This window comes from Martelella alba (assembly GCF_005217455.1).
GTDB lineage: Bacteria > Pseudomonadota > Gammaproteobacteria > Enterobacterales > Enterobacteriaceae > Acerihabitans.
This window is the reverse complement of sequence record NZ_SZPQ01000003.1, coordinates 288358-333148: the sequence shown is the minus strand read 5'-3', so window position 1 is coordinate 333148 and position 44791 is coordinate 288358. Positions and strand designations below refer to the sequence as shown.

The 44791-nt window shown below is 52.6% G+C and carries 47 protein-coding genes and 1 pseudogene (1 of these 48 cut by a window edge); 22 read left to right on the top strand and 26 right to left on the bottom strand.

The genetic code is table 11. The features are described from left to right. Positions 1-67: 67 nt before the first annotated feature. From FCN80_RS27390 to FCN80_RS05630, 9 genes are all read right to left on the bottom strand, one after another. Positions 68-289 carry a cysteine peptidase family C39 domain-containing protein gene (locus tag FCN80_RS27390; RefSeq protein ID WP_136988913.1) on the bottom strand — a complete coding sequence of 74 codons (222 nt, stop codon included), beginning with the start codon at positions 287-289 and terminating at the stop codon, positions 68-70. A 264-nt stretch (positions 290-553) separates the two neighbouring features. Beyond that, entirely contained in the window at positions 554-1510 is a 957-nt protein-coding gene (locus FCN80_RS05665) for an HlyD family secretion protein (RefSeq protein ID WP_136988912.1), read from the bottom strand. Positions 1511-1514: 4 nt separating this feature from the next. Further along, positions 1515-2378 (bottom strand): pepsin/retropepsin-like aspartic protease family protein, encoded by an 864-nt coding sequence (locus FCN80_RS05660; protein ID WP_230492509.1) that lies wholly within the window; start codon positions 2376-2378, stop codon positions 1515-1517. Positions 2379-2793: 415 nt separating this feature from the next. After that, the gene (locus tag FCN80_RS26705) at positions 2794-3516 is read right to left on the bottom strand and encodes a radical SAM protein (protein ID WP_306767842.1); all 723 of its coding nucleotides are present in this window, start codon (positions 3514-3516) and stop codon (positions 2794-2796) included. An 86-nt stretch (positions 3517-3602) separates the two neighbouring features. Then, on the bottom strand, positions 3603-3749 hold the full coding sequence (xyeA, locus tag FCN80_RS27385; RefSeq protein WP_136988932.1) for a XyeA family cyclophane-containing RiPP triceptide: 147 nt from the start codon (positions 3747-3749) through the stop codon (positions 3603-3605). A 624-nt stretch (positions 3750-4373) separates the two neighbouring features. After that, complete coding sequence (locus tag FCN80_RS05645) at positions 4374-4730, bottom strand: helix-turn-helix domain-containing protein (RefSeq protein WP_136988910.1); 357 nt, start codon at positions 4728-4730, stop codon at positions 4374-4376. 112 nt (positions 4731-4842) lie between these two features. After that, positions 4843-5706 (bottom strand): HlyD family secretion protein, encoded by an 864-nt coding sequence (locus tag FCN80_RS05640; RefSeq protein WP_136988909.1) that lies wholly within the window; start codon positions 5704-5706, stop codon positions 4843-4845. Continuing rightward, positions 5703-5918 carry a DUF1656 domain-containing protein gene (locus FCN80_RS05635; RefSeq protein ID WP_136988908.1) on the bottom strand — a complete coding sequence of 72 codons (216 nt, stop codon included), beginning with the start codon at positions 5916-5918 and terminating at the stop codon, positions 5703-5705. Before FCN80_RS05635 ends, FCN80_RS05640 begins: the two co-directional genes overlap by 4 nt. Then, the gene (locus tag FCN80_RS05630) at positions 5911-7947 is read right to left on the bottom strand and encodes an FUSC family protein (RefSeq protein ID WP_136988907.1); all 2037 of its coding nucleotides are present in this window, start codon (positions 7945-7947) and stop codon (positions 5911-5913) included. Before FCN80_RS05630 ends, FCN80_RS05635 begins: the two co-directional genes overlap by 8 nt. Before the next feature lie 76 nt (positions 7948-8023). Here FCN80_RS05630 and FCN80_RS05625 point away from each other — a divergent pair, with 76 nt between their 5' ends. Then, positions 8024-8818, top strand: a complete 795-nt coding sequence (locus FCN80_RS05625) for an AraC family transcriptional regulator (RefSeq protein WP_136988906.1) — start codon at positions 8024-8026, stop codon at positions 8816-8818. A gap of 290 nt (positions 8819-9108) precedes the next feature. After that, positions 9109-9249: an AraC family ligand binding domain-containing protein gene (locus tag FCN80_RS27380; protein WP_373880319.1), complete on the top strand. Its 141-nt coding sequence runs from the start codon at positions 9109-9111 to the stop codon at positions 9247-9249. Between the two features lie 42 nt (positions 9250-9291). On the opposite strand, the gene FCN80_RS05615 is transcribed toward FCN80_RS27380, so the two are convergent. From FCN80_RS05615 to FCN80_RS05540, 15 genes and pseudogenes are all read right to left on the bottom strand, one after another. After that, a complete protein-coding gene (locus FCN80_RS05615) occupies positions 9292-9897 on the bottom strand; it encodes a LysE family translocator (RefSeq protein WP_136988905.1) in 606 nt (201 codons plus the stop codon). Positions 9898-10642: 745 nt separating this feature from the next. Beyond that, positions 10643-10903: a cupin domain-containing protein gene (locus tag FCN80_RS27375; RefSeq protein WP_136988904.1), complete on the bottom strand. Its 261-nt coding sequence runs from the start codon at positions 10901-10903 to the stop codon at positions 10643-10645. Between the two features lie 70 nt (positions 10904-10973). Then, complete coding sequence (locus FCN80_RS05600; protein ID WP_230492507.1) at positions 10974-11258, bottom strand: ferredoxin reductase domain-containing protein; 285 nt, start codon at positions 11256-11258, stop codon at positions 10974-10976. 88 nt (positions 11259-11346) lie between these two features. Then, positions 11347-11541: pseudogene (locus FCN80_RS05595) on the bottom strand (benzoate 1,2-dioxygenase large subunit); the annotation flags it as partial. 45 nt (positions 11542-11586) lie between these two features. Continuing rightward, on the bottom strand, positions 11587-12513 hold the full coding sequence (gene catA / locus FCN80_RS05590) for a catechol 1,2-dioxygenase (RefSeq protein WP_230492505.1): 927 nt from the start codon (positions 12511-12513) through the stop codon (positions 11587-11589). A 32-nt stretch (positions 12514-12545) separates the two neighbouring features. Then, positions 12546-12836 (bottom strand): muconolactone Delta-isomerase, encoded by a 291-nt coding sequence (catC, locus tag FCN80_RS05585; RefSeq protein ID WP_136988902.1) that lies wholly within the window; start codon positions 12834-12836, stop codon positions 12546-12548. A 10-nt stretch (positions 12837-12846) separates the two neighbouring features. Then, positions 12847-13962 carry a muconate cycloisomerase family protein gene (locus FCN80_RS05580; protein ID WP_136988901.1) on the bottom strand — a complete coding sequence of 372 codons (1116 nt, stop codon included), beginning with the start codon at positions 13960-13962 and terminating at the stop codon, positions 12847-12849. Beyond that, positions 13946-14725, bottom strand: a complete 780-nt coding sequence (locus tag FCN80_RS05575; protein WP_170975323.1) for an alpha/beta fold hydrolase — start codon at positions 14723-14725, stop codon at positions 13946-13948. Before FCN80_RS05575 ends, FCN80_RS05580 begins: the two co-directional genes overlap by 17 nt. A 9-nt stretch (positions 14726-14734) precedes the next feature. After that, complete coding sequence (pcaF, locus tag FCN80_RS05570) at positions 14735-15940, bottom strand: 3-oxoadipyl-CoA thiolase (protein WP_136988899.1); 1206 nt, start codon at positions 15938-15940, stop codon at positions 14735-14737. Beyond that, a complete protein-coding gene (locus FCN80_RS05565; protein ID WP_136988898.1) occupies positions 15933-16598 on the bottom strand; it encodes a 3-oxoacid CoA-transferase subunit B in 666 nt (221 codons plus the stop codon). The genes pcaF and FCN80_RS05565 overlap by 8 nt, the downstream gene beginning before the upstream one ends. Next, positions 16599-17294 carry a 3-oxoacid CoA-transferase subunit A gene (locus FCN80_RS05560; RefSeq protein ID WP_136988897.1) on the bottom strand — a complete coding sequence of 232 codons (696 nt, stop codon included), beginning with the start codon at positions 17292-17294 and terminating at the stop codon, positions 16599-16601. It abuts the gene before it with no gap. 238 nt (positions 17295-17532) lie between these two features. Further along, positions 17533-18369 carry an IclR family transcriptional regulator domain-containing protein gene (locus FCN80_RS05555; protein WP_136988896.1) on the bottom strand — a complete coding sequence of 279 codons (837 nt, stop codon included), beginning with the start codon at positions 18367-18369 and terminating at the stop codon, positions 17533-17535. Positions 18370-18659: 290 nt separating this feature from the next. Continuing rightward, positions 18660-19460: a pyrroline-5-carboxylate reductase family protein gene (locus tag FCN80_RS05550; protein WP_136988895.1), complete on the bottom strand. Its 801-nt coding sequence runs from the start codon at positions 19458-19460 to the stop codon at positions 18660-18662. Continuing rightward, positions 19457-20641 carry a M20 aminoacylase family protein gene (locus FCN80_RS05545; protein WP_136988894.1) on the bottom strand — a complete coding sequence of 395 codons (1185 nt, stop codon included), beginning with the start codon at positions 20639-20641 and terminating at the stop codon, positions 19457-19459. The genes FCN80_RS05550 and FCN80_RS05545 overlap by 4 nt, the downstream gene beginning before the upstream one ends. A gap of 121 nt (positions 20642-20762) precedes the next feature. Further along, a complete protein-coding gene (locus FCN80_RS05540) occupies positions 20763-21464 on the bottom strand; it encodes a GntR family transcriptional regulator (protein WP_136988893.1) in 702 nt (233 codons plus the stop codon). Positions 21465-22010: 546 nt separating this feature from the next. Here FCN80_RS05540 and FCN80_RS05535 point away from each other — a divergent pair. From FCN80_RS05535 to FCN80_RS05510, 6 genes are read left to right on the top strand one after another with little or no spacing between them, the layout of a single operon-like run. After that, complete coding sequence (locus FCN80_RS05535) at positions 22011-23138, top strand: ABC transporter substrate-binding protein (RefSeq protein ID WP_136988892.1); 1128 nt, start codon at positions 22011-22013, stop codon at positions 23136-23138. Between the two features lie 47 nt (positions 23139-23185). Continuing rightward, positions 23186-24079 carry a branched-chain amino acid ABC transporter permease gene (locus tag FCN80_RS05530; RefSeq protein WP_136988891.1) on the top strand — a complete coding sequence of 298 codons (894 nt, stop codon included), beginning with the start codon at positions 23186-23188 and terminating at the stop codon, positions 24077-24079. Continuing rightward, positions 24072-24959 carry a branched-chain amino acid ABC transporter permease gene (locus tag FCN80_RS05525; RefSeq protein ID WP_136988890.1) on the top strand — a complete coding sequence of 296 codons (888 nt, stop codon included), beginning with the start codon at positions 24072-24074 and terminating at the stop codon, positions 24957-24959. The genes FCN80_RS05530 and FCN80_RS05525 overlap by 8 nt, the downstream gene beginning before the upstream one ends. After that, positions 24956-25735, top strand: coding sequence for an ABC transporter ATP-binding protein (locus FCN80_RS05520; RefSeq protein WP_136988889.1), 780 nt, complete (start codon positions 24956-24958; stop codon positions 25733-25735). Before FCN80_RS05525 ends, FCN80_RS05520 begins: the two co-directional genes overlap by 4 nt. Further along, a complete protein-coding gene (locus FCN80_RS05515) occupies positions 25732-26451 on the top strand; it encodes an ABC transporter ATP-binding protein (protein WP_136988888.1) in 720 nt (239 codons plus the stop codon). Before FCN80_RS05520 ends, FCN80_RS05515 begins: the two co-directional genes overlap by 4 nt. Before the next feature lie 34 nt (positions 26452-26485). Next, entirely contained in the window at positions 26486-27325 is an 840-nt protein-coding gene (locus tag FCN80_RS05510) for a VOC family protein (RefSeq protein ID WP_136988887.1), read from the top strand. Between the two features lie 316 nt (positions 27326-27641). Here FCN80_RS05510 and FCN80_RS05505 read toward each other — a convergent pair whose 3' ends face one another. After that, on the bottom strand, positions 27642-28175 hold the full coding sequence (locus tag FCN80_RS05505; protein WP_136988886.1) for a GNAT family N-acetyltransferase: 534 nt from the start codon (positions 28173-28175) through the stop codon (positions 27642-27644). A 638-nt stretch (positions 28176-28813) separates the two neighbouring features. Here FCN80_RS05505 and FCN80_RS05500 point away from each other — a divergent pair. From FCN80_RS05500 to FCN80_RS05455, 10 genes are all read left to right on the top strand, one after another. Next, on the top strand, positions 28814-29503 hold the full coding sequence (locus tag FCN80_RS05500) for a bactofilin family protein (RefSeq protein ID WP_136988885.1): 690 nt from the start codon (positions 28814-28816) through the stop codon (positions 29501-29503). 770 nt (positions 29504-30273) lie between these two features. Beyond that, the gene (gene rbsK / locus FCN80_RS05495) at positions 30274-31197 is read left to right on the top strand and encodes a ribokinase (RefSeq protein WP_230492504.1); all 924 of its coding nucleotides are present in this window, start codon (positions 30274-30276) and stop codon (positions 31195-31197) included. Between the two features lie 38 nt (positions 31198-31235). After that, the gene (locus FCN80_RS05490) at positions 31236-32156 is read left to right on the top strand and encodes a dihydrodipicolinate synthase family protein (RefSeq protein WP_136988884.1); all 921 of its coding nucleotides are present in this window, start codon (positions 31236-31238) and stop codon (positions 32154-32156) included. A gap of 66 nt (positions 32157-32222) precedes the next feature. After that, positions 32223-33554, top strand: a complete 1332-nt coding sequence (locus tag FCN80_RS05485) for an MFS transporter (RefSeq protein ID WP_136988883.1) — start codon at positions 32223-32225, stop codon at positions 33552-33554. Further along, the gene (locus FCN80_RS05480; protein WP_136988882.1) at positions 33535-34530 is read left to right on the top strand and encodes a phosphoglycerate dehydrogenase; all 996 of its coding nucleotides are present in this window, start codon (positions 33535-33537) and stop codon (positions 34528-34530) included. Before FCN80_RS05485 ends, FCN80_RS05480 begins: the two co-directional genes overlap by 20 nt. A gap of 93 nt (positions 34531-34623) precedes the next feature. After that, positions 34624-35691, top strand: coding sequence for an ABC transporter substrate-binding protein (locus FCN80_RS05475; RefSeq protein WP_230492502.1), 1068 nt, complete (start codon positions 34624-34626; stop codon positions 35689-35691). Then, positions 35692-37200, top strand: coding sequence for an ATP-binding cassette domain-containing protein (locus tag FCN80_RS05470; protein ID WP_230492501.1), 1509 nt, complete (start codon positions 35692-35694; stop codon positions 37198-37200). Further along, positions 37190-38149 (top strand): ABC transporter permease, encoded by a 960-nt coding sequence (locus tag FCN80_RS05465; RefSeq protein ID WP_230492500.1) that lies wholly within the window; start codon positions 37190-37192, stop codon positions 38147-38149. The genes FCN80_RS05470 and FCN80_RS05465 overlap by 11 nt, the downstream gene beginning before the upstream one ends. 2 nt (positions 38150-38151) lie before the next feature. Continuing rightward, positions 38152-39117 (top strand): ABC transporter permease, encoded by a 966-nt coding sequence (locus FCN80_RS05460; protein WP_136988879.1) that lies wholly within the window; start codon positions 38152-38154, stop codon positions 39115-39117. Next, positions 39117-40022, top strand: coding sequence for an amidohydrolase family protein (locus FCN80_RS05455; protein WP_136988878.1), 906 nt, complete (start codon positions 39117-39119; stop codon positions 40020-40022). Before FCN80_RS05460 ends, FCN80_RS05455 begins: the two co-directional genes overlap by 1 nt. A gap of 112 nt (positions 40023-40134) precedes the next feature. Here FCN80_RS05455 and FCN80_RS05450 read toward each other — a convergent pair whose 3' ends face one another. Then, the gene (locus FCN80_RS05450; RefSeq protein WP_136988877.1) at positions 40135-41037 is read right to left on the bottom strand and encodes a LysR family transcriptional regulator; all 903 of its coding nucleotides are present in this window, start codon (positions 41035-41037) and stop codon (positions 40135-40137) included. Positions 41038-41532: 495 nt separating this feature from the next. Here FCN80_RS05450 and FCN80_RS05445 point away from each other — a divergent pair, with 495 nt between their 5' ends. The 4 genes from FCN80_RS05445 to atoD form a co-directional block, all read left to right on the top strand. Continuing rightward, on the top strand, positions 41533-42837 hold the full coding sequence (locus FCN80_RS05445; protein WP_136988876.1) for a CitMHS family transporter: 1305 nt from the start codon (positions 41533-41535) through the stop codon (positions 42835-42837). Positions 42838-42871: 34 nt separating this feature from the next. Then, on the top strand, positions 42872-44215 hold the full coding sequence (locus tag FCN80_RS05440; RefSeq protein WP_136988875.1) for an acyclic terpene utilization AtuA family protein: 1344 nt from the start codon (positions 42872-42874) through the stop codon (positions 44213-44215). Continuing rightward, positions 44212-44511 carry an AtuA-related protein gene (locus FCN80_RS05435; protein WP_136988874.1) on the top strand — a complete coding sequence of 100 codons (300 nt, stop codon included), beginning with the start codon at positions 44212-44214 and terminating at the stop codon, positions 44509-44511. The genes FCN80_RS05440 and FCN80_RS05435 overlap by 4 nt, the downstream gene beginning before the upstream one ends. Before the next feature lie 88 nt (positions 44512-44599). Further along, positions 44600-44791, top strand: the start of a protein-coding gene (atoD, locus tag FCN80_RS05430) for an acetate CoA-transferase subunit alpha (protein ID WP_136988873.1). Its footprint extends 465 nt past the window's final position; the window shows 192 of its 657 coding nt (coding positions 1-192); its start codon is at positions 44600-44602; its stop codon lies beyond the right edge, outside the window.

Here is a 44791-nt window from a genome sequence, read left to right as displayed (position 1 = left end):
TGTTAGACATGTATCCAAGCCTATCTCTTAAGTTAAGAGACTTCTACTGTCTGGTTTCGCAGGGGGCCTACTCAATTCTCGACGCGCGAGCCGTCATTCCTACTTGTTCAAATGCCCTTATGAGTTGACTTAATGTCATGCCGTGACTGGCTACATCATGTATAAAGCGTGCAGATGCAAGGTCAAGACGTTTGCCGAAATAACCAGCCATCATAGCCAAACACGCTAGCCCACATTCATTCGTTTCTGATTGTAAAATAAGAGGTGTTTTCTGCCAGGAGAATTGCATTTGTTAATTCTCATTCATAACGCGTTTGATACTTTGATTTATAGGGAAAAATATCCATGCCCAAATGCGTCGTTGCGCAGTTAATATGTCAGCATTAACTTCTACACCAGCAGGTAGTACTTGCGTATGGGTATCTGGCACAATGAGTAAGCGAAAATACCGGTTGTTTCCTGTCAGCGCCGCTGGACTAGTGCTGATATCTACAACGCTACCGGGTACTTTACCAAACCTTTCCCACGGTGATGACTCAACTCTCATCATTACCTACTGACCAATTTTTTCTTCTGGTAACGCGGATGGGGGAAGCCACATTTCAACGTATGGCTTAGCATTTTCCGGAACAAGAACCGCTGCAATTGTGCCAATATTAATTCTCTGACCTTCCAATATATTTAATGAGGCAACGATACCATCAATAGGTGCCACAATATAAGACTCAATACCAACCGAGGCATTAATAACTTGTTGCTGTAGTGTCACTAGCTGTTGATGCATATCGGTAATGGCTTGTTTCTCCCGTGCCACTGAATGGGCCAATTCATCAAGTAATTGAAGACGCTCTCCTTGCACACGAGTTATGCTAATGCGATACCTATGCAGTTGAGCAATTGAATTATGGTATTCGTTTTCACGCTCATTTTTGTCTTGTACGGTAGTGATACCCTTTTGAAGAAACTTCAAATAACTTAACATACGCTCTTTTAATCGGGTACAACGCCCTGACTCAAAGTCAATTGCTGTTTTAATAGCTGTTATCTCCTCTTCTTTAATATTGATCTTTTCATATAAGCATTGACGCTCTTTTTTTATCTCCCTATGCCGGCCAATCTCTCTTTTTTGAATTTCAACTATTTGACGTTGCGCAGCATCCACTAATGACTGATTAATCCCGCCTCCAACGTAGGCAACATCCCGCGAAAGCGTAGCGATAATATCTCCTTTTTTTACCCTCTCGCCCCGGAGTACTTCGATACGGCTTATAACTCCATCTTGATTGAAAATAACCTCAGCAGCAGAAGGGGTATAAATTATTCGACCACTTACAGGTACTCTTTGTGTATAGGTAGTAAATAATAGAAGTATACATATCAATAATACACCAAGGGCAAACCACAGGGTGGTCCTTAGTACTGACGGCGAAGAAACACTAAAATCACCTAGCCACGCGTTATTTTTGTAGTGTGAAGCCTCAGGGCGAAAAATAGAATTATCATTATTCATGATATTAACGACTGATGTACAGCATACGCCCTGACATATCAACAATCACCTGATGGCCACGCATGAACCCCATACCTAATAAACCATCAAAATCTAGTTCCTCAGACGCCACGCTAGTGGTTGCAATTGCTAAATTATTACGTTCCCTTCCTTTTTTATCCCTAAGGGTGATTTTTGCAACTCTACAGTCTGTATTGGCTGCTTTTGGCTCAATAGTATGACAACCAAAGAAACGGGTTTCACTAGGTAAATTATCGGAAAATAGGAGTGAGTGGCTGGCACCGGTATCAACAATCAAATATAAAGGTTTGCCCCCCACGTATGCTTTAATACGTAACCCCGACTCCGTTCTTTCTATTGGGTAGGATGACCATTTACTAAGATCAGAAGGTAATTTTTTCAACATTTGTAATCGATCATTTTTAAAGTCCATGAGAAAGGAACGTTCTTGGAAAATACCGAGCCCCATTACTTCATTAACAGGAATATTGTCTCCAATGGAAAATCCCCATGGTTTAAAACTGACGGCCAACACATTATTGAAAGTAATATTTGAAATACGCAATTTTTTTATTTTCCAAGCATTGACCTGGTTTTCTGAACCCGTTATATCTTTGACTCTTAGAGGAGCTTGATGAATGACTTCCAAGCTTGGATTAGCGATTAGTTGTTCCAAATTATATTGATTTATATGTAAACCCTCTCCGCTTCCAGTATCCAGAGCTAGAGTGTGATATCTATCGGCTATCTGGACGTCGACCATTGGCATACCACGTTTATCGTACCGTATTCGTATGAAATCATTATGAATGTCAGCCACACAAATGTTGAAAAAAAACATCATCAATAAGGGAAAAATCCTCATCATAATTATCTATCCAGGTTTTTCATAATTGTATTTTCGGATACTCCGCAATCGAGCAAATGCGATGCCGCCCTACTCATTATTTTTCTGACATATGGACAAAAAACAGTTTCACGGTTAAAATTATCAACTTTTGAATAACGTTGAATATGTCGACCCCCTCCACATATTTTCTGCCAGATGCAGTCACTACAAATGAGGGGTAAATTATCATTGACAGCCATATATTTCTGCATCTGCCATCAAGCAATAGTTTTCGACAAAGACAGATTTCGAACATTACCAATTGATGTAAATATAGGATCGTTGGTAGCCCTGAGTGTATCATCAACATAAAGTTCGCCCTCTGATCCGACAGTAAATGCAAGGGTATCATTTTCTGATTTACGCAATCCTAACACAGGGCTTAAATCTGAATTTAGCATGGATTGTCTATGAGTGTAGAAAAAACGTATGTATACATTACTGTCTGTATCAAAAAAAATTCATCCATTGCTGAGCAATAAAAATTCGACAAACCCTCTGGGTCCTTACAGGTATCATGCGTTTCATCTGGAATAAGAAAATCTATTTTTTTACAATGCAATACATCGACAAAATGGCGGTAAATTTCTGCTCCATTTACCAAGGAATTAGCAACACACACAATACCTGGCTCATCTATCAGTCTTCCGGCTTGCCACGCATCCTGCAACATCATCAAACCTTTCACCGTACCTTCGTAGGTGCTACGGCCCTTCCTATCCAGGCGGTGTTTATCATTGATGTGTTTAGGCCCATCGATAGAGACACCGACGCTGATATTATTATTAGAGAAAATATCGATCCACTCTTCGTCAATGAGCATGGCATTTGTTTGGCAAGCAAGTTGTAACCTGGATTTTTTGTAGTTTCCTGATAGAAAATTGTGGCAAGCACTATCGAACTTCTCCTTTCCCATCATCAGTGGTTCGCCTCCGTAAAAGTCAATTTGAATTGTTTCTATGTCGTACTCATGTGAGGCTCGCTCAAGGAATCCTGTTAAGTCTTTAATGATGTCGTGAGAAATAATAGGCTTTGAGTTTATTGATATATTGCTTCCCAAATTAAAAACATAGCAATAGGTACAATTAATGTTACATCTTTCACTGACTTTTAGGATTATTTCAAGATATTTTTTTAATCATTGAGATCGCTTTCTAATGGAAAATAGATGCAGGATGGTTTCCCGCGCTGCATCAGCATCGATTAAAATTTCTTGTCCCAGCGAGAAAAAGCATTATCCCAACCACCCGAAATGCTATCTAACATAGCTTGAGTTAGTGCTTTCTTAGCATTTTTGTTATCTGAAACAATAGTGACTGCTGCTTTGTTAAAATTATTTCTTTCATTAATTTAGACATGATTCAGCTCCATTATTTTATTCGCATCAAATTCGACACGCGACACTACTATTTATCAAAGACTGTCGTAGATAAAGTCTTTTTGTAAAATTTTGGCTTTTATTGACTGATTGTTTATATTCAATCACACGTAAAAAGTCGGCAAATGATCAGGCCCGAATTGCACTCTGAAAAAATAATAGCTACTATATGTAATAGCATTATATTAATTTGAAATAATAGCTGGCATAAAAGCTACAGAGCCTGGTGAGCGACCCATGCCGACAACAAGATGACTTCCCAACTTCACGTGGCTGACTTCTAAAGATAATCGAGTGTGACTTTATGAGATTATATGCCATAGCCAATGTGAGATAAAGTGACACTCATTGTTTAGGAAACGATTATGTCACTCACTCGTTTACGCCAGCAAGGGGCGCTGTGGTTCTCTCCATCCCCAGCGACATCACTACTAAAACCAGTGATACGGACTGGATTATCCCCCCCTCTCCTTTATGTTTTTTTGTCATCTCCGGGCATAGGGCATTTCTGCACTGGTGGTACCGAGACATTTCACCAATTATTAATTCTGAATGAACATTTCCAAAAATTGGACCCGATGATACTGGTAATTATCTTATCCCCAGCGGGAATTATTTTGAATACTGATGGCAATTTTTCGATACTGATTCGGCGGGAGATTGTATTTTTTACGGAATGCTCTGTTTAATGATTGCTGTGAGTCAAAACCAAATCGTATCGCTATGTTTATCAATGACTCGTTTGTTGTGGTAAGTGTTTCCGCGATAAGTATTAATTTTCTCTCTCTTATAAATTCTCCAAGACTCTGACCAGTTTCCGAAAAAAACAACCGCTGCAAATGCCATTTTGAGTATCCGGACTTGATAGCCACATCATCAATTTTTAGTGGCTTTTCGATGTTATTGTCTATCCAAATAATCAAGTCCATGAAAAATTCTTGTCTGTTTTTCATAACCGTAATCTCAGCGTTACTCTACCAGAAAATACGTTCTCATCTGGCTTATAGATTCAAGAGATGACACTCCCCGCTCTGCGGAAATCCTCAACAGAGACCCTACTTTTTATCATGGCGTGATGGATATACTGGCGGACAGTCCAGCCACCAATTCAACCCCCTCCGGCAATGTGTCTATATGAATCCGAACCGGGATACGCTGCGCGAGCCGCACCCAGCTAAATGTCGGCTCGACATTAGGCAGGCCAAGCTCCCCCGTATCGTCATTGTTGTCACTTATTCCACGTCCGATACTCTCCACATGACCCGTGATCACCGGCTTAAATCCCATCAGCGAAATGTGTGCAGTGTTTCCCGCGCGAATATGGCGCAACGTAGTCTCTTCAAAATAGCCAACCACCCAAAAACCATGGGCATCAATAATGGCTACTTTAGTTTCTCCCGCTGTGGCATAGTCGCCAGGGAGAAGCCGCAAATGCGTGACATAGCCTGCAACCGGAGACCGAACAGTGGCATGAAATAAGTTAAGCTCTGCAAGGTCCAGCGCAGCCAGTGCGCCGTGATAATTGGCCGCAGCGACGCTGGCTTTGCTGGCTGCTTGCTGTAAATCCTCGCTGGAAATCACCCCTTTAATCTGAGAGCGCCGCCTGGCCGCATCCTGGCGCATTAGCATCTCATGACGTTTCGCCTCAACATCTGCCTGTGCGCTGACCACTGCCAGCTTCAGCCAGTGCGGGTCGATGGAATAGAGCACATCGCCCCGATTAACCCACTGATTATCGCGGACGGCCACCTTCAGCACTGGTCCAGAGACATCCGGCGCAATTTGTACCACCTCCGCACGAACCCGGCCATCGCGAGTCCAGGGCGTTTGCGCATAATGTTTCCAAAGAATAAAAGCCAACAGCGTGGCCACCGCCACAGCGCTTAGCGTCAGCGCGTAGCGGCCCAGTAGTGAAAGTAACGATTTCATGCAAATAACCCCAGCTCGGTCAGTCCCTGCAACAGCAGGTAAAAAGTCATAATACAGATGGAAAAATCGATCATCGGGCGAAACGGCAAGCGGCGGTAACCCTTGCCGAACGAAAAAAACGACACGAGTAACAGCGTACAGGTCAGCGCGACGAGGGCAATGACCAGCAGACCGGGTACAAAAACGCCCCCAATATGGAAGTCATTAATCATCGGACGGTTCCAGTTTCTGTTCACGTAATGCGCAGTACAGATCAACCAGTCGGTTGACATACTGTCGCGATAGTTCATCTGTAGCGGTCAAGCTGCGCTCAGTCAGGGTGGCGATTCGTTGAAGTAAGGTGTCAACGTCCGTCGAGCGGGTAAGAAGAGTGAGTACTTCTGCTATTTCTTTGTTCGCATGCGCATCACATCGGCGTAATCCCATTACACACAGGCCTATACGCAGGGCGTGCAACAGAGGATTCAGCGCCCGTTCCGGTGACTGTCCGCTGCGCTGCAACCGCGGCAGTATCAACGCTGCCCGATCGATCATCAGGTTGGTCCAGTGGGTTTCGTCGGTATTCAGCACGCCTTTCACGCTGCGGTTAATATCGCGCTGGCATACATTAAGCAGCCGTTTTATCGCCGCATCTGCCTGCACGGTTTGCAGAAAGCTCATGCCGATCACCGCAAAGCCGGTCGCAAAAAATAGTGCGATAGAGGTATTTACCGCCACGGCAAAATCCCCGCTGTAGTGCGCGCCCAGCTCGCACAAAATGGGCAGCGTCAGTGTGATCCCCATCGCCATAAACGTGGTGGGCGGTCTGGCCTGGAGCGACCCGGCCAGCAGATATACCGGAGCTAAAACCGTTACCAGTACGATAAAATCACTGACTTGTGGTAGAAGGACGAAGCTGTAGATCAGGCTTATCACAACCCCCCAAAAGGAACCGATAATGTATTTCATAATGTGCGGGGCGGGCGTATCGAAGCCGCCAAACAGTGTGCAACAGACGCCAAGGATCGAAACCGCCGTGCCGCCGTCAGGCCAGGCGGAGAAAATCCACACCAGACAGCCGCTCAGAATGATGGCGAAAGCGCCCAGCGCGGTGCGGGCGGCAGTAAGAGGATCGCGGTGGAATACATACCCTTTCACGGTATTCTTTTCCGGGTGCGCAGGCGTCTGTGCCGCGTGATAAATGGCATCCGAAAGACGATAGCACTGCTGCACGAGGACAATGGCCTCTATCAGGTAGCGCATAAAACTTACCCGCAGCGCTCCTTCAAACGTCAGCTCATGTCCGGCACAGTGTTGCAGTAATTTTTCACTGCGTTTTTTGAGCTCTTCACTCTCGCGTTTAAATTTTCCTTCATCTTTACAGGCCAGCCAGACCTCTACATCACCCAGCAGAGTTTGCACATCGACAGGTATCGGCGCTATCAGCGCTAAACGGTCGCGTAACTCACAGTTAACAATGACTAATCGCGCCAGCCTGTCATGGAGCCTTTTTCTCGCTTGCCGGACCGGTACAGAGAACGCAAAATCATACGGGATATGATGGCTGATGCCCTGCAGGAACTGCAACGCCAGCGCCATATGCAGCGGCCCGGAAACCGCATCGGGTTTGCCTGCCAAAGTATCTGCGACACGCTGTCGCGCCACGAGCAGCGTCTGCGACAATTTATTGTTGAATTGGACTGAGATGCGCACGGGCAATACATAGCGATGAATAAGCGCCGCACAGAAGATACCGATCATGATTTCCTGTACCCGAGTGATAGCGATGTTAAAAATCGCCCCAGGATCGGATACCGCAGGGAAGCCAATCAGGCTCGCGGTGTAACCGGCCAGGACAAAACCATAGGCGCGGGGCGTGCGTTCCAGCAAGGACAAGTAGAGGCAGAAGGTGATCCAGCCCGTCAGTACCACGCTGCAAAATAGGGGCGTATTCACGAACGTGGGTACAATTAATACCGTCATGCCCGCACCGACCACCGTTCCCGCCAGACGATACAGACTTCTGCTCAGCGACGCTCCGACGGAGGTTTGCGAAACAATATACACGGTGATAATTGCCCAGGAAGGCCGTTCAAGGCCAATTGACAGGGCAATGTAGTATGCGAGCATCGCTGCGGCAAAACTCTTCGCGGAGTAGAGCAGAGCGCTGGCATCATTCAGCAGCGCAGGAGAAGCCATACCGCGAAGACGCGGGCATATCATGGGTGATAAATGAAAGTGACTAGCGTTGATTTTTCTCATGCCGGGAATTATTACCGGCTTGCATATCCTATTAAATACTCTATTCTGTCAAAAAATACCTAAATGTTGCCAATCCATGTTACCCCCACTCGCCAATACGCTGTTTGATCCGGACGCCACATCCTGCTCTGCAGTCGCGCGTCATCTGGATTTCGTTGATTACGCCGCAGAAGTGCCGGTGCATACGCACCGCAAAGGGCAATTGATTATTGCCCTCTATGGGGCGGTAATTTGCCGCGCCGAAAATGACATCTGGATCGTGCCGCCTGATTGCGCTGTCTGGATCCCAGGGGGGGTGCCGCACAGCGCCAAAGCAACCTGGAATGCGCATCTCAACTATCTGTTTATCGAGCCTGGCGCCGCCGCGCTGCCGGAGCGATGCTGCACTTTGGCCATTTCCGGTCTGATCAAAGAACTCGTTGCCCGTTTAACCCGCGAGGACATCGAATACCCTCCGGAAAGCCATCTCGCCAGACTGACCAGAGTGACACTTGATGAATTAGCTACCATGCCGCAGCAGAAACTGAGCCTCCCGGTGTCGTCGCATCCTAAAATCCGCGCCATGGCCGATGCGCTGGTCAGTCAACCTGACGATCGAAGCACTTTCAAAGCGTGGGCAAAAAGGCTGGCACTCAGTGAGCGTTCTCTCGCGCGTTTGATGCTGCGCGAAACCGGGTTGACGTTCGGACGCTGGCGTCAGCAACTTCAACTGATTATCGCGCTTCGGGAACTGGCTAGCGGCGTGTCGGTACAGAATGTGGCGGCAAATCTCGGGTATGAATCGGTTAATGCGTTTATCACCATGTTCAAAAAAACAATGGGCAGTACGCCCGCGCACTATTTTGCCGAACGGAAAATAAGCTCACACTAAACTGATACGTATCAGCATCAGATTATTCAATAACAGAGTGTTGAGCGCCAGGGGAAAAGTGGGCAAGCCTCGTAATTTCAGAGAACGAATACATTCCCACACGTCTATTAATCAGCATCATCAGGCCTGTAATCACATCAGAGATTGCTTTTGTTCGCTATAATGACCCTTCGCCCATCGATAAACCTCTTGATTCTGGTTCAATGATATTATATAGATAATATTGATAACTTTGTTTGATAAGTTTCGCGCTTGGATTTACTGCAGTAAAACTTGAGTAAGAGGTTACTATGACCGAATTACCAACACAGCGGGATTGGGTATATCGAGCCCCAGAAACGCGAAAAATTGAAAGGATAGAAGCATATTTTTCAAACCATGGCTACGATCCTCACCGGCATGATACCTATGCTATTGGGCGAACGTTGTAATTTTCCCCATCTGAACCATCGCAATCATTTTTATCCTTGGACTTAATTAATACTCATAACGAAATCATAGGTCATAAATACTGCAACAATGACAAGCATAACCCCCATAATTTTGTTAATGAGATTAAGCCATGCATCATTTTTTATTTTTTTTCCTATTATTGTACCAAAAAATGAATATAACCCTGGAGCAACAGCGCCACCGAAGGATATTAACATTGAAACCAAAAATATCATTGAGCCGGTAATATGCGCTGCGGGGTACATAACGGTAGTGACCGGCAGAACGACGAGCATTCCTTTCGGGTTTAGCGCTTGAATAAAAAAGCCATTCCAGAAAGTAAGTGTTTTATGCGCATCAGGCTCGCCGCTCACGCTATCAATCTGAATAGTGGAAGCCAACATCTTGAATGCGAGATAAAAAGTATATAAAGAACCCATTAAGGAAATGTATGGCAAGTATCTATGGGAAATGACCGCTTCGCCGGCGAAACCCAAAATAATGAATAAGGTAAACATGGCACAACCTACGCCAATAAAAAAACCAAACGTTTTTTTGAACTGCCCGGTTAATCCTGCATTCATTCCCATAAAGTTAACCGGCCCTGGGCTATACATCACGCCCAGTGTATAAAGAAAGATTTCCATTTTTACCTCACGTATTAAGTTAAACATAATTTACTGTTGCTACGAAATAGTCAGCCACAGTGTGAATAGCGATATTTGAGAGGTTGTTAAGCAAGACTTGCCACCGTTAAATATAAAAAAGCCATCTAGGGAAACATCGAGAAACTCTATCAAGTGCCAGCGTTAATCCTTCACTGCGGTGATTGCGTCCTATCATAAACGCAAAATCAGAATTATTGCGCTTTTTATCTTATACATTAGGGCCAGCCCGAGACTCCCAGGACCGATTAGCGCCATTTGGGGTTTTTATCTTTAGATTCATTGGGAAAAAAAATCCTCCGCGAAACTGAAATAAACTTCCGATCGATAGCCGCATCAATAGTGAAAGACGCTCATCAGTGACCATTCTAATAATCTATTTTTACTCTGTATTGTATGTTTGTGCAGAATTGAGCCCTTGTTAATCTCATCTGCCATAAATTGCCGATGATTTCCTGGACCTTAAAGCCTGCTATTCAGCGATGAAAGGGGTCAGGGGCTTAGGTCAGAAAAAAGTCTGTTAGGCGCATCGCCATGCGCCTGGTGAGTTCTGTTTACTTCCCGGACCTTGCTACGCAGACGATATCCACATCACCAGGGTTATTATTGACACCAACATCATGGGCGTGGCCAACACCTGTGCGGCAATCATGATCCGTGATAATCTGACGACAGCGGCGGCTACCCGCAGTTGCGTAGGAAAGCCCATCACAGTTCAACCGGGAATTCAGACGGACTTTTGGACGACGCCCCGGAAAGGAGGCTTGAGAAATGAAACTAGCCTTCGCTTTGCTGCCGGTAGCTTAAGCCGTGTGATCTCGTCAATGCCTTCGACGGCAAGCCGGCAGGTTCCGCGGAGGACAACATAGCATTTGATCTGCTGCGCATGTCCGCGAAATCCTATCGCCCAGCCGCCGCCGGTACGCACTCCCGCCGATACCACATGACGGGGGCGCAGAAGCGTCAGTAACTCGGATAGTGGGTCCATAGGCCTGTTTAGGACGTTCAATAAAATATTACGGACTATATAGCATGGATCGTCCGGGTGTGTCGCTTTATCATTTTCTGCACGTCACTGGATTTAACGGAGAACACTGATGCGCGTATTCATGGATAGCGGTGAATAGATCGCCGCGAAGGGCAATCGCCCGCTGTCCGCGGCCACGAAGGGTTGCGCAGACGTCCTCGAGATGCGCGGCACGATCGATTAACGCCAGAAGCGCCATCGGCGGCGGCCCGCAGAGATAGACATCCACATTCCCGTCATTTAACATTGCATCGTCTATATGCTGGGTGACATAGCCTTTTCTTTCGGCGGTCGAGCGCGTATCCGCAACGCACACGCGGTAGCCGAAGTGCGGGATTTGCCGCGCCGACTCCCGCAGATAAAAACTGCCCTGGGGGCCGGTGAGCGTCAGGCTATGGCCCGATTTCCGCCAGTTGGCTTTCGTGGGCCAGAAACACCCAACCGCCCTCGAAAATATATTTCATCTCCAGTTCAAATAAATCCGGGTCGGTGAAAATACCGCGATGGCACTTATATATTCCCGCGTCTTTATCGATAATCAAGGCGTTATCTATTTTTGCTTTAAGCGTGCGAGGATGCAGCGAGGGAATTTCGCTCATATCGACGTCCTCTTGGAAATAATTTTTAATCGGATTATCTGGCCATTACTCTAACGCACGCGCGCGTTTTATTCTCTTCTCTTCCATGGCGATATCCGTTGCCGCCAATTGAAAATCAAATTTGATTTCAGTATGGGGAGATGGCATATCCCGGTCATGGGCGATATTTTTATCGGTCACCTTGACAGGGTCGGCAATCAGCTCTTCCCGCGTGGCGAATGCGAAGTCATCCCACAAATAGGCATCGCCATTGAGGTTGATCTGGGTGGTAAGGTGTTTATGCCCCGGAGCAGAGATAAAGAAATGAATATGCGCCGGACGGTTGCCGTGACGCCCCAGTTGATTGAGCAGCGCCTGGGTCGGCCCCTCGGGCGGACAGCCATAGCCGGAAGGCAGAATGCTGCGTACCGCGTAGCATCCATCCGCCCCGGTTTCGATACGGCGGCGCAGGTTATAATCGCTTTGCGACCGATCAAAGAAGGAGTAGTTGCCAAGGGTATTGGCATGCCAGATATCCACAATCGCGCCGGCCAGGGGCTTGCCCTGTTGATCGGTCACCCGGCCGAATAACCACATGGGTTCCCCTGATTCCCGTCCATCATCCATACGGGTATAGCCTTTGCTTAGCGGCGCGTTCGCCACGTATAACGGCCCTTCAATGGTCCGCGGCGTACCACCGGCCTGGCCCGCGGCTTGCTCCTTGGCGTCGCTACGCATATCCAGAAAATGCTCCAGACCCAGCCCCGCGGCCAGCAGCGCCGACTCTTTGCTTTCGCCCAGCACGTTCAGGTAGTTGACGGCGGTCCAGAACTCTTCGTCGCTGATGTCAAACTCTTCAATCAGATGGCAAAAATCCGACATCATGCGCTGCATGATTTTTTTAAACCGGGGATTGCCTTGCGAGGCATTCAGGCCACAGCTGACGGCAAGAAAGGCGCGGTACGCTTCGGTATTCGTGATGTTCTCTGACATAGTCATTTCCTCATTGTAGGGTAAGGAGATCATTATTTATCGTCTTCGTGAATGGACGAAGGATGTCGGCATAACGGCTCAACAGAGATTGTCATAAATGGATACAACGGTAACGCGGTTAATATTTCATGCAGCTCAGTATTATCTTTAACATCAAAAATACTGACGTTTTCATATTTGCCCGCAATCCGCCAGATGTGACGCCATTTCCCTTCACGCTGTAATTGCTGTGAATAGGCTTTCTCGCGGGCCTTTATTTTCTCGACCTCGTTTTTATCAAGGTTGTGGGGGATATCAATTTTCATTTCGACTTTAAATAACATAGTGGCCTCGCTAGTGACGCGCATAATGCGAAAGTTTGTCCTCGTCGACATCGATACCCAAACCGGGACCGGACGGCAACGCCACGCCGCCCTGGCTGAAATCCAGCGGATGCGTGAGAATGTCATCTTTCAACAGTAAGGGGCCGAACATCTCGGTGCCCTCGCTCAGATGCAGCGTGGACCAGGCGTGCAGTGACGCGACCGTGCCGATGGACCCTTCCAGCAGGGTGCCGCCATAGAGCCCGATACCCGCCGCGCTGGCGACCTGAGCCAGTTTCAGCGCCTGCGCCGGGCCTCCTGCTTTGGCGATTTTAAGCGCATAGGCTCCGGTAAACCCGCCGTTTGCCAAGGCAAAACCCGATTGACTGTCCGTCACCGCCTCGTCCGCGAGGATAGTGGCGGTAAAACGCCGGCTGAGATCGATAAGGTTGCGCAGGTCATGCCGTTGCAGTGGTTGTTCAATCATGTGGATGCCTCCCGCTTGCAACTCCGGGATCGCGCTCAATGCCGTGACCATATCCCATGCCTGGTTGACATCCACATGGACGGCCACATCGGCGCCCAACGCCGCCTTGATGCTAAGGGCGTGTTTGAGGTCGGTATTCAGCGCGTTGGCACCGATTTTCAGCTTGAAGCGCTGGTGGCGTCCCTCGGCTATCAGCCGGAGGCCTTCATCGATATCGCGGTCCGTGTCGCCACTGGCCAGCGTCCACAGCACGGGCAGGCGTACCTGCCTCGCTCCGCCAAGCAGGGTGCTGACAGAGACATGGTTGGCTTTGCCCAATGCATCAAGGAATGCGGTCTCCAGTGCTGATTTGGCGAAACTATTGTCGCGCACGCCGGCATTCATCGCCGCCGCCAGCGGTTCGACGCCGGACAGCGGATGTCCGATGATCAAAGGCGCCAGGTAGCGATCGATGGTGACTTTGATCGATTCCGGGCTTTCCGCGCCATAACTCAGCCCGCCGATAGTGGTCGCCTCCCCCCATCCGGTGATACCGTCCTCACAGCGCATCTTGACAATCACCAGCGTTTGGCAGCCCATCGTTACCATCGCGAGTTTATGCGGTCGTATGGTGGGAATATCGACCAGCCAGCTGTCGATGCGATCAATGGTGAGCGCCATGTGTTTCTCCTCTGAGCAAAAAATTCAGCGTCTGCCGGGTAAACTCCCTTGCACAGGCGATATTGGCAAGATGGGATGCCGGTAACACGCAAAGCGCCGCATCCGCTACGGTGTCCACCACCTGTTGCGCGTCGGCGATCGTGGTGACCGGGTCCTCCTGCCCGGCAATCATCAGCACCGGCCGGGAGATGTCCGCCGCGTCGGCGCGCAGATCGGCCCGCGCCAGTACCTCGCAGCAGGCGGCATAACCGGTCGGGGATAACGTTGCCAACCCCTCCAGCATGTTTGCGACCACGCCGGGTTTATGCCGGATATAGTCCTCGGTGAACCAGCGTTGTGCCGATGTCGCCACCACCGGGGATAATCCTTCGGCTCTGACCCTGCGCGCGCGCGTCAGCCATGCCTCTTGATTGCCGATGCGCAATGCCGTGTTGGCCAGTACAAATTGACTGAAACGCTGCGGATAGCGCAGATTCAGCCACAAGCCGGTCAATCCTCCCAGGGAAACGCCGCAAAAACTGGCGCACGGGATATTGAGATGATCCAGCAGGTCCACGACGTCCTGCCCCAGCAGCGCCAGGTTCATCTCCCGCGCCGGCAACGGACTGTTGCCGTGCCCCCGCGTGTTGTAGCGCAGTACGCGAAACCGCTTGATAAAACTTGAAAACTGCGCGTCCCACAGGGTCCAGGTGGTGCCCAGTGAGTTCGACAGCACCAGCACGGGGGCGCTGACAGGACCGTCAATCCGATATTCTAAATCCATCGCCATACCTCATACCCGCTCCAGAATCAGGGCTATACCCTGCCCCACGCCGATACACATAGTGCAGAGCGCCAGCCTGCCGCCGGATTTGTTGAGCTGGTGGCAGGCATTCAGCACCAGTCGCGCGCCGGAGGCACCCAACGGATGCCCGAGGGCAATGGCGCCCCCGTTGGGGTTAATCCATGGGGCATCATCAGGCAAGCCCAGGGCACGGGTGACGCTCAGCACCTGCGCCGCGAAAGCTTCATTCAACTCGATCACATCCATACTCTGTAGCCTAAGGCCGGTCAACGCCAGCACCCGATTTACCGCGCCCACCGGACCAAACCCCATCAATCCCGGCGCCACGCCGCTGACAGCGCTGGCGATAATACGCGCCATCGGCTGAATATCATGGGTGGACAGCGCGCGCTCGCCGGCCACCAGCATGGCGCAAGCGCCGTCATTCAACCCGGACGCATTCCCGGCGGTGACAGTACCCGTCGCATGCACCACCGGTTTGAGACGCGCCAGCGCTTCGGCGGTCGTCGCACGGGGATGCTCATCCCGCGTAAACAGGGTTAACGGCTGGTTTTTTTTCGCCGGCGGCGCCACGGCGATAATCTGCGGCGTATAGAAACCGGCTTCCCAGGCCGCTGCGGTCCGTTGCTGACTGCGCAGCGCATAGGCGTCCTGGTCTTCTCGGCTAATGGCGAATTTATCGGCCAGATTTTCCGCCGTCTGCGGCATTGACTCCACGCCATACCGCGCCCGCATCTGCGGATTGATAAAACGCCAGCCCATGGTGGTATCTTCAATATGCATTGTCCGGCTGAAAGCCTCTTCGGCTTTACCCATGACGTAAGGGGCACGGGACATGCTTTCCACGCCACCGGCGATAATCAGCTCGTTTTCACCGCTTTTGATTGCCCGCGCCGCGGTGGCCACCGCATCAAGGCTGGAGCCGCACAACCGGTTCAGCGTACATCCCGGCACCGATGTCGGCAGGCCCGCCAGCAAAGACGCCATCCGGGCTACGTTGCGGTTGTCCTCGCCGGCCTGATTCGCGCAACCTAGCAGCACATCGTCGATGGCTGACGGATCGAGTCCCGGATGGCGCTGTAACAACTCGCGCAACGGTATCGCCGCCAGGTCATCCGAGCGAATCCCCGACAGGCTGCCATTCAAACGACCGAACGGGGTCCTGACGCCGCCACAAATAAAGGCTTCAGACATAGTCGGCCTCCGGTTGGGACAACGCAAACTGGAGTGGAATCGGTGTGACCTGTTGCAGATAATCCACCGTTACATCGCCGAACAATTCCCGCACGACCACGCCGGCGGGGGTGATGTCCATGACCGCCATATCGGTGTAGATGCGTGAAATACAGGCGATGCCGGTCAGTGGATAGGCGCATTCCTCGACTAACTTGCACTGGCCTTTTTTGGTCAGATGATCGGTCATGACATACACCTTGCGCGCGCCAATCGCCAAATCCATGGCGCCCCCCACTGCCGGGATCGCATCGGCCGCGCCCGTACTCCAGTTCGCCAGATCCCCTTTTCGCGACACCTGATAGGCGCCCAGCACGCAGATATCCAGATGACCGCCGCGCATCATGGCGAAAGAGTCGCCATGATGAAAGAAGCATCCCCCGGGCAGTAACGTAACCGGCTGTTTCCCCGCGTTGATCAGTTCCGGATCGATGGCATTCTCGGCCGGGGATGGCCCCATACCCAGGATGCCGTTTTCGCTGTGCAGAAAAATGTCTTTGTCCGCCGGAAGGTAGTTTGCAATTAAGGTCGGCAGGCCAATGCCCAGATTGACGTAAGCGCCCTCCGGGATATCTTGCGCGATGCGCTGAGCGAGTTGCTGGTGGTTGAGTGTTTTCATTCAAGCGTCCTGGGCGATTAAGCGGGTCTGAACAGCCGGTACATGCACCACGCGCTTAACATAAATTCCCGGCGTGATAACCGCCTCGGGATCCAGCGCGCCGAGAGGAACCATCTCGCTGACTTCAGCAATGGTGCAGCGGCTGGCGGCCGCCATGATAGGGCCAAAATTGCGCCCGGTTTTGTTGAAGGTCAGGTTGCCCCAGCGATCGGCCCGCTGCGCTTTAATCAAGGAAAAATGGGCGGACAGGGGGAGTTCAAGCACATAGTGCCGCCCATTAATCAGCCGTGTCTCCTTACCTTCCGCGAGCCGGGTGCCATAGGCGGTGGGCGTGAAAATGGCGCCCAATCCGGCGCCGGCCGCCTGGATACGGGCCACCAAATTGCCCTGGGGCACCAGTTCAAGCTCAATCTTTTTTTGACGATAAAGTTCGTCAAACACCCATGAATCAGCCTGGCGGGGAAAAGAACAGATCATTCTTTTCACGCAGCCCGCTTTCAGCAACGCCGCCAATCCGTAATCACCGTTGCCCGCATTGTTGCTGATCAAAGTCAGCCCGCGCGCGTTACGCCGGATTAACGCATCAATCAGTCCAGTCGGTTGCCCGGCGGGGCCGAACCCGCCCACCATGATGACGGCTTCGTCCTGAATGTCGGACAGTGCCTCATCGGCGCTGTCCATCTCTTTGTTGACCATTTTTTCCTCGCTTCGTTGATACGGCTTAAGTTCAACTTATGCGAGGTGAAAAAGACCAGCAAGTGCGAATAACAAAGTTTTGTGCGATTATCGAAACATTTAACAATTATGTATCTATTCTGTGAGGAAAGTAGTAAAACGTCGCGACGACGGGCTCTGCGCATAAAAAGCACGCATTGAGGAAAAACAGGAAATCAGCGCGCCTACAGGCTGGCCATGGGATTAACGTGGTGACGACTCACAGCAACAAGGCCAGCTCCATGGCCGCTCGCTGCAGTTTTGGCAGAAAGCACTCTTTTAATTCGGCGGCGGAAACTTGCGACGCATGCGTGCCGACATTCATTGCCGCCAGTACTTTCCCTTTACGCGAATACATCGGGACCGCCATTGAGCGTAACCCGATTTCCAGTTGCTGATCGTTGATGGCATAGCCCTGGGCCTTGACCTTTTTCAATAAAGCACGCAGTTCGTCTTTATCGGTGAGAGTGTGCGGCGTATAGGCCGTCAACGTAACCCGATTCAAATAGGCTTCAAGTTCCGCTTCACTCAGTTCGCTCAGCAGGACTAACCCCATTGAGGTGGCATAGGCCGGCAGACGGCTGCCCCGACCCAGATCTATTTTCATAATCCGGCTGACGGAAGCGCGGGCGATATACAGGATGCTGTCGCCATCCAGGGTGGCCACCGAGCAGGATTGATTGATTTGCCGGCTCAGGTAGTCGAGGGCCGTCTGTGCCTGCCGCGCCAACCCCGACGAATGCAAATAGGCATGCCCGATGGTCAACACGCGGGGGAGCAAATGATAATAACGATTATCGGCGGAATAAACGAAACCCAAGGCAGCAAGGGTATAGAGACAACGCCTGACCACCGCGCGATGCAAATGGGTCATCTTACTGATCTGCGCGACCGTCAACGCGCTATACTCCGGCCTGAACGTTTGCAACACCTCTAACCCCCTGGCGAGGGAAGTCATGAAATTAGGATCGCCTTTGTACTGCTCGTTGGCGAGCAGGCTGATTTCCGGAATTCTTGAAAGCTGGGTTTCCATACTTTCGGTCCCGTGTTCCGTCATCGACTCACTCCTCTTAGATCTGAAATCCGACGGCCTGGATATACTCGATATCTTTCACGTTGCCCGTTTGTTGGCTGCAATGCAACTCGACGTCTCTGAAGTATAAATTGCGTTTGGGCTAAGTATGCGGGAAGAAACCGCGGTTGACATTAACGGCGCGCGGCCATGGCCCCGATTCGCACATCGGCATCCGCCGGCAGGGGCGCCACTGCCACGCAAAGCGCGCCGGGAAGGCGCCCGGGAAGCAGCGCTTGCCGACATAGACTCCACGGGGTTCGGCGACAAAATGATTATTGACCGGAAAGCGCGGTGGTACGGCGTACCGCGGCCAGAACGCTGCTTTGCAGCCCGGCGGCGAAATCGCTTTTATTTAACTCATATAAACCATGGATACCCACTCCCGCGGGAGAGTTATTGATGTCCATCAGCTGACGTGGATGGCGCCCGGATAACTTAAGCATTTCGACCGCGCCCACCAGGTTCTCCCATACCACCTGCGTTGCCTGGCCCCGGGTTAACCCGGCCAGCACGCCGGCATCCGCCAGCGCTTCGACAAAGTAATAGACATAGTTGACGCCGGCGACGGCGAACCCGGTAAAAGTGTCAATCAGCCGCTCTTCCAGCACCATCACTTTGCCAAAGCTTTCTAGAAACGGCATTAATGGCGCGCGCGCCACATGGGCGTTGAAGGCCACGCCGCTGTACCCCAGGCCGGTGTCCGTCAGCGTATTCGGAATAATGCGGGCGATCGGGCGGCCCTCGCCCAGCAACGAGGCCAGCCGGGCAAGGGTAACACCGGCAATGATGGACACTACGGTGGCGTGCGGATTGGCATGCTGATTTATCAACTGCGCGACGCCGGCGATATCATCCTGCGGGCGTACCCCCATGACAATGTAGTCGGCCGCGGCCAGCGCATCGGGCAGGTCCGGCGTTTGGCCCAATTGATAACGCGTTTCCAGCGTCGCTATCCGTTCGGGGTCGATATCGGATAAGCTTACGGCGTCGGAGCTGATTGCCCCGCGCTTTAAGGCGGCGCGGATGATGGCCTCGGCCATTTGACCGGCGCCGATAAAATGGATATGGCTCATAATTTATTCTCCCGAGTGGCTGAAACTGGATTCAATGACCGCTCTACCAGCGACACCCAAAGACCGATACCGGGCGCGATAAGCTGGTCATTAAAATCGTAATGCGGGCTGTGCAAGGAAGCGCTTGGCGTCGGACCATCGGCCCCCATCCAGAGATAAGCGCCCGGGCAGGCCTCCAGCAAATAAGCGAAATCTTCCGCCGCCATGGAAGGCGGTAACCCGGTGTGTACCTGAGTGATCCCCGGGGCGTGGCGGGCCGCGTCCGCCAGGATGGCGGCCTGTTTTTCGTGGTTGACGGTCACCGGGTAACCGTATTCCCAACGGATCGCGCCACTGACGCCGAACGGTCCGGCCAGTTGCTCCACGTATTCCGCCATCAGCGTCTGGCAGCGTGTCCGGGCGGCATTGCCCAGGCAACGAAGCGTGCCGGACAACTGCATGGTTTGCGGTACCACATTTATCGCTTCGCCGGCCTGAAGTTGCGTCACGCTTATCACCGCGCTGTCCAGCGGGGAAAGCCGGCGGGTGGCGATGGTTTGTAAAGCCGTTATAAGATGCGCGCCGGCCAACACCGGATCAGCGCCTTTTTCCGGCATCGCCGCATGGCACCCCACGCCAGTCAGCGTGATAAAAAAATTGTCCTGGGAGGCCATCATGGGCCCGGCGTTAACCGCCACCTCCCCCACCGGTAATCCCGGCCAGTTGTGCAGCGCATAAACCGCGGCAACCGGGAAGCGCTCAAACACGCCCTCTTCCACCATCAAACGCCCGCCGCCCGCGTTTTCTTCCGCGGGCTGGAAAATAAAGCAGACCGTGCCTTTGAATGCCCGTGTCTGGCTTAAATAACGGGCCGCCCCCAGCAAAATGGCGGTATGACCATCATGCCCGCACGCGTGCATAATGCCGGGCGACGCGGAGCACCACGCCACGGAATGACTTTCCCGGATAGGCAGCGCGTCAATATCGGCGCGAAGGGCGATTGACGGCCCCTCGCCATGGCTAAGCAACCCGACCACGCCCGTACCGGCAATACCGGTATGCACTTCAAGGCCGAATTCCCGTAATAATTCACTGATTTTTGCCGAAGTTGCAAACTCCTGTAAACCGATTTCCGGATGCGCATGGATCTCGCGCCGCCAGGTAATGGCCTGTTGAACAATATCCTCGGGAATGGAGTGCATATTTCCTCTACATTATTACAGCGCAGCGCCACGGCTTCGCGCGGAGAATCGGGTATCGGAAAACGTAGGATCCCTGTTACCTGATTACCTATCCGGTTCCGGCGCGGACTGCCCCACTGGCTCAGGGTTTGCCGAAATAAATTCGGGCAAGCCCTTCTTTTGTCACTTCAACGGCATGCTCGGCACTTAAGGAAATATGCTGTTCGATCAGCCTTACGCCTTTGGCGATATCCCGTTGACGTAATGCGGCGATAATGTCGACATGCTCGTCATAGGCGTTATTCCGGCGAACAGGCGTTTCCAGATCGATGCGCCGGAAAAAACGGCTCAGTGAATTCAAGCTGTCGAGCATTTCGTATAATCGGCTATTATGGGAAATACGGGCGATTTCCATATGAAAACGCTCGTCAATTTGGGCAATCTTCGCCCAGTCCTGCTCGGTTTGCGCCGGGCGATGCTGGCTGACTTCCTCCCAGATAGCCGTGGTTGCGGCGATTTCCTCATCCGTAGCCCGCTGGCAGGCGAAGCGAAAGGTGGACTGTTCAATCACCATACGTACCTCATAAAGCTCCCTGACGCCTTCCGGGGTCAGGTCCCGGGAATAAAAACCCCGGTTGGGCACGAAGTTCATAAAGCCCTCTTTCGCCAGCCGGTTCAACGCCTCCCTGACCGGGGTGCGCGATACGCCCAATTGCGCGGCCAGCTCAACTTCATTAACCCGTTCGCCGGGACGAAAATGGTAATCAATCGCCAGGCCCTTCACTTTATCGTAGACCTTTTCCACACTGTCGGCGCTACGGGATTTCTTTTTAATGGCAATCACTCCGCCCCCTCAATTCACCGCACATTCAGCGCGCAAATAAAAATATCGCACGGGGTTTTTCACTTATTATTTTTATTGATAACACAGCGAAGAAAACAACTCAACACAAAATTGCATACACTTACGTATCGAGAATAACCAATTGATTATTAGCAATATTATATTCATAAAGTTGACTTAACCCATTGAAGTGCACCATTTTGCATCACCGCTGCGCCAAAATGAATCAAAGTGTATTCACTTTTGCGCACAGATATTTTCAGGCAATGCCCGAGAAAACCAAAAAAAGATGAGCGCGGGATTTTTTCAATTTTATCCCGTATCGTTGTATTTATTCATTAATTTGCTTTCAGCACCTTGTAAAAATCCCTATTCATGGCGAGGCCTTCCGGTTATCTGGCATTAAGTTTGCTTTATACAAAAGTGTATGCACATTTACATTCACTTTAGCGCGCAGTTTCCCCTTAACAGGGATGTTTCTGCACACCCGCGCGGGCTATAAACTCCCGGCCTTGGCAGCCGGCAACAGCAAACCGGAGAACCGACATGAACAGTCTTTTTGGGCAGGGCAAGACACTGCCGGCATTAGCAGGCATGATGTTGTTGGGGTTAACGCACACGGCCCGGGCCGATGTGACCATTGGCGCCATTTTGCCCTTAACCGGCACCAGTGCCAGCATTGGCGAAGACCAGCGTCGCGGCATTGAACTGGCCGTGGAGAATGTCAATGCGCACGGCGGCGTCAATGGTCAGCCGCTGCATGTCATTGTCGAGGACTCCGCCGGCAGCCCGGTGACCGGCCTAAACGCCGTGCGCAAGCTAACCCAGGTTAATCATGTGCCGTTAGTCGTGGGCAGTTTTTCCTCCAGCGTTACCATTCCCATCGGGCAATACCTGGTAAAAAATCACCTGCTGCACATCAACATCTCCGGCACCAGCACCGATATACGCAAAATAGGCCCGACATCATGGAGCGTGATTGGTCTGGATTCCCTGTCCGCCCGTTTCGCGGCGCAAGATGTGCAGCAACTCGGCTATCGCAAAGTGGCCTTTATCGCCCCGGATGGCGCCTATGGCCAGAGTATGGCGGAGCAGTTCGCCAACGCTTTCGAAAAAGCGGGCGGCAAGGTTGTCGCCAAAGTGCTCTACACCAGCGGGCAACCCTCTTATCGCCGCGAACTGGAGCAAATCTCCCGCGCCCATCCCCAGGCCTATGTGTATACCAGCTACGGCCAAGATGCCATTGTGCTTAACCGGGAAGCCTGGGAATTGGGTCTGGATAAAACTCCCTGGTATGGCATGTATCTCACCATGGCCATCGATGGTTCCCCGGCACAGTACACCAATGGGAAAGTCGGCATGGAAGTCGCCGGCATCGATCAGCAAGCCGCCGTCGGGCACGATGGGAACTATGCCGAACTTTACCAGAGAAAATTCCATGAAAAACCGCGTTCGATCTACGGCAGCTATGCCTGGGACAGTGTAATGCTGGCGGCAGCGGCCATCGACAAAGCGCATAGCGCGGAACCCGCCGCCATGATAACGGCGATGAACACCGTCGCGCCCGCCTTTACCGGCATTACCGGCACGCTAAACCTGGATGCCGATAACCAGCGCCAGACCCAGCCATACCTGAAAGTGAAAGCCAGCAACGGCGTGCCGGTTCCCCGGTAACGCGCCAGGTCATCCCGTCAGTACAGGCCACATCATCGGGGAAAAACATGTTGCAGTTTTTGATGGATACATTGATTCGCGCCGCGGATTTGTCGCTGGTCGCGCTGGGGTTAAGTCTGGTGTATGGGCTGGTTCGGTTCGCCAACATCGCCCATATGCAATATGCCATGGTCGGCGCCTTTGTCACCGCCGCCGGGCTTCGTCTGGGTATGCCGCTGTCCCTGGCTATAGTCTTTTCCGCACTTGTCTGCGGCGTGTTATCCACGCTGCTGCATCACTGGGTATTCCAGCCATTGCTGAAAAGCGGAACGGCCAACGCCATGATTGGCTCCCTGGCGGTTTCAATGGTACTGACGGCGCTGGCCCTGGGGGTCGAAGGTTCGGCCCCGGTTAATTATCCTCTGCCGATAAGCGCGGTCTGGCAAATTGGCGACACGCGCGTCTCCTCGGATGAACTCTGGAGCCTGGGCGTTACCTGCGCCCTGATCGCGGTATTCAGCCTATTGCTGTTTCGCACGCCACAGGGCCGCGCCATTCGCGCGCTGGCCAGCAACCGGGATCTGGCGACGGCCTGCGGGTTAAACGCCAGCGCCATTATTCACAGCGTCAACCTGGTGGCGGGCATGCTGGCGGCGGTGGGGGGAAGCATGTTGGCGATGAACGCCAGCGCATGGGTCAACCAAGGCAATGATCTGATGCTGCCTGTCCTGGCGTGCGCCATTCTTGGCGGGCTGGGAAACCCCATGGGGGCCATTTTCGGCGCATTACTTATCGCCGCAACCGAAACTACCGTCACCAATATTGACTGGAGCTGGCTGTTTGGCGGCGACTTACTGTTTATTCCAGTGACCTGGGTAAACGCCTCATCCTTTGTCATTCTGCTGCTAGCGCTATTGTTGCGCCCCTATGGTCTGTTTAACCGGGAGGTACGCCGTGTCTGAGTTTGTGCTGCATATCTTTTGCCTTGCCGGGATTTACGCCGTTGTCGCCCTCGCCCTTAATTTGCAGGCGGGCTACGCCGGTTTGTTGAATTTCGGCCATATCGTGTTTGTCGGCACAGGCGCCTACGCTATTGGCCTGGGAAGCCGGTTCGATTTGCCGTTGTGGCTAATGATCCCTTGCGGGCTGCTGTGCGCCATGGCCATCAGCGTGATGATGACGCTGCTGGGCCGACAGTTAACCGCCGATTACTGGGGCATTGCCACCCTGGCTCTGGCTGAAATTCTCCGTATCGCCGTGGTCAATGAAGACACGCTGACAGGCGGCGCGCAAGGGATCGGCGGATTAGTCGCGCCCTGGTCAACCGGCGATGTCGCGGCCGATACGCGTATTTTCGCCATCATCATCCTGCTCAGCGTGGTCCTTGCCGCGCTCTGCAGCCTGCGGATAGGCGCCAGCCGGTTCGGCCGGGCGCTGCGCCTGATGCGCGAGCAACCGCAGCTCGCGATGTGCATGGGATACGCACTGCCCTGGCTGAAATGCCGCGCGTTAATGAGCAGCGCGGTCATGTGCTGCCTGGCCGGCATGTTGCTGGCTTGGTACACCGACTACGTCAGCCCGGATTACCTGCTCTCTTCTGAAACCTTTCTTATCTGGAGCATGGTGATGATTGGCGGTATCGGCAATGTGCGCGGCGTATTGCTGGGCGTGTTACTGGTGGAAGGGCTGTATAACTTCATCCCCTTTGCCAAAGACTATTTTCATATCAGCGCCGACCTGACCGGCGCCCTGCGTCTGGGGCTAGTGGGTCTGGCCTTGTTACTGTGCCTGCTGACCCGGCCAGGGGGCCTGTTACCGGAAAAGCTAAGGATCTTATCATGACCCGTTTGCTGGATGTGGCTGGCGTCAGCAAGGCCTTTGGCGGCAATCAGGTGCTGACATCCGTGTCATTGAGTCTCGATAAGGGGGAGATTCTTGGCCTGCTCGGACCAAACGGTTCCGGTAAAAGTACCCTGCTCAATACGATTTCCGGCTTTACCCGTCCGGACGGCGGCAACATTTCCCTTAACGGCCGGCCCATTACACGGCTGGCCAGCCATCGGATTATCCAGGCCGGCATCGCCCGCACGTTCCAGCTACCGGTGATGCCGGAAAAAATGAGCGTAATGGAAGTTGTCATGGCGGCCGGCACTCGCCGGCATGGATTACTCAATGGCTTACTGGGCCTGGCTTCCGGGCGCATCGCTGAACAGGAGGATAAGGCCCGCGCCGGCGATTTACTCGATAATTTGCTGTTGAGCAAGGTCAAAAACCTTCCGGCCGCCGCGCTATCGGGCGGGCAAAAAAAGTTACTGGGCATTGCCTGCGCGCTGATGGGCAAACCCGCCTTACTGATGCTGGACGAACCCATGGCGGGCGTACACCCCAAATTACGTCAGGATCTGGTGGAAACCTTGGTCAGTCTGAGCCGCCAGGGGATCTCGCTACTGGTGATTGAACACGATATGCACTTTATCAACACATTATGCCAGCGTTGCGTCGTGCTGGACCGCGGGCGGATTGTCGCCAACTGCCGCCCGGATGAACTGGCGGAAAACCAGCAGGTACTGGACGCCTACCTGGGACAGGGCACGGCGACGCTACGGGAGGCCATATGATTACCCTCGAAAACGTGGTGGCCGGTTATACGCCGGGGATTGACATCCTGCAGGGTATCTCACTGCATGTCGCGCAGGCGGAGATCGTGACGCTGCTTGGCCCTAACGGCTGTGGCAAATCCACTTTGCTGAAAGCCATTGCCGGTTTCGTTTCCCCCCGTGAGGGGCGGGTGGAAATTGATAGCCGGGAAACAGCACGGATTCCGGCGCATCTTAAGATCCGCGAATGCGCGCTGGGGTTTGTCCCGCAACTGGATAACGTATTCAACAACCTGACGGTCGCGGAAAACCTGCAAACCGGCGGGCAATTTTTACCGCCAGGGCAATGTAAGCAACGGATGGCGCAACTGGCTGAACATTATCCCTTACTGCAAAAAAAGCGGCATTGCGCCGCTTCAGCCCTTTCCGGCGGCGAGCGGCAAATCCTTGCCCTCGCCCGCGCGCTGATGCCGGAGCCGGCCGTATTGCTGCTGGACGAACCTTCCGCCGGGTTGTCGCCCAAAATGCTCACGGACGTTTTCCGGGCAATACAAACCATTCGCCGCCAGGAAAAAGTGACCATTTTGATGGTGGAGCAAAATGCCATGGAAGCACTGCATATTTCCGACCGGGCTTATGTTCTGGCCCTGGGGAAAGTGGCGATGAGCGGTCATGCGCGGGATTTGCTGGACGACCCGCGCATGCGGGAATTGTACTTTGGCGGCCGCGCCGCCTGACAGGAATAATGACGATAACAGAAGGAATAACCCCATGCCAATTACCCCGGTTATGGACCATGCGGTGATCAATGTGGATCACGAATTGGATCAGGCCCATCACTTATTTCAACGAATGGGTTTTCAACTCAGCGAGCGGGGCCATCATTCCATGGGCTCCAGCAATCATCTGGCTATTTTTGCGGACAATTACCTGGAACTTCTGGGTTATGAAAGCGCCAGGCAGCCGACTTCGCGCGGGCTGTGGCAGGCCGCGCCAGGCCTTGCCGGGCTGGTTTGGAAAACCCGTGACGCTCATGCCGTATGGCGGCACCTGCAACAATGCGGACTGGACGGCGAACCGCCCACCGCGTTTTCCCGCCCGGTAACCCTGCCGGATGGTCGCCGGACCGAAGCCAGATTCCGCATCTCACGGATTCGCGCCAGCGCCCTGGATTACGGCTTCAGTTTTTTTTGCGAGCAGCAGACACCGGAGGCCGTATGGCAGCCCGCCTGGCAAGTGCATCCCAATGGCGCGCGGGCGCTGACGGCATTTGTCATCGCCACGCCCCAACCGGAGCGTACATTGACGCTGTACCGTCAATTATTCAGCCTCAAGCCGCGCCGGGAGGCTAACGGCGGCTATGTGCTGGACTCTGGGACCTGTCGTTTGCGTATCATCCGTCATGACCAGGCAAGCCAGGAATTCGCCCTGCCCCCCGTGGCGCAAAATGCCCCGGCGAAAATGGCGGCGCTGTGTTTTCAGGTGGCATCGCTAAGCCAGCTCAAACAATGCCTTGCCCTGGGCGATATTCAGTGGCGCGAGCAGGATAACCGTGTGCTGGTCACGCAACAGCAGGCTCAATGGCTGGCAATGTGCTTTCAGACGGGGTGAACGCATGCCGCCCACACCCAGTCAACATGGGCTTGGCGAACAACAAACACAAACACAACCACGCCAATATCGACGACATCATGCAAAGGATTGACCGCGAGCCTCACGGCTGGCGGGTACCCGCCTGATATGGCATGGCGGCCTTCATATTTCTTTGGCGACGGCGCCTGATGCGGTTCAATGGAAGCGCTTTTGCCGGTACTGGCTTATCGACCAATGCAGCACGCAATGATAAAAAGGCTCTATGGCATTAATAGCGAAGACAACGGGAAATTTTGGCGCATGTGTGTGCCTGCGGGCTGTCTGAAAACGCCCTTCAGACGCAAACCGATCGTTCGAACAAAAGCACTGGATTATTTTTATAGGTTGTACTGTCAAATTGGCGGAAACCGCACTGCATCGCGATCCGTAATGAGGCAGTGTTACGAGGATCGATCATGCTGACCATCCGTTTCGCCACCCGCTGTTCCTCAAACCATACAATAGCCGACCGGACAGCCTCCGAAGCGATCCCCTTCCCTTGATAGTGATAATCGATTTTCCACATCGCCTCCGGGTATTCATCAAAAATCGCGCCATTGCCACGGTGGAAATATGCAAATCCAACCTCGCCAATAACCCGATTATCATGTTTGTCAATAACGATAAATGGACCAAAACCCAACAGGGTCCAATGGCCGATAAATCGTAACAGGCGGGACCATGCCGCCTCGGAATCCAGCGGTACTGGGGTTGGCATCGTGTTTGATGTGGGCGTCAAGGCACCCCAGAACGCCGTATATCCCGCCAGCAACTCAAGGGAATGCCGGCAAAGCAGAAGTCGGGGCGTTTCAATGACGGTTGACACCATGCTTCCTTAGAGATAGCGCGAAGGTTTTCTTAAACTAACAGTCATGGCGATAACACTCAAGGGCTGCATCCCGATAGCTGGGGTTTGCTGCCGATTGCGCCTTACCGCAATTGAACAACACTATGTCAATAGGGATGTTAACGTCTGACGATTTTACTCAATAATTGTACCATTGATTTACTTGGCGCCATGTGTAACAGGTCGAATCGTTGAGCCAGATTGATACACAAAAGCAATGCCATTGAGCCTAAAACCATGCCGGCGAAAAAAAACCAAAAAACTTTTTCCATGAACGCCTCTAATTGTCAGATACAATAATAAATTTTTAGATATAATAAAAAATACTAGAGATCATCCTTCCTCAAAAAGCAAAAGAATCAGTTTATAAATTAAGCAAAACCCATTGACGTCAACGACTAATCAACTGAAAAATCAGTATTGTCAACTGATAGAAATTACCCATAAATAAACAAAAATAAATAGCTTAGCAAAGGGCAGCCTTGGCTGATAGATTTAATTAACGCTGCTGTAATGAAGGGTTTTAGTCAATGCATTGGCTGGTTAGGCGTCTTATTAATCTCAGGCCGGGTTTGACCTGTGGCCTCATCTGGCTTTTGAAAGCCACCCGATTTTAAGATATGAACTACCTTTTTCTCTCTATCGCACTGGGCTTTTGGTTGTTATCATTGTTAGCCTGGCTCATGAATTTCATCTTCGGCGCGGCTATTTTTGGCTCGTTGACCGTGGTGTTTATCTTATTCCAAAAATTATTTCAGGAGCAGATGGAAAATATGTTCGGGAAAAATAGAAAAATGATGGATATTCCTCAAATGCAAGTTGATCCCGTGCCGGTAGTGCCGGAAAAGCCTACCCAAGTAGATGATAAACAGAATAACACGGTAATCTCCGGCGATGTACGATTCGAAGGAAATCTGGTCGCATCCGGCCAGGTGTATATCTATGGTCAAGTGTGCGGCAATATCGATGCCGGAGACGGAATGGTAAAAATCATGCATAATGGCTGGGTGAACGGAGACATTAACTGCCGAGAACTGATTATTGATGGGAAGGTGAATGGCGAATGCCGAGCCGAAGCGCTCACCATTGATGTACATGGTAATATTAGCGGAGCAATTGTATATGCCTCGCTAACGGTAAAAAAGGGAGCGATCTTGGTTGGAAAAGCGGAAAATATCGCCAAAACCGAAAAGGAAAACACAAATGTTATCGGATTTATTCCTGAGAATACTGCACAGAATAAAGATAAAATTGGAACAGCGGCAGATACCCGCCACATTGCTTTGCCAACCAGTGCAGAACATAGCTGATTTTACTCATTGAAATACCCGTCTATTCAGTGTGTTATTTCGCCAACTGACATTATATCCTGCCACGCTTGACACTGTAGTGTGGGCGGCCAAGGTCGCCCGTCCTGACATCATCCTGAACACACGCGAGCCCCTTCCCCGGGGTCCCGATGTCCAGTTGCCGGGACCTGTCCCTTTCTTTTGATGATGATTCACTTCAGCAAGGATTTTGCACGGTAGGCCATTCTTTAGGGAATAGCGATCTTTGAAGTCGGGGTCTTGCGGCACCTCTCACACAACCCTCTCTTTTTTATCAAAAAAAACTTTTCTCACCCCCCGGTTTTGCAACCTGTCGATAGAGGTTTTTTTGTGAAAAATGTCACATATTTCTCACATTTGGCAGGTTAAGTGTGGATGTTTCATTTTTGTTTGTTTTTGTTTTTTTGATTGTTACACGATGTAAATCACCTTTTGGGCTTCATGGCTCGCATATGCTTCATTCAACAAGAGCAGGTCAACTTCATTAATAAATGCGAGGAGGCGTGATATCCCAATTATCTGGCTAATATAATAACGCGGTGATGAAGCCTTCTTTAAATGCTTTCATGCATCTGAATAACGATACAGGGCGTCCTGTGGATCTTGACCCAGCCGGGCCCTATTCTTCGCCGCTATGACGGGGTATAACTCTGGCCGAAAAACCTGGGCAAAAATTATTTTAGAAATAAAAATTAATTTGAATATCACTCTGGCATTTCAACCGTAAAAACAAAAAAGGAACAATGAAATATATGAAAAATAAGGTCTGTATTCTTGGCTCCTTTAATGTAGATATCGTGGCGAGGGTCGCAAGATTTCCCCGGGGAGGCGAGTCTTTGATGGCGCTGGGCAGCACGCTGGGACCCGGCGGCAAGGGCGCAAATCAGGCACAGGCCGCGAGCCGCGCCGGAGCGAAAGTCCATTTCGTTTCCAAAGTGGGTAAAGACCAATTCAGTCGATTTGCCAGGGATCATCTTTCATCATCGGGTATCCACTCATTCAAGCTATATCAATCAGAAGAAGAGCCCACAGGCAATGCGGTAATTTATGTCTCACAGGAAAATGGCGAAAACATGATCGCCATATACGCCGGAGCCAATAAGACCGTTACAGATAACGAAGTCGCCGAATTAGCCAAAGAACTGACAGACGCCGGGGTGTTGTTACTGCAACTGGAAAACAATTTTTCCGCGACACTAAATGCCATGAAGCTTGCCAATACATTGGGAGTGAAAGTCATCATGAACCCCGCGCCATACTCCGCAGATATTATTCCGGCGCTGCAATACATGGATGTCATCACCCCGAATGAAACGGAAGCATCACTGTTATCCGGTATTGAAGTCACAAACCTGGATAGCGCCCGCCGCGCCGCGCTGGCCATCGTGGAGCTTGGAGCGCGTTGCGTGATCATCACGCTGGGCGCGCGGGGAGCGCTTCTTTATGAAAATAAACACTTCATACACATTCCGGCATTCCCGGCCCTAAGCGTAGACACCACAGGCGCCGGTGATGCCTTTAACGGCGCGTTGGCGGCCTCCCTTGCCGACAAACAGCCCCTTGCGCAAGCGGCGACTTTTGCCTCCGCGTTTGCGTCCCTGGCCGTTGAACGTGAAGGCGCGGCGAATATGCCGGACCGACGGCAGGCGCTTAACCGACTGCAAAGCAAAATTTGATGGTGTATCAGGCCGCCCGGCGGCCAAGAGGAGAGGAAATGAACAAGATTGACGGTGTGATTCCAGTCATGTTAACCCCATTCAATGCCCAAAATGACATTGACTGGCCTGGTCTTGAGCAGCTTATCGAGTGGTATCTGCAACAGGGAGTCGATGCGCTATTCGCAGTATGCCAGTCCAGCGAGATGCAATTTCTGTCACTGGCTGAACGGGCGGCCTTGGGGCGTTTTGTGGTGGAGAAAACCGCAGGCCGGGTGCCGGTAATTGTCTCGGGGCACATTAGCGATGATATTAGCGCCCAACGGGAAGAACTGCTGACCATGGCTGAAACAGGGGCTGATGCGCTAGTACTGGTCACCAACCATCTTGACCCGAAAAATCAGGGCAGCGAGGTGTTTTTCGCCACACTGAACAATTTACTTGCTGTCTTGCCGGAAACCTTGCCGCTAGGGCTGTACGAGTGCCCGGCGCCTTACCGCCGCCTGCTGAGTGACGATGAGTTTTCCTGGTGCGCCCATAGCGGACGTTTTGTGGTGCTAAAAGACGTCAGTTGCGATTTGGATACGGTAAAACGTCGCGTAAAATTGGCCCAGGGGACGTCCTTGAATGTTGTCAACGCGAATGCCGCGATTGCCTGGCCGGCTATCCAGGCGGGTTGCAAAGGATTTAGCGGCGTATTCACCAATTTCCATCCGGAGCTTTATGTCTGGCTGTACCATCACCATGCAAAAAATCCCGCGCTGGCGGATGAACTTGCCATCTTTTTATCTCTGTCGGCCGTTACTGAAACATTGGGGTATCCGAAAAACGCCAAGATTTATCACCAGCGACTGGGAACCTTCAATGACGATGTCTGCCGTGTGAATAAAGACAATGTACTGGAAAAATATTGGGGCCTGAGTGTTATCCTCGATCAAATCCATACCGGAACGGCGTTCTATAAAAATAAAATTGGTTAATTCAATTCTTGTGCAGGCACCCGAGATCATGCATTACTCTGGCGCCAAAACAAAAAGGCGCAATCTATGAACGGTAAAGTTTCCCATGACAGTGTATTGCAACGCGCAATAAATAAAGCCAAGTGGCGGATTATACCCTGTCTCATCCTTATGTATTTAATGTCTTACCTAGACCGTGTTAATGTCAGTTTCGCCAAATCGGCCTACCAGGCATCTACCGGTTTATCCGACGCGGCCTTTGCTTTTGGGGCCGGTATATTCTTTATTTCTTACGCATTATTTGAATTACCCAGCAACTTGCTGATGCACCGTGTCGGACCGCGATTGTGGTTGGTGCGTATCATGGTGACCTGGGGGCTGGTTTCTACGGCCATGAGCTTCGCCTGGAATGAACACACCTTCTATTTGCTGCGTATATTACTGGGCGTAGTGGAGGCCGGTTTTTTCCCGACGGCCATTTATTTTATCGCTCAATGGTTTCCGTCCAGCGCCCGGGCGCACATTATGGGGATCTTCTATTTTGGCTCCCCTATCGCGCTGATCATCGGCGGCCCTATTTCCGGTTTATTACTGGATCTTCACGGGCTGGGCGGCTGGGAAGGATGGCAGATTATGTTTGCGGCCGAAGGCCTGGCCGCATCCGTTCTGGGGGTTGTCCTCTGGTTCTTCCTGCATAATTCGCCACAAGAAGTGAAGTGGCTGAGCGCGGACGAGAAACGGGCGCTGACCTCGGCGTTGAATGCGGAAAACGAAGACAAAGCCCGCCATGGCCACACACGCTTTATCGATGCCGCCAGAAGTCCGATTCTGCTGCATTTTGCCGCCATCTACTTTTTGATCCAAATCACCGGCCTTGGCGTGGCATTTTATCTGCCAACGCAGGTCGCCGCACTGCTTGGCGTCAACATCGGCCTGGAGGTTGGGTTGGTCACCGCCATTCCCTGGCTATGCGCGTTAGTGGCGGGCGCCACCTGGCCGGGACTTGCCGCGCGGAAGGGCACCCCGCGACTGTTCGGCACGATTTCGCTGTGCTGTATCGCCTTGGGCCTTATCGCCTCGGGTCATGCTTCCCCCCTGTTTGCCATCGCGGCGCTCAGTTTCGTCACCATGGGCATTATGACGGCGCAACCCATTTTCTGGACATGGCCCACCCGCTACTACGGCGGTGCGGCGGCGGCGGCCAGTTTCGCGGTTATCAATAGCTGCGGCGCGGTGGGAGGCTTCGTCGCGCCCAATTTACGCACCTGGGCCGAAATCTACTTTCACACCCCTGTCGCCGGTCTCTATGCGTTGGCCATCGCCGCGCTGATTGCCGTGGCGCTTTTCATTTTATTGCCGACAGCGGAGAAGAAAATTTATGAAATCAAAGGAAAGCATTATGAACGCAACAACGCCTGAAAAAATTCTGGTGCTAACAGAACAATTTAAAAACAGTGATGCCATTTTTGATCCGCTGCGTCGAGCCGGTTACGACGTTGAAGTCAATGAAACCTTCAGGCTCCCCACGGAACAGGAGTTGATCGACAAGCTAAAGCAGAACGTGGTCGCCACCATTGCCGGCGGCGAGCCTTATACAGAGCGGGTATTTACTCAGGCGACGAATTTGAAGATCGTGGCGCGTTGGGGTGTGGGCTACGACAAGGTTAACGTCGCGGCGGCGACCACGGCCGGCGTGCCCATCGCGATGGCGTTTGGCGCCAACCATGAAAGTGTGGCCGAATTTGCTTACGCCATGGCGTTGACGTTGGCCTGCCGCTTACCTCAGCGAGATGCCATGGTCAAACGGGGAGAGTGGTTTTTCGATGGTTTTCATCCCGGATTATGGGGACGCACCGCAGGCATTATCGGCCTTGGACGCATCGGTTATGCCATGGCGCGTCGCTGCCATGGCGCGAATATGCGACTCCTTGTTTGCGATCCCTGGGCGAGCGATGAACAACTGGCAAGCGTGAACGCTGAACGTGTCAACCTGGAAAAACTGCTGCGCCAGTCAGACCTCGTTTCGATCCACGCGCCGTCGACCCCGGAAAGTCGCCACACCATCAATGCTGACACGCTGGCCATGATGAAACCCGGCGCCATTCTGATAAACACGTCGCGCGGGCCGCTGATTGATGAAAACGCCTTGGTCGCGGCCCTCAACGCGGGAAAACTGGGCGGCGTGGGCATGGATGTATACGAAGTGGAACCTTTGCCGGCCGATTCGCCGCTGCGTCAGTTTGACCATGTTTTGCTTTCGCCGCATGTCTCCGGCATGGACAAAATGGCGGAGCGCCTGGTGACCGAACGCTGTATCAATAACATTCTCGACTATCTAGGGGGAGAGAAAAACGCCCTGAAACCTTACGTTGTAAACCCGGAAGTCCTCGGGTAACGGCAATGGCCGCGCCTGCCTGATCCGGCGCGGCCACTGCCAGCACCACCTGAACGCTTACCCCTGCATAAAACATTATAGGAAGGTCATAATATGAAATATAAAAACCATTATGTTGCAGCGTTGTCCCTACTGTCCATCCTTTCGTTTTCCGCCATGGCGACGACCAGCCCGGCCCAGACGTCCATTGCCCTGAGCAACTCTTTCGCGGGAAATACCTGGCGACAGCAAATGATCGCCATCTGGAACCAGTCCGCGCAAGACGGCATCAAGCAAGGGCTGGTGGCAAAAACCAAAGTGGTCAATGCCGATAATTCCGCTCCGCAGCAGGCAAGCCAGTTAGAGAATCTGATTCTGGAGGGATGGAAAGCCATCGCCATTGATGCCGCCTCCCCCACGGCCCTGAATGGATCCATTCAGGAGGCTTGTCAACAGGGCGTGGTGGTCGTGGCGTTCGACGCCCAGGTCACGGCGCCTTGTGCTTACAACGTTGTGTATGACTATAAAAAAGTGGGTGAAATCCCGGCGCAATTTGTTGCAGACAAGCTCAACGGCAAAGGCAATGTTCTGGTGGTTCGCGGTCTGGCGGGAACCTCCATTGATGCCGATGAATTCGCCGGGGCGCAAAGTGTTTTCAAACGCTATCCCGGAATAAAGATAGTGGGTATGGTTAATGGCAATTGGACGGAAAGCGTGGCGCAAAAAGAAGTGTCGGCGATTCTGCCCTCCTTGCCGCAGGTGGACGCGGTCCTGGCGCAAGGCGGCGACAGCTATGGCATCTATCAGGCATTCAAATCCGCTGGCCGAAAGATTCCGTTGATTACCCTGGGGGGACGCAGCGAAGAGTTGGCGTTATGGAAGAAGCTCAATGAAGAGACTGCCGGCGGCTATGACAGCGTCTCTTCATCCACTGTTCCCGGCGTGTCTTCCGTGGCCTTCTGGGTGGCGCAGATGGTATTGGCAGGCAAAGACGTGCCAAAAGTCATTCATATGCCATTGCTCAAAATTCATGTAAAAGATATTGATCAATGGATTGCGGCAACGCCCGATGGCAGTGTGGCAACCTCTGTCTATTCGCGCCAGTGGACTGAACAGTTGGTAAAAGCCAACCTGGAAAACGGTCCGCTGCCGGAATCCCCCCTGCCTGGCGGTCATAATTAAATGAATGCGATGTTTAATTTCGAGCCGGCCCCACCGCATGCCGAACACGAAATTATCACCCTGGCGAAGGTGTCGCGGCATTTCGGTGCCGTGACAGCCCTGGCGGAGGCTGACCTGACGATTCGCGCAGGTCGGATGTTGAGCATTCTTGGCCATAATGGCGCGGGTAAATCCACACTGATAAAGATTCTGGCCGGTACGTTATCGCCTTCCTCCGGCAGCATAGTGATTAAGGATGAAGACATAGCGGGACATTACACTATGCGGGTCGCCTATCAGCGCGGTATTCGCTGCGTGTTCCAGGAACTGTCGCTGTGCCCTAATTTGCGGGTGTTCGAGAATACCCGGGTGCTGCATGCCAGCTTACGCGGTCTGGGGTGGCGTAAACAGGCGAAAACCCTGATTGCCGGCGCGCTGGATCTGATCTTCCCCGGCCATGGCATTGATGTCAATTGTCTGGTAAGCAGCCTGACGCTGTCTCAGCGGCAAATGGTGGAAATCGCTCGCGCCTTTACCGTCACGGATACCCCGGTTCGTGTCATGATCCTTGATGAGCCGACCTCCTCGCTTGATCCCTCGGCGGCGGAACAGTTACTGAGTTTCACGCGTAAAGTTCGTCAGTACGGTATCGCCTGTGTTTTTATCTCGCATAAGTTACGCGAAATCGTCGATTACAGTGACGATATCGTCATTATGCGGGATGGACATATTTCCTCCGTGGAGGCCTCGCAAGGGTTATCAGAAGCGGATTTACTTGATCGAATGGGCATGGTGGCCGCCGGTGCCCAGGACAACATTGCCATGCCGGCATTAGGACATGCCGGGCAAAGGTGCGTCGAACTTCTCAGTACCCGCGACAGCGCGATGCCATTTTATGTGCGTCCAGGCGAAGTGGTAGGCCTGGCGGGTCTGGCCGGTCAGGGGCAGCGTGAACTGTTGTTGCGTATTCTCGCCGGCGCCCGTGGCAAAGACAGACAAATGCGGGTTGCGGGCAGCGCGGTATACATTGCCGGGGATCGGCAAAACGAAGGGCTGTTTCCCCTCTGGTCGGTGGGTGAAAATCTGACGATTGGCCTGCTGGATAAGCTGAGTCGGGGCGGATTGATCGACCTTGCGGCGGAACGTGATGTTGCCGCCGCATGGCGCGAAAAACTGAATATCCGGGTCCCTTCCATTGATGATGCCATTACCGGACTCAGCGGCGGCAATCAGCAAAAAGTGCTGGTTGCGCGTGCCCTCGCTTGCGAGCCGGATGTGGTATTGCTCGACGATCCGCTGCGCGGAGTCGATGTACATACCAAAAATGAACTTTATCGCGAAGTTCGCGGCAGGCTCGGCGGCGGTTGCAGTTTTGTCTGGTTTACCACTGAAAATGCTGAATTGGCGATATGCGACCGTATCTATGTTTTTAAAGAAGGCGCCATCACCGATAGTTTTGCGCAGCATGAATACAGTGAAGACCGCTTAATCCGCGCGTCTTTTCATGAGGGAGGTGTGCGTGTCCAGTAATCCGGCAGGTCAATTTGCCTTATCCCGTATTTCACCGTCCGCGCTGCGCACCATTATCCCTCTGGCGGCCCTGGCGTTGCTGCTCACGGTCACCCTATGGCTACAACCGCGCGTGATGTCTTATTTCGGTTGGACATTATTGCTGAAATTCTCATTGCCGTTAATATTCGCCACGCTATCGCAGTTGTGCGTCTTGACGCTGGGCGATGTTGATCTGGGAATCGGTCCGTTTATTTCCCTGGTTTGCTGCATTGCGGCGACGATGCTACCCGGCGCGCCATTGCTGGGATGGGCCGCCCTGGCGGTTTGCGTATTGCTCTACGCTGGAATGGGGGTGCTCATCCACTGGCGACAACTGCCTTCGATTGTGATGACGTTGGGCGCCGCCTTTGTTTGGCTTGGAGCGGCGCTGTTGATCCTTCCCAGCCCCGGCGGCCAGGCCCCGCTATGGTTATCTCAGTTTACCGGCTGGCGTCCGCCCTTTATACCGCTGCCGGCGCTGGTCGCGGTGCTGATGGCGTTGCTGGGGCATGTGTTTATGATGCGTACCGCATTGGGGGTTATTTTGCGCGGCGCAGGCGGCAATCAGGCCGCTATCGCCCGCGCGGGCTGGTCGTTGGGCGTTATCCGGGCCGTGCTGTACGGCATGGCCGGGATACTGGGGGTTATTGCCGGTTTGATGCTTACCGGCATTAACACCACCGGCGATCCGCTGGTGGGTAATCAGTATACCCTGCTTTCCATTGCCGGCGCGATTATTGGCGGCGCTGAGTTTAGCGGCGGGATCATCTCTCCCATCGGCGCGGTGGTGGGGGCGATCATTATGCTTCTGACCGGGTCCGTACTCTCTTTCATGAATGTATCCACCGACTGGCAGCTTTGCCTACAGGGCGGATTGCTGATCCTGGTGCTGAGCCTGCGCGCGTTTACCGCACGGCGAGGGAGTTGAAAATGAAATTTGCCACAATACAGACCGTCAGATTTATACAAGGTCGCCCATGGATCTGGGCCTGTTTGGGGTCGCTGGCGGTATGGATTGCCGCAATGGTATTTGCCCATGGCCAGGGCGCCATGGGCATTTTACTGATTTCGCTTCAGTTTGCCACTTTTTATGTGTTGGTGGCGCTGGGGCAGATGCTGGTTATCTCCTGCGGCAGCGGCAACATCGATCTCTCCGTTCCCGGCGTGATGACCCTTGCGGCCTACGTGGGCCTGGGGGTTGCCCATGCCAGCAACGCATCGATTCCCCTGGCGCTGTTGGCCGTCGCCGGGGTCGGCGTGGGCTGTGGCGTGTTTAATCTGATATTGATTGAGGGATTGAAGATACCGCCAATGATAGCCACCCTGGCATCGGCGTTCGTTACACAATCCCTGGCTATCGCCTGGTCGCGCGGCGCCAGCCCGCTACCGCCCGCGTACCTGAGCGATTGGGTTGGAATGCGATTGCTGCGGGTACCGTTGCTGGCCATCGTGATAATGGCGCTGGCCGCGGCCATCGCGCTATGGCTGAAAAGAACCCGTACCGGACGGACGCTATTGGCGACCGGACAAAATATCCGCGCGGCGCAGTTGACGGCGCTGCCTGTTCGACGCGCCCTTGCCCTGGCATATATTGCCTCGGCGCTGTTCGCCGCGCTCTGTGGTTTACTGCTTTCTTCCTTCGTAGGCGGGGCGTCGCTGGATTTGGGCCAGGATTATCAGCTTATGTCTATCGCCTGCGTGATCCTGGGAGGCACTTCGGTATCCGGAGGCTATGCCACCACGCTCGGCGTATGGTGCGCGGCGATGTTGCTGGTGCTGACCATCACCATGCTCAATATTTTGCAGGTAAGTCCCGGTACCCGTTATCTCGTCACCGGCTTGATTATTGTTGCGGTGCTGGCCATGGCGAAAAAACAGGGCGGAGGCACGAACTGATGCGCGCCATCCCTCGCATAGATTGCCATCACCATTTGTGGCGGCCCTCATTGTACTCGTATCCATGGCTACAGCCTGATGCGCAACGTCCCACGGATATTTTCCCCGATCTTGCCCCCATCGCGGGGGATTACTGGCTGAATGAGTATTTGCAAGATGTACAGGCCGCGGGGGTCGTGAAAAGCGTGCATCTGGATAGTGGCTATGTCCCCACCGACCCGGTGGGGGAAACCCGCCTTTTACAAAATCTGGCGGATAAATACGGCTTTCCCCACGGCATCGTGGCGCGGGCGGCACTTGAACAGCCGGATATCCAGGCCAATCTGGAAGCCCAAACGCAGTATCCCAATATACGCGGCGTGCGCCATATCCTTAACTGGCACCCCGACCCGGCAAAACGTTTTACTTCACGCGGCGACTGGATGCAGGATCGCCATTGGTTAAACGGGTTTGCCTTGCTGGCCCGATATAACCTCTCCTTCGATTTGCAAATCTGGCCGCAGCAGATGCCGGCGGCGGCGGCGCTGGTCCGCCGCTTCCCTGAGACGTCGGTTATCCTCAATCACGGTGGGATGCCCCTGTGGCGCGATGCGCAGGGATGGCGTGTCTGGCAAAAAGGGATACGGCAGTTAGCCGCTTATGACAATGTCACAGTGAAAATCTCCGGTCCCGGCATGGTGTTCCCTCATTGGACCACAGAGGAAATACGCCCGTGGATAGAAGAGATCATTGAGGTATTCGGCATCAACCGGGTCATGTTCGCCAGTAATTTCCCGGTGGATAAACTGTACGGTGGTCTTATTAAACTCTACCAGGCCTTTGATACCATCACGGCAAATTTAAGCGACAGCGAGGCGCGGGCCGTGTTTTACCATAATGCCGCACGGGTTTATCGGCTTGGATAAACGCGAAAGCAACGCCTGGTTGACATTCCCCGGCGTGACATACGGCGATCCGTCATCAGGCGAACCCGCGTCAGCACCGAAACGGAACGCCTGGCGGAATTTGGCGTTAAGCCTATTCATTAACAAACGTTTGCGCCTGGCGGGTGATAAACTCAGCGAAGGATGCGACGCCGGACGCCAGGTGACGGTCTTTGGGCGTGACAAGGTAAATGGCCCGCTCAAGCGCCAAATCGTCGAAAGGCAGGATAACGATGTCTTTATGACGGAACTGGAACAGCGTTAACCCGGTAGTGATGCTGATACCATAATTGGCGGCGATAAGCCCCATCATGGTGGTGAGTTGCCGCACTTCCATCTGATAGTCAAAACTCAAGGCGAGATTTTCACAGAGTTTGTCGGTGTATTGCCGAATACTGGTGCCCACGCTAAAACCGATGAACGGATAGCGGCAAACCCGATCCAACGAAACCGAGCGCCGTTTCGCCAAGGGATGATTGCGGTGGCAAAGTAAGTAAAACTTGTCGGAAAACAATAAGGTCGAATTGAATGTCGTAAGCGAGGGCTGTCCGGCGGTAAGCGCTAAATCCGCCTGTCCGTCCAGCAGCGCTTTTAAGCAACGATCCCATTGCGTGTCCACCAGTTTCACTTTACTCAGGGGGGCGGTTTTGCTGTATTTGACCAGTATCTCCGGTAACCACTCCACCGCAAGGGACGGTAAAACCGCCAACGTAATATCAGCGCTATTGCCCGCCGCCCGCGCTTTGATTTCGCCGACGGCGTCATCGTGACTTTGCACAACATTGCGCGCCAGATCGAGAAAATGCAGCCCATCGGCATTGAGCAACACCCGTCGGGTATCCCTGTCAAACAAACGATAACCGATTTGCTCTTCCAACGAGGCAATCAGCGCGCTGAATGCTGGCTGCGAAAGATTAAAGCGGCGGGCGGCCTGAGTAAAACTGTCGGCCTCGCTCAATATCAAAAACGCTCTCAACTGTTTTACCGAAAGATTCACAACCCCACCTCAATTATCGCCATAATCATTAATACTATCGGTATTACCGTTTAATAAACATGCGCGATAGAGCGTTTTATGACCCACGCCACATTTAATATTATTGATGCCTGAATACTTGTTAGGCCGTCATACCTCAAGCCGCCTATTTTGTCGGCCATAACACAATTTGACGTGCTCAGGTTCTATGCCAAAATGACGAATTTCATTCGTAATAACAACAATTCGAATACCAAATTTCTATTCAACTGAATGTTTTTTCTGACGAACCTATATTTATTGAAAAATCGAATAGGTTTATTTTCTTCGCAAATTAATCTCGTTTACGTTGATAAGCAATAAGCTCATCGAAAGTACAAATTAGTTAATTCACATTTCCCGTGGTAAAAAAGAGCATCCCAAATGAGTATCGCCCGCCATTACAAGTCGACAACACATTGCGCGTATTCATTTAACAAAAAAAGAGATCAATGAAAAGGGTTTAAGGAGAAACATATGTTGGCATTGATAGGTGTGCTAACCATAGCCACCCTATTATTTTTTATTATGTCAAAAAGACTGTCGCCTTTGGTGGCTTTGATTGTCATTCCGGTGATTGGCGCCCTGGCCGCGGGGTGCGGGGCCGATACCGCAAAATATGTCGTCCAGGGAATAACCAAACTTGCCCCGATGGCGGCAATGTTCGTCTTTGCCATCACATTTTTTGGCGTGGTGACCGATGCCGGCATGTTTGATCCTATTGTTCGCGGGATTTTGCGTTTCGTCGGGACTAACCCGGTCAAGATCATCATCGGTACGGGCGTGCTGGCGCTTATCTCTCACCTTGACGGCAACGGCGCAGTGACCTTTTTGATCACCATACCCACCATGCTGCCGCTCTTCACGCGTTTGGGCATGGATAAACGGATCTTGTTGGGCATAACGGCACTGAGCGCGGGCGTGAATTTTTTGCCCTGGACCGGACCGATGATCCGCGCGTCCGCCGCGCTTAACATACCGACTCATGATCTCTTTTTACCGTTACTTCCGGCGCAAACCGCAGGTCTGTTGTTTATGGCGGCCATGGGCTGGTACTGGGGCAAACGGGAGGAAAAACGCCTGGGCGCCGCGCATTTCGCCGCGGCGGCCGGTGATTTTCACCACCATAAGGCGCTCAATGATCAAGAAAAAGCGCTGCGCCGCCCGCATCTTTTTTGGGTCAATATCAGCTTGGTCATTGCCGTTATCGGCACGATGGTTTTTACGCGCATCTCGCCGACGGTGGCGTTTATGATAGCGCTGACGCTGGCGCTGATGATTAACTACCCCAATGTGGAAATGCAAAAAGAACGCATCAACGCCCATGCGAAAGCGGCGCTGATGATGGCCAGCATATTGTTCGCGGCGGGCGCCTTTACCGGGATTATGGGTGGCGCAGGTATGCTAAAAGCCATGTCCCGCGCCGCGGTGGTCATTATGCCCGATACCCTGGCCTCGCATATTCCCTTTATTGTCGGTTTGATTTCCATGCCGTTATCCATGGTATTCGACCCGGATTCCTATTACTTCGGCATCATGCCGGTTATCGCCCACACCGTCCAATTAATGGGTGTTCCGGCAATTCAGGTGGCTCAGGCATCCGTGCTCGGGCAAATGACCACCGGGTTTCCCGTCAGTCCGCTGACGCCGGCAACATTTCTGCTGGTGAGTCTTGCCGGGGTTGATTTGGCCGATCATCAAAAATTTACCATTCCGGTGTTGTGGGCGGCCAGCGTCATGATGACCTTTATCGCCATGCTCACTGGTGTATTCCCGTTTTAACCTTCGAATTTCATGCTGTAAATAAGGAAATAGAATGAAAACAATCCGAATCGGTTCAGGTGCCGGCTATGCCGGCGATAGAATTGAGCCAGCGGTTGAACTGGCGGAAAAAGGCAATCTTGATTATCTGGCTTTTGAATGTCTGGCGGAACGCACCATCGCCATTGGCCAAAAACAAAAACGACAGGATCCGCATAAAGGCTATAACGAACTGCTGGAAGCGCGTATGCGCGCGGTATTACCGGCCTGCCAGGAAAAAGGTATCCGTATTATTTCCAATATGGGCGCCGCCAATCCCCTGGCCGCAGGAGAAGCGGTAGGTAAAGTGGCCCATGAACTTGGCCTGGACGACTTGAAAGTCGCCGTCGTCACCGGCGATGACGTTTTGTCATTGATGACAGGACTGGACTTATGCCTGGATGAGGCAGGGGTGCCGGTATCACGTTTGAATAAAACGATTATTTCGGCGAATGCGTATTTAGGCAGCGCGGGGTTAGTGGCAGCGCTCGCGACCGGCGCCGATATCATTATCGCCGGCCGGGTTGCCGATCCTTCGCTATTTCTTGCGCCGGCAATATATGAATTTGGTTGGGCGGCGGATGACTGGCACCGACTGGGACAAGGAACCTGTGTCGGCCATCTGCTGGAATGCGCCGGGCAGGTCACCGGCGGCTATTTTGCCGATCCGGGGGTGAAAGACATTGAGGACCTGGCCCGTCTGGGATTTCCGCTGGCGCAAATCAATGAAGACGGCAGCGCGATAATAACCAAAGTCGCGGGTTCCGGCGGTCGCGTGACGGTGGATACCTGCAAAGAGCAACTCCTTTATGAAATTCACCGTCCCGATCGTTATCTCACCCCCGATGTGGTGGCTGATTTCAGCCACGTGCGGTTTCGCGAATGCGGCCAGGATGCCGTATACGTCAACGGCGCGACCGGGATGCCGCGCACAGACAGTTTGAAGGTTTCCGTGGGCTATCCGGATGGTTTTATCGGCGAGGGGGAAATATCGTACGCTGGACCCGGCGCCGTAAATCGTGGCCGATTGGCGCTGAATATTGTGCGTGAACGTTTTGCCTTGTGTCAATTCACCCCGCTGGAGTCGCGTTTTGACTTGATTGGCGTCAACGCCCTGCACGGTGAAACCCGCGGACATGACAGCGATCCTTACGAAGTACGCGCCCGGGTCGCCGCGCGATGCGCCACTCGCGATGAGGCAATACATATCGGCGATGAAGTGGAAACGCTCTATACCAACGGTCCGGCGGGCGGCGGCGGCGTAACCAAATCAGTTAAAGAGATCTTGGCGATGGACTCGACGCTTATTCCACGTCATTACGTTCAACATCATGTAACCGTATTGGAGAAAGGAAAATGAAATTACGCGATATCGCACATTCGCGCACCGGCGATAAAGGCAATATTTCCAATATTTCATTAATTGCCTGGAATGCCGATGATTATACTAAGCTGGTCGAACAGGTTACCGCCGAAAAGGTTAAAGCCTGGTTTGGCGATATTGTCGCCGGTGAGGTTATACGTTATGAATTACCTGAGCTGGGCGCTTTGAATTTTGTCATGTACCAAGCGCTCGGCGGCGGCGTAACACGCTCGTTGGCGTTGGATATGCATGGCAAGGGCCTCAGTTACGCATTACTGGATATGTCAATTTAACGTCTTCTGACGGCTTAATGAAAATCACTGGCGGGATAATAATCCCGCCCTGGCGTTGTCACGCCTGAAAACATCCGGTAGAGAGAGTATGAAGAATAAAAGAATCACCACCGCGCAATTTCATGAATTATTACATGACGGGATGACCATCATGTTTGGCGGTTTTATGGGCGTCGGCACGCCGGAGCATCTGGTCGCTGAGATCATTCGCTCCGGCGTCGGGGAATTAACCTTGATAGGCAATGATACCGCTTTTTCTGATAAAGGCGTGGGGCCGCTT

Excerpts from the sequence above, each read along its gene's own strand:
- FCN80_RS27390 (WP_136988913.1), bottom strand. The coding sequence starts at position 289 with ATGCAATTCTCCTGGCAGAAAACACCTCTTATTTTACAATCAGAAACG.
- FCN80_RS05665 (WP_136988912.1), bottom strand. The coding sequence starts at position 1,510 with ATGAATAATGATAATTCTATTTTTCGCCCTGAGGCTTCACACTACAAA.
- FCN80_RS05660 (WP_230492509.1), bottom strand. The coding sequence starts at position 2,378 with ATGATGAGGATTTTTCCCTTATTGATGATGTTTTTTTTCAACATTTGT.
- FCN80_RS05645 (WP_136988910.1), bottom strand. The coding sequence starts at position 4,730 with ATGAAAAACAGACAAGAATTTTTCATGGACTTGATTATTTGGATAGAC.
- FCN80_RS05640 (WP_136988909.1), bottom strand. The coding sequence starts at position 5,706 with ATGAAATCGTTACTTTCACTACTGGGCCGCTACGCGCTGACGCTAAGC.
- FCN80_RS05635 (WP_136988908.1), bottom strand. The coding sequence starts at position 5,918 with ATGATTAATGACTTCCATATTGGGGGCGTTTTTGTACCCGGTCTGCTG.
- FCN80_RS05630 (WP_136988907.1), bottom strand. The coding sequence starts at position 7,947 with ATGAGAAAAATCAACGCTAGTCACTTTCATTTATCACCCATGATATGC.
- FCN80_RS05625 (WP_136988906.1), top strand. The coding sequence starts at position 8,024 with ATGTTACCCCCACTCGCCAATACGCTGTTTGATCCGGACGCCACATCC.
- FCN80_RS27380 (WP_373880319.1), top strand. The coding sequence starts at position 9,109 with ATGACCGAATTACCAACACAGCGGGATTGGGTATATCGAGCCCCAGAA.
- FCN80_RS05615 (WP_136988905.1), bottom strand. The coding sequence starts at position 9,897 with ATGGAAATCTTTCTTTATACACTGGGCGTGATGTATAGCCCAGGGCCG.
- FCN80_RS27375 (WP_136988904.1), bottom strand. The coding sequence starts at position 10,903 with ATGGACCCACTATCCGAGTTACTGACGCTTCTGCGCCCCCGTCATGTG.
- catA (WP_230492505.1), bottom strand. The coding sequence starts at position 12,513 with ATGTCAGAGAACATCACGAATACCGAAGCGTACCGCGCCTTTCTTGCC.
- catC (WP_136988902.1), bottom strand. The coding sequence starts at position 12,836 with ATGTTATTTAAAGTCGAAATGAAAATTGATATCCCCCACAACCTTGAT.
- FCN80_RS05580 (WP_136988901.1), bottom strand. The coding sequence starts at position 13,962 with ATGGCGCTCACCATTGATCGCATCGACAGCTGGCTGGTCGATATTCCC.
- FCN80_RS05575 (WP_170975323.1), bottom strand. The coding sequence starts at position 14,725 with ATGGATTTAGAATATCGGATTGACGGTCCTGTCAGCGCCCCCGTGCTG.
- pcaF (WP_136988899.1), bottom strand. The coding sequence starts at position 15,940 with ATGTCTGAAGCCTTTATTTGTGGCGGCGTCAGGACCCCGTTCGGTCGT.
- FCN80_RS05565 (WP_136988898.1), bottom strand. The coding sequence starts at position 16,598 with ATGAAAACACTCAACCACCAGCAACTCGCTCAGCGCATCGCGCAAGAT.
- FCN80_RS05560 (WP_136988897.1), bottom strand. The coding sequence starts at position 17,294 with ATGGTCAACAAAGAGATGGACAGCGCCGATGAGGCACTGTCCGACATT.
- FCN80_RS05555 (WP_136988896.1), bottom strand. The coding sequence starts at position 18,369 with ATGACGGAACACGGGACCGAAAGTATGGAAACCCAGCTTTCAAGAATT.
- FCN80_RS05550 (WP_136988895.1), bottom strand. The coding sequence starts at position 19,460 with ATGAGCCATATCCATTTTATCGGCGCCGGTCAAATGGCCGAGGCCATC.
- FCN80_RS05545 (WP_136988894.1), bottom strand. The coding sequence starts at position 20,641 with ATGCACTCCATTCCCGAGGATATTGTTCAACAGGCCATTACCTGGCGG.
- FCN80_RS05535 (WP_136988892.1), top strand. The coding sequence starts at position 22,011 with ATGAACAGTCTTTTTGGGCAGGGCAAGACACTGCCGGCATTAGCAGGC.
- FCN80_RS05530 (WP_136988891.1), top strand. The coding sequence starts at position 23,186 with ATGTTGCAGTTTTTGATGGATACATTGATTCGCGCCGCGGATTTGTCG.
- FCN80_RS05520 (WP_136988889.1), top strand. The coding sequence starts at position 24,956 with ATGACCCGTTTGCTGGATGTGGCTGGCGTCAGCAAGGCCTTTGGCGGC.
- FCN80_RS05515 (WP_136988888.1), top strand. The coding sequence starts at position 25,732 with ATGATTACCCTCGAAAACGTGGTGGCCGGTTATACGCCGGGGATTGAC.
- FCN80_RS05510 (WP_136988887.1), top strand. The coding sequence starts at position 26,486 with ATGCCAATTACCCCGGTTATGGACCATGCGGTGATCAATGTGGATCAC.
- FCN80_RS05505 (WP_136988886.1), bottom strand. The coding sequence starts at position 28,175 with ATGGTGTCAACCGTCATTGAAACGCCCCGACTTCTGCTTTGCCGGCAT.
- FCN80_RS05500 (WP_136988885.1), top strand. The coding sequence starts at position 28,814 with ATGAACTACCTTTTTCTCTCTATCGCACTGGGCTTTTGGTTGTTATCA.
- rbsK (WP_230492504.1), top strand. The coding sequence starts at position 30,274 with ATGAAAAATAAGGTCTGTATTCTTGGCTCCTTTAATGTAGATATCGTG.
- FCN80_RS05490 (WP_136988884.1), top strand. The coding sequence starts at position 31,236 with ATGAACAAGATTGACGGTGTGATTCCAGTCATGTTAACCCCATTCAAT.
- FCN80_RS05485 (WP_136988883.1), top strand. The coding sequence starts at position 32,223 with ATGAACGGTAAAGTTTCCCATGACAGTGTATTGCAACGCGCAATAAAT.
- FCN80_RS05480 (WP_136988882.1), top strand. The coding sequence starts at position 33,535 with ATGAACGCAACAACGCCTGAAAAAATTCTGGTGCTAACAGAACAATTT.
- FCN80_RS05475 (WP_230492502.1), top strand. The coding sequence starts at position 34,624 with ATGAAATATAAAAACCATTATGTTGCAGCGTTGTCCCTACTGTCCATC.
- FCN80_RS05470 (WP_230492501.1), top strand. The coding sequence starts at position 35,692 with ATGAATGCGATGTTTAATTTCGAGCCGGCCCCACCGCATGCCGAACAC.
- FCN80_RS05460 (WP_136988879.1), top strand. The coding sequence starts at position 38,152 with ATGAAATTTGCCACAATACAGACCGTCAGATTTATACAAGGTCGCCCA.
- FCN80_RS05455 (WP_136988878.1), top strand. The coding sequence starts at position 39,117 with ATGCGCGCCATCCCTCGCATAGATTGCCATCACCATTTGTGGCGGCCC.
- FCN80_RS05445 (WP_136988876.1), top strand. The coding sequence starts at position 41,533 with ATGTTGGCATTGATAGGTGTGCTAACCATAGCCACCCTATTATTTTTT.
- FCN80_RS05440 (WP_136988875.1), top strand. The coding sequence starts at position 42,872 with ATGAAAACAATCCGAATCGGTTCAGGTGCCGGCTATGCCGGCGATAGA.
- FCN80_RS05435 (WP_136988874.1), top strand. The coding sequence starts at position 44,212 with ATGAAATTACGCGATATCGCACATTCGCGCACCGGCGATAAAGGCAAT.